Origin of the sequence: Catellatospora methionotrophica (assembly GCF_011297335.1) — a bacterium.
GTDB classification, from domain to species: domain Bacteria; phylum Actinomycetota; class Actinomycetes; order Mycobacteriales; family Micromonosporaceae; genus Catellatospora; species Catellatospora methionotrophica.
Genome location: NZ_JAAOTJ010000022.1, coordinates 1 through 57,411, shown reverse-complemented (window position 1 = coordinate 57,411; position 57,411 = coordinate 1). Strand labels below are relative to the sequence as shown.

Sequence of the window (57,411 nt, the reverse complement as noted above, 5' to 3'; positions counted from 1 at the left end):
TCAGGCTGGAGGTGTTGGAGTTCCAGCCGTAGTCGACGCCCTTGAGGATGCGGGCCAGCCGGTCGTTGTTGGTCGAGCCGTTCTCCACCGAGTAGTGCTGGCCGTCCGCGGCCCGCCAGGCCCCGCCGAACGGGTTGCGGAACCCCGACGCGAAGACCAGATCCTTGATCTTGCTCTTGTCCGCCGGGTCGTAGTACGGGTTGTCCTCCGGAGCGGTGCCGTCCAGGTTGACCCGCAGCACCTTGCCCCGGCTGTCGTTCAGGTCCCGGGCGCTGGTCGGCACGAAGCCGTCACCGATGTGGATGTAGAGCTTGCCGTCCGGCCCGATGGTCAGGTTCGAGATCTGGTGCGAGGCGACCAGCGGGTCGCCCTTGAGGTCCAGCACGGTGGTGACGGTCTTGCCGGTCAGGCCGCCGTCCTCGCTGTGGATGCGCACGACCTTCGGGAAGAACTCCGCCCCGACCTGGTACAGCATGCTGGCGAACACGTCGCCGGTGACCGGCTCGACGACCACCCCGGTCAGGCCGATCTCACCGGTGCCGGGGAAGTCCGCATACGGGTCCCAGTTCAACAGGTTCTTGGCGTACACCCCGACCTTCAGGTCGCCGCGCACCACCTTGATCGTGCCGTACAGCTCGGTGACGTAGAACATCGGCTTGTCTGGCGCGATGGCATGCGACGGGACCATGGCGAGGTTCACCGGCAGCTCGAAGCCCGACGCGACCTCCTCGACCTTGTAACCCGGCTGGGCCACCACCCACTGCGGCGCGCCGGGCAGCGGCTTGCGCTCCTTGTCGGTCCGGAACGGCCGGGAGGTGTACGGGCTCCACTCCGTCGCCGGGTTGCCGCTGCTGTCCTTGTGCCGCACCCGCAGCTCGTAGTCGCGGTCGCCGGGCAGGTCACGGCGCGCCGAGAAGGCGTTCTCGAAGACGCCGTCGCCGAAGTGGGTGTGCGTCTTCTGCACGCCGCCGATGCAGCTCGCGAACCATACGCGCTCGTGCGGCTTGGCCGTCCAGATCTCCCAGTCGGTGCAGACGTGCTCGCTGCCCGCGTCGACGTCCTGCATGGGACTGGTCTCCATGTGCACGTCCGCGCCGCTGAGCAGCTCGCCGTCGGCCTCCGGCTCGGTGATGACCGGGCCCAGCGGGGCGGACGAGGCGGGCAGGACCGGGCCGCTGGTGTGCTGGCACGCGGCGACCACACCCATGATGGCGAGCAGGATCGCGACCAGGATGGACTCGCCGGCGAGCGCGATCTTGCGAGCGTTCATGCGGGCAGTCCCCCGGTCGTCGTCACCTCACGCAACTCGGGCGAGGGTACAGAGACTTTTGGGGCTCGTGTCGTATTACACGCCCATTATTACAACTTTAGGCCATTTAGTCCGCTTCTCGGGCGCTGACGCCGCGCACTCAGCCTTGATCGTCGTTTCGGGTCGGAAAGTGCGGCCGGAGTCCATGTATCGACCTGAAACGCCGATCATCGTCGCTGGGCGCGCCGTCGTCGCGGAGGAAGTCGGCGATGTGCAGGAGGTCGGCGTTGGTGACGAGCCTGGGGGCGATGGCGCGTTGCAGTTCGCGCGCTTCGGCCATCGTCGCGAAGACCTGGACCGCCGCTGCGAATCGGCGTAGCGCCTCCAACCCGGCGAGGCCCGAACCCTCTCCGAACGAGATGGCGACCCGCACCCCGGGGACGTCGACCGTGAGCACGAGAGGGCCGTCACGACCTGCCTCGACCGACGAGCCGAAGTCGTGCGTCATCGGCAGGCTCATCTGGACCTCTGGTTTCGACCCCATGAGTCCTCGCGTCACGGCGGCCCCTTTCCGGCACGTCGATCACCGCAGCCGGGCCGACTGGTGAACCCGCCAGCCGGCCCGGCTGTTCCACTGCGATTCACGGGGTGCGAGCCATGGAACCGCAGCTGTCGCCGCCCGTGGCTGCGGACCAGGGTGGCTTCATCAACCTAGCCCAACCTTATGCATAAGGCAACCAGAAGTAGCCGGAGGGCACCTCGTGGTGTTGGCAGACGCACCATGATCGTGGTCAACTGAGGGCTGCGGACCAGGGAGCACACATGCCGAAATCGAAGACGCAGACGTTGATCGACGACATCAGCGGCCAGATCGCCGCCGGAAGACTCAAGCCGGGCGATCGCTTGCCGAGCACCGCCGAGTTGCGTCAGCAATACGGCGTGTCGATCACGGTCGTCCGTAACGCCATCCAGTGGCTCAAAGCCGTCGGGCTCGTGGAAGGACTCGCAGGAGTCGGCGTCTTCGTCACCGAGAAATAGCCGACATCGCGGTGTGCCGTGACGCCCGTCCGGCCGATGTGCCTGCCGGTCCGTTGTCGCCTTGCCCCTGGAAGCGGGTTCGCGGTTGGCATAGCGTGACCGGATGACGCAAGCGACCTTCGCCGACGGCGACGCCTACGAGGCCTATGTGGGCCGGTGGAGCCGCCTCGTCGCGCGGGCCTTCGTCCGGCGGCTGGCCGTGCCCGCCGGGCGGGAATGGCTCGACGTGGGCTGCGGCACCGGCGCGCTCACCGAGACCGTGCTGGCCACGGCCGAACCCGCGCGGATCACCGGGGTCGACAGGTCCGAGCCGTTCGTCGACCTGGCCCGTGCCCGGATCGGCGACGCGCGGGCGGTCTTCCAGGTCGGCGACGCCAAGGCGCTGCCACTGCCGGACGGCAGCGTCGATGTCGCGGTCAGCGGCCTCGTCCTGAACTTCGTGCCCGACCCGCCGGAGGCCGCCGCCGAGATCGCGCGGGTGCTGCGGCCGGGCGGCGTCGCCGCCGCCTACGTCTGGGACTACGCCGACGGTATGGCGATGATGCGGCACTTCTGGGACGCCGCCGCCGCACTCGACCCCGCTTCGGCCGCCTGGGACGAGGGCCGCCGCCCGTCGGTGTGCGGCCCGGACGCGCTGCGCGCGCTGTGGACCGACGCCGGCTTGCAGGCGGTCGCCGTCGAGTCGGTGCAGGTCCCGACGGTGTTCGCGGACCTCGCCGACTACTGGGAGCCGTTCCTGGGCGGACAGGGCTCCGCACCCGGCTACCTGCGCGGCCTGCCCGACGACCACCGCGCCGCGTTGCGCGCCCTGCTCCGCACCAACCTGCCCACCGCCCCCGACGGCACGATCCCCCTGACCGCCCGCGCCTGGACGGTGCGCGGGCGAGCATGATCTGTTTTCGTGGACGCTCACGGCCCCTATAGGGGCGTCCATCGTCCACAAAAACGGATCATGAGCCCGGCGAACCGGCTGTCGAGATTCGCCGGGTGTGGGACGCTTCGCCGATGAAGCCGCTCACGCTCATGGAAACGGACCCCGGCGAGTTCTCGCTGCTGCTTGACACGGGTGGCCTCGCCGTCGACGACCTCATCCAGGAACTCGGGCACGAGCCCAACGGATACTTCTGGGAGGGCATCGCCGAGCTCATCGTCGCCAACGAAGCTCCCGAACTGGACGGGCGCGTCGACTACGACCCGGAGGCCGGCATGTTCTGCGCCAGAAGCCAGGACCGCGCCGCGCTGGAGGACCTGGGCGCGCGCATGAGCGTCGCAGCCACCGACCCCGGACGCCTGCGCGAGCTGGTCGCCCTCGCCGTAGCCACCGGCTTCGAGTTCGACGACTGACCGGCCGCCACCCCGCTTCATGATCGGCGTTTCGGGTCGAAACCCTTGGTCTGACCCCGCCTTCTGACACGAAACGGCGATCATGAAGCGGAGCAAGGGCCGGGCGGCGAGAATTCAGGCATGTGGGAGCCGGTGCTGGACCGGGACGCGCGCGGGACGGCCGCGCGGGCGGCCGCGGCCCGGCTGGCCTCCATCGGCGTCCACGCCGTCGCGCTGACCTGGGTGGACAACGCGGGCGTGACCAGGGTCAAGTCGGTGCCCACCGAACGGCTCGACCACGCCGCCGCCTGGGGTGTGGGCATGTCCCCGGTACACGACGTGTTCTGCGTCGACGACAGCATCACCTCGGGTGACCTGGTCGGCGGCCCGGTCGGCGACCTGCGCCTGCACCCCGACCTGGACGCGCTGACGGTGCTCGCCGCGATGCCCGGCTGGGCGTGGGCGCCGGTGGACCGGTGGACCCAGGACGGCGAGCCGTACCCGGTGGACCAGCGGCTGTTCGCCAAGCGCATGGTCGAGCGGGCACGGGCGGCGGGACTGCGCCTGCGGATGGCGTACGAGATCGAGTGGTATCTGGCGCGGCCCGACGGGACGCCCGCCGGGCAGGGTCCGGCGTACGGGATGGCGCGGCTGGCGGAGCTGTCGGACTTCGGGCGGGACCTGCTGGCGGCGCTCGCCGCGCAGGGGGTGGCGGTGGAGCAGTTCCATCCGGAGTACGGCCCGGGGCAGCTGGAGGTGTCGGTCGCGCACGCGGACCCGGTCGCCGCCGCCGACCGGGCGGTGCTGGTCCGGGAGACGATCCGGGCGCTGGCCCACCGGCACGGGCTGCGGGCCTCGTTCGCCCCGGTGGCCGTCGCGGACCAGGTCGGCAACGGCATGCACCTGCACTTCTCGGCCTGGGCGGGCGGGGTGAACCTGCTCGCCGGCGGCGACGGCCCGTACGGCATGACGCGCCGCGGGGAGTCCGTGCTGGCCGGGGTGTTGCAGCGGCTGCCCGCGCTGGCGGGACTGGGCGCGCCGAGTCCCGCGAGCGCGCTGCGCCAGGCGCCGCAGCGTTGGGCGGGGGCATACCAGTGCTGGGGGCACGAGAACCGGGAGGCGGCGCTGCGTTTCGTCACCGGCGCGACCGGCGCCCGCGACACCGCCGCGAACGCCGAGATCAAGTGCGTGGACGCCTCGGCAAACCCGTACCTGGTCGCGGGTGCGGTCTGTGCGCTGGTCACGGATGCGGCCGGGGCCGGTCTGCGGCTGCCGGAGGAGGTGCGGGTCGACCCGTTCACGCTGGCCGAGGCGCGCCGCCCGCCGCGCCTGCCGGACTCCCCCGCGCTGGCCGCCGAGCGCCTGCACGCCGACGCGGGCCTGGTCGCGATGCTCGGCGAGCCGCTGCTGGACGCGTTCGGCGCGGTCCACCGCGCCGAGGCCGACACCCTCGGCCGCCTGACCACCGCCCAGCTCGTGGAAGCGGTCCGATGGCGCTACTGACCGCCCCGCCCGTGGACGCGCCCGGACCCGCGCTACTGACCGCCCCGCCCGTGGACGCGCCCGGACCCGCGCTACTGACCGCACGGCTCGTGGACGTGGGCCGATGGCGCCGCTGACCGAGGATCTGCCGCTGATCGACGGGCACTGCCATACGATCACAACGGCTCCGCTGGACGACGCGGCGTTCGCGCTGTGGTGCACCGAGGCCGACGAGCCGTCGGCCGCAGGCACGTCCTACCTGGACAGCCGGTTGGGGCTGGCGCTGCGGCGCTGGTGCGCACCGGTGCTGGACCTGCCCGCGCACGCCCCGGTCGAGGAGTACCTGCGGCGGCGGCGCAGGCTCGGACCGGACGAGGTCGCGGGCCGGATGCTGCGGGCGGCGGGCCTGTCGGCGCTGCTGGTGGACACCGGCCCGGTCGCGGGCGGCCTGGTGGACCGCAGCGTGCTGGGCACGCTGGCACAGGCCCCGGCCCATGCGGTGGTACGCCTGGAGCTGCTGGCCGAGCAGGTCGCGCCCGGAACCGGCGCGGACGGGTTCGCCGACGCCTTCGCCGCAGCACTCGACGAGGCGGTGGCCGGGGCGGTGGCGACGAAGTCGATCGCGGCGTACCGGCACGGCCTGGACCTGGACCCGGCCCGGCCCAGGGCGCACGAGGTGAGCGCGGCGGCCGGGCGCTGGCTGCGCGACGGCGGGCGGCTGAGCGATCCGGTGCTGCTGCGCCACATGCTGTGGAGCGCGGTCGACGCGGGGCTGCCGATCCAGCTGCACACCGGCTTCGGCGACCGCGACGTCGCGCTGGCCCGTGCCGACCCGGCGCTGCTGCAGCCGTTCTGCGAGGCCACGCTGCCGTTCGGGGTGCCCCTGGTGCTGCTGCACTGCTACCCGTACCACCGTCAGGCGGGCTGGCTGGCCAGCGTTTATCCGCACGTGTACGCCGACGTGGGGCTCGGCGTGACGCAGCTCGGGGCGCGGGCCACGGCGGTGCTCGGCGAGTTCCTGGAGCTGGCCCCGTTCGGCAAGGTGCTCTACTCTTCCGACGCGTACGGCCTGCCGGAGCTGTACCTGATCGCCGCCGCCCAGTTGCGGCACAGCCTGGACCTGGTGCTGGCCGAGACGGTCGCCGACGGCGCGGCGTCCCCGGCCGACGCGCGGCGCGTCGCCGAGCAGGTCGGTGCGGGCAACGCGGCCCGCGTGTACGGCCTGAGCTGATCACGCCCGGCAGACCGGTCGCCTGATAGACGATCAAAACGTGCGGGAATGGGTATGGGCCAGAGGTCAACCGCACCCTTCGGATCGAGGTGACGCATGAACCCGGCCGCGAGAACCCGCTACGGCACCCCCGCTGGTACCGCCCCGTACCGCAGGCCACGGCGGAACCTGCTGCCACCTCCCGCCCCGCCCGTGCCCGAGCACGAGGAGGCGGCCGCCTCCGCCGCCGGCCCGACCCCGATGACCCGGCACGACCAGGTCCTCGTCGAGGGCCCGTTCACGCGCGTCGACCTGCGCGGCATCCGCCGCCGCATCCACGAACTGGGCGAGGCGTGGCACCTGCCCGAGCCGGTCGGCTGGGCACTGGAGCTGGTGGCCACGGAGCTGGTCGTCAACGTCGTCATGCACGCCGACGGGCAGGGCAGGCTGCGCCTGTCCCGCTACCCGGGGTGGGTGTTCTGCCAGGTCAGCGACGTCGGTCCGGGGGTGACCCGGCCGTACACGGCAGGCTGGCAGCCGCCGTCGGGCACCCAGACCTCGGGCCGTGGGCTGTGGATCGCCCGGTGCTTCTCCGACCGGCTGACCATCGACTCCAGTGCGCTGGGCACGACGATCACCGCGAAGATCTGGGCCCCGTCCGGGCCCCGCTGACTCAGGTCCAGCTCGGGCGCAGCGGCATGCCGCTGCCGCCGTTCGGGTCGAGGCGTACGCCCAGGACCTGGTGCAGCTGCACCTGGTCGCGCTCGAAGCCGAGCCGGCAGCCGGCCAGGTAGAGCCGCCAGACGCGGGCGCGGCTCTGGCCGATCTCGCGCACCGACTCCGCCCAATGCCGTTCCAGGTTCGCCGACCACCGGGCCAGCGTCAGCGCGTAGTGCTCGCGGAGGTTCTCCTCGTGGCGGACCTCGAACCCGTTCTCGTTCATCACGCCGATGAGGTGGCCGACGCCCTCCAGCTCCCCGTCGGGGAACACGTACTGGTTGATGAACGTGCGCCGGTAGCGGCCCGGATCGCGGTTGTCGGGCCGGGTGATGCAGTGGTTGAGCAGCCGCCCGCCGAAGCGCAGCCGCTGCTGCAGGAACCGGAAGTAGCCGGGCAGCTGCGCCCGCCCGATGTGCTCGGTCAGGCCGATCGAGCTGATCGCGTCGTAGTGGTTGACCGGCACGTCCCGGTAGTCCATGTGCCGGACCTCGGCCAGGTCGGACAGGCCCGCGTCGGCGATCGCCTTGGCCGCCCACTCGGCCTGCCGCCGGGACAGGGTCACGCCCAGCGCCTTGACGCCGTACTCGCGGGCCGCGTGCATCACCATGCCGCCCCAGCCGCAGCCGACGTCCAGCAGGCGCATCCCCCGTCGCAGGTCGAGCTTGCGGGCGACCAGGTCGTGCTTGGCGAACTGGGCCTGCTCCAGGGTCGCGGCCGCGTCGGGGAAGACCGCGCAGGTGTACGCCATCGACGGGCCGAGCAGCCACTCGTAGAACCGGTTCGACACGTCGTAGTGGTGGGAGATCGCCGCCTGGTCGCGCTCCTTGGAGTGGCGGCGGCCGCGCAGCCGCGCCTCCATCGGCGGGCGCGGCGGCGGGTTGAGCAGCCGCAGGCCGCCCAGGTCACGCAGCGCGCGATACCGCCCCGACCAGGACTGGTCCAGTTGCAGCCCGTTGACGGCGGTGAGCGCGGCGTACATGTCGCCGTGCACCTCCAGGTCCCCGGACACGTACGCGCGGGCCAGGCCCAGCTCGTGGCGGCCGGTGACCAGGTAGGACAGGGCGCGCTCGCTGCGCACCTCGAAGCCGACGGCGGCGTCGGCCGGGCCCGCGACGCTGCCGTCGTAGGCGGTGAACCGCACCGGGACCTGGCCCGTGACGAGCCCCTGGACTGTTTTCGCAATGCCCATGTCAGACCTCACCGCACGCACTTGTCGTATAGGTCGGGCAACCGACCGTCCGGGTCGTACTCGCCTTTTACCGCCGCGTACGCGGGGCCGTTGTAGAGCTCCCAGAACTCCTCGCGCGGGTAGTGCACCGTGGAGTAGAGGGACTTGTGGCCGCCGAGCGCGTCGACGCGCGCCTCGATGAGCCGGTTGTGGAAGTCGGCCGCCTGGCCGGGCCGCCGCGCGACGCTGGACCAGAAACCGAAGTTGACGTAGAGGTCGTCGGGTTTGAGCGGGTAGAGCGGCCACGGCGCGGGATCGCGCTGGCGCAGCGGGCACAGCCAGATCGGGGTGATGCCGACCTCGTCGAGGAAGAAGTCCAGGAACTCCGGGCCCTGCCGCACCGGCACCTCGACGTCCTGCACCACGGCCTCCTGCGGCGCCCGCCCGCGCACCCGGTCCAGCCGGGCGCTGAGCCGGTGCCTGCGGTCGAAGCCGACGATGCGGTGGTACACGTCCGAGCGCCGGTAGCGGCTCGGCCACAGCCTGCGTACCAGGGGATGCTGCGCGCCGAACGCCCGCGAGCACCAGAACCAGTCGGTGTCCCAGCGCCACAGGTAGTCGCGGACCGTCAGGTAGTCGATGGGCCGCCGGGCCGGTGACCGGTAGTAGATCTCCTGGCCGGTGTAGTCGCTGGTCCACGGCGCGGTGTCGGTGAACGTGCCGATGGTCAGGTACATCTGGCGGCCGTGGAAGACGGTGCCGTCGAGGAAGTCGACACGCGCGTCGCCGTCGCGGCCGCTGGTGCACAGCTCGTCGAGCGCCTTGAAGCAGGCCGCCGCGTTGTCGAAGCGCCGGTGCCGCAGCCGCACGTACGGCTGGACGGGCTCCAGTTCGATGGTCAGCCGCAGCGCGTAGCCGAGGGTGCCGTACGAGTTGGGGAAGGCGCGGAACAGTTCGGCGTGCTCGTTGTCGGGCGCGGCGGTGACCACCCGGCCGTCACCGGTGAGGATCTCCATCTCCAGCACCGACTCGTGCGGTAGCCCGTTGCGCAACGACGACGACTCGATGCCCAGCCCGGCCACCGCCCCGCCGATGGTGATGGTCTTGAGCTGCGGCACGACCAGCGGCATCAGCCCGAACCGCAGCGTCGCGTCGACCAGCCGCTCGTAGGTGACCATGCCCTGCACCTGGGCGGTGCGCGTGACCTCGTCGACCAGGACCCCCGAGCCGAAGGCGCTCACGTCGAGGCCGGGCCCGGTGTCCGGGCGGCCGAAGCGGAACAGGTTCGAGGTGCGCTTGGCCAGCCGCACCGGTTCGGTGCGCGGCAGCGCCTGGTACTGCGCCCGCAAAGCGCGTACCGCACCGGCATGGTCCTCAACGGATGGCCCCACGCTTCGCAACGTACCGCCGCCGGGTGTGCCGGGGGCCATAAATCACTCATCACCGATGGCCGCACGTGGTTGGATTCAGGTGTGCGCAAGTACGTGATCATGGGCGTTCAGGGCAGCGGCAAGGGCACCCAGGCCAAGCAGCTGGCAGCCGACTTCGACCTGGTGCACATCAGCGTCGGCGACATCTACCGCTGGCACGTGCAGTACCACACCAGGCTCGGCGCGCAGGTGCGCCGGGCGATGCACGCCGGGGAGCTGGTCGACGACGCCACCACCGAGTCCGTGGTGCGCGACCGGCTGGCCCAGCACGACTGGAACTACGGCTTCGTCCTCGACGGTTTCCCCCGCAACCTCCGCCAGGCCCAGTTCTTCCTGGAGAGCTGGGACGTCGACGCGGTGATCCACCTCGACCTGCCGGACAGTGAGGTGCGCCGCCGGGTGCTGGCCCGGCGGCTGTGCTCGCACTGCGGCATGGACTACAACCTGATCGAGCAGAGCCCTGCCCGCGAGGGGCGCTGCGACGCCTGCGGCGGCGAGCTGGTCAGCCGCGCCGACGACACCGAGGAGGCGCTCGCCTCCCGGCTGGCCGACTACCACGCCAAGACCGACCCGGCGCTGGGGCTGTTCCGGGGCAAGGAACTGGTGATCAGCGTGGACGCCCGGTCGGGCAAGGCCGCGGTCCAGCGCGCCATCCGCGAGCAGCTTGGCCTGCCGCTGCCCGCGAAGAAGCCCGCACGGAGCTGACCAGCGCAGATAATCTGCAACGGATCGAGTTTGCGTACACTGGCGGGCATGACCGCGATGGCGCCCACCCGCACCAGCCCCGACCTGTCGTTCCTGCTGGACCACACCAGCCACGTGCTGCGTGGCCGGATGGCCGCGGCGCTGGCCGAGATCGGGCTGACCGCGCGGATGCACTGCGTGCTGGTGCACGCGCTCGAGGAGGAGCGGACCCAGATCCAGCTCGCGGCACTCGGCGACATGGACAAGACCACGATGGTCGTCACCGTCGACGCGCTGGAGAAGGCGGGCCTGGCCGAGCGCCGCCCGTCGAGCACCGACCGGCGCGCCCGGATCATCGCGGTGACCCCCGAGGGGGCGAAGCTGGCCGCCCGCAGCCAGCAGATCGTCGACCGCGTACACGAGCAAGCCCTGTCCGCGCTGCCGTCGGCGCAGCGTGAGGCGCTACTGCGCGCACTGGAAGGCCTGGTGGCGGGGCATCTGGCCGCGCCCGCCGAGGCGGGGCAGCCGGTGCGGCGGGCACGGCAGTAGGCGTTCTCGATCCGTAAAAGATTGTCTGTAACAGAACTATCCGCTACGGTCTCTCCTGTCGGCACCGTCCACAGGAGGACCCCATGTCTGTATCGCCAGCACCGCGACGCTCGCGCTGGATCGCGCTGGGGGTGATCGCGACCGGGCTGCTGATGACCGTCCTCGACGGCAGCATCGTCACCGTCGCGATGCCCGCCATCCAGCAGGACCTCGGCTTCACGGCAGCCGGTCTGAGCTGGGTCGTCAACGCGTACCTGATCGCCTTCGGCAGCCTGCTGCTGCTGGCCGGGCGGCTCGGCGACCTGCTCGGCCGCCGCCGGATGTTCCTGGCCGGCACGGCCGTGTTCACCGCCGCGTCGCTGCTGGCCGGGCTCGCCGACACCCCGGCGCTGCTGATCGCCGCGCGCTTCGCCCAGGGCGTCGGCAGTGCCATGGCCGCCGCGGTCGGGCTGGGCATCCTGGTCAACCTGTTCCCGGCACCCGGTGAGCGGGCCAGGGCCATCGCGGTGTTCAGCTTCACCGGCGCGGCCGGGGCGTCGCTGGGGCAGGTGCTCGGCGGCGTGCTGACCGATACGCTCGACTGGCACTGGATCTTCTTCATCAACCTGCCGATCGGGGTCGCCGCGCTGGCGGTCGCCGTCGCGGTGCTGCCCGCCGACCGTGGACTGGGGCTGGCCGCCGGAGCCGACGTCGCCGGGGCGCTGCTGGTCACGGCCGGGCTGATGATGGGCATCTACACCGTGGTCAAGGTCGAGGAGTACGGCTGGACGGCGGCACCGACGCTGACCACCGGTGCGGTGGCGGTGCTGCTGCTGGCCGCGTTCGCGGTGCGGCAGGCCACCGCGCGGCGGCCGCTCATGCCGCCGCGCATCCTGGCCTCGCGCAGCGTCGCCGGGGCGAACCTGGTGCAGATGCTGATGGTCGCCGCGCTGTTCTCGTTCCAGATCATCACCGCGCTCTACCTGCAGAAGGTGCTCGGCTACGGGGCCGGGGAGACCGGGCTGGCGATGCTGCCGGCGGCGCTGGTCATCGGGGCGGTATCACTGGGGGTGTCGGCGCGGCTCAACACGCGGTACGGCGAGCGGCGGGTGCTGCTGAGCGGGCTCGCGCTGCTGATCGTGCTGCTGGCGCTGCTGGCCCGGATTCCGGTGCAGGCGTCGTACGTGACCGACCTGCTTCCCGCGATGCTGCTGGCGGCCGGGTTCGGGCTGGCGCTGCCCGCGTTGACGACGCTCGGGATGTCCGGGGCGGGGGCCGATGACGCCGGGCTCGCGTCGGGGCTGTTCAACACGACGCAGCAGATCGGGATGGCGGTCGGGGTGGCGGTCCTGTCGACGCTGGCGGCGGGGCATACGGGGCACGCGCTGGCCGGGGGCGCGAGCGAGGCCGAGGCGCTGACGGGTGGATACCGGCTGGCGTACACGGTGGGGGCCGGGTTGATGGTGGGGGCGTTCGTGGTGGCGTACGCCGTGCTGCGCGAGCCGCGCCCGACCGCCGAGGCGCAAGCGGACCGCCGGGCCGCACCCATCGCGGCCTGAACCTCGCCCATGATCTGTTTTTGTGGGCGCTGGATGCCGCTCGGGGGGCATCCAGCGCCCACAAAAACGGATCACCGTCGCGGCGGCGGGTTCGCCCGTCGATTTCGCGATAGACGTTGGCCTATCCGGGGGAATTTGATCTACGTTTTTTCATCTGGATAGGCCAACGTCTATCAAAGAGCGGGGCGGCGGGATCAACGGGTGGTGGGTGGTGCGGCGGGGTCGTCGGCGGGGATGAAGCCGGCGGGGACCTGGGGGGACGGCGCGGGCATGGCGTGGCGGCCGGGGTCGGGGACGGGTTCGCAGTCCATGTCCAGGTCGGCGGCCTGGGGTGGGACCAGGCTGAGGCGCACCGACGTGGTCGGCAGGATCACGTCGAGCAGCCAGTCGGCGGCCACCCGGGCGCGGTTGCCGGGCAGGGAGAGCAGGTGGTAGCCGCGGGTGACGACCGCGGCGGGCAGCCCGGACAGCGGCACGCCGAACGGGTTCGCGGCCGCGGCGATCCCGCCGAGGTCGACCAGGAACCCCAGGTCATGGTGGCGGTACGCCTTACGTGTGCCGACCCCGCAGGAGGCGGCCACGTTGTGCGCGACGGCCCGGCCCTGCCGTACGGCGTGCTGGGCGGTCATCGGCGTGTGGTGGCCCGGACGGGTCAGGTCGGGCACGGCGGCGGCGTCGCCACAGGCGAACACCTCGGGGTGGCCGGGCACGGTGAGGTACTCGTCGACGATCAGGCGGCCCTGCACGGTCGGCAGCCCGAGGCCGTCCACCAGCGGATCGGGGCGCACCCCGACGCACCAGATCAGCGAGCGCGTCGGCACGTACGAGTCGTCGGTGAGCTGTACGCCCTCGGCCTCGGCCTGGCGCACCGAGGTGCGCATCCGCACGTCGACGCCGCGCCGCGCGAGCACCCGCGCCGCGGTGCGGGACAGGCGCGGGTCGAGTTCGGGCAGCACCCGCTCGGCGGTGTCGAGCAGCAGCCAGCGCGGCCGTTCCCGCAGCCGGGGCAGTGACCTGGCCAGCGCGTCGGTGAACAGCTGGCCGTGCGCGGCGACCTCGGTGCCGGTGTAGCCCGCGCCGACCACGACGAAGGTGCACCGGGCGCGGCGCTCGTCGGGGTCGGTGGCCTGGGCGGCCAGTTCGACCTGGAGGGTGATGTGGTCGCGCAGGAACATGGCTTCGGCCAGGCCGCGCAGCCCGTGGGCGTACATGTCGACGCCCGGGATGGGCAGCAGCCGGTTGACGCTGCCGGGGGTGAGCACGAGCCGGTCGTAGTCGAGGGTGTTCTGCGCGCCCTCGGGCCCGGTGTAGGTGATCCGCCGCTGGTCCAGGTCGACGCCGGTGACCATGCCGGGCACCTGGCGTACGTGCTTGAGCGTCCCGGCCAGTGACACCGCGATCCGGCGCGGCTCCAGCAGGCCTGCCATCACCTCGGGCAGCAGCGGCACGTAGAGCAGGTAGTCGGCGGGGTTGACCAGGGTGATGTCGGCGTGGCCGCGCGACGAGCGCGCCAGGCGGCGGGCAGCGTGGAAGCCCGCGAATCCCGCTCCGACGATGACGATGCGAGGCCGGGCCATGGCCGTCTCCATTCCCCGGAACGGCTTGCGGCTGGCGCGCCGTCACCGGCTCTCGTCACACTGTGTCACAGAATCGCAACGCTCCGCCGCCGGTTCGCCGCGCTTGGTACTGTCCTGACAGGCCTCGGGTTCGGCGTGGCTCACCCGGTTCCCATACGGCCTTCGGTTGCGGATCGGCGCTCAGCGCCGGCAGAGCAGGGGGTGCGACACATGTTGGACGTTCGGAGCGAGCGGCTCGCGCGGCGGTTCCGGCTGTGGGACACCGACGGCAACGGCCACGTCGACCGGTCGGACTTCGAGGCCGAGGGTCGCCGCATCGTGGCCGCCTTCGGCGAGGACGACCAGTCCCCGCGCGGCCGCGCGGTGCTCGACGCTTACCTGGCGATGTGGGATTACCTGGCCGCCAAGGCGAGCCTGCAGCCCGACGCCACGCTGTCGGCCAAGCAGTTCGACCGCATCGCGCAGACTGAGATCATCCTCATGGGCAACACCGGTTTCAGCGCCGTGCTGCGCCCCACCATCAGCGCGACCCTGGACCTGTGCGACACCGACGGCGACGGCCAGGTCAACCCGACCGAGTTCCGCCGCTGGATCGAGGCCATCGGCGTCACCAAGCCGCACGCCGAAGAGGCCTTCGACCAGATCGACGAGAACCACGACGGCCAGCTCAGCATCGACGAGCTCGCCCAGGCCGTCCGCGACTACCACGCCGGCCTGCTCGACATCCCGCTGCTGGGCCGATAGCCGGCCCCGGTCAGGTCTCGGGGACCACGTCGGCCGGTGCCTTGTCCGGGCGCAGGCCGCGCCAGGCCGGGTGACGCAGGCGGCCGTCGCGGGTCCACTCGGTGAAGCGCACCTCGCCGACCAGTTTCGGGGTGACCCAGTGCGTGTCTTTGACGTCGCGGGCCGGCAGCGCGCCGGTCAGCGGCGTCGTGCGCCGCTCCAGCTTGGACAGCCGCTGCCGCAGGTCGTCGAGCATCTGCCGGGTGAAGCCCGTGCCGACCGAACCGGCGTAGCGCAGACCGCCCGCGTCCGGGATGCCCAGCAGCAGCGAACCGATCGTGTCGGCGCGGCCACCCCGTCCGGGCCGCCAGCCCACGATCACGACCTCCTGCGTACGCAGGTTCTTGACCTTGATCCAGGCCCGTGACTGCCGCCCCGGCTCGTACACCGAGTCCAGCAGTTTCGCGACGACCCCCTCCAGGCCCTGCTCGCGTGAGGTGGTCAGCAGCCGCGTCCCGCCGCCCTCGGTGTACGGCGGGGTGTCCCAGTGCGCGCCTGACAGGCCGAGCCCCTCCAGCAGTTCCCGCCGCTGCCGGTAGGGCAGGCTCGCGGTGTCCCGCCCGTCGAGGTGCAGCAGGTCGAAGATGACGTACGTGACCGGAGTCTGCGCGGCCAGCCGCCGCACCCGCGCCGCGTCCTGCACGTGCATCCGCGGCTGGAGCGCCCCGAACGAGATCCGCCCGGACCGGTCGAACGCGACCAGCTCCCCGTCGAACACCGCGCTCGTCGACCCGAGCGCCTCCCCGAACGCCCGCAGTTCCGGGTAGGCCGCGGTGACGTCCAGGTCGTTGCGGCTCAGCGCGCGCACCCGCCCGCCCTCGGCGTAGACGACGGCCCGTACGCCGTCCCATTTCAGCTCGTAGCCGTACCGGTCGTCCCGCGCGGGCGGGGGCAGCTCGCCGAGCGTCGCCAGCATGGGCCGGACCAGCTCGGGCAGCGCGGACCGGTCGGCCGGAGCGGGATCCATGCGGTGCATCAGCCACTGCGTGCCACGGGTGTGGATGAGCACGTAACGGCCCTCGACCCGGTGGCCGTGCAGGACGACCTTCACCTCGTCGTCGGTCCACTTCTCCAGGTCATAGGTGCCCCGGTCCCAGATGGCGACCTCGCCGCCGCCGTACTCCCCCGCCGGGATGTGACCGGCGAAGCTCGCGTACGCGAGCGGGTGATCCTCGGTGTGGACGGCGAGGCGGTTGTCCTCGGGGTTCAGTGGCAGGCCCTTGGGGACCGCCCAGGAGACGAGCACGCCGCCGCGTTCGAGGCGGAAGTCCCAGTGCAGGGCGCGGGCGTGGTGCTCCTGGATCACGAACGTGTCGTCGTGCCCGCGCGGCAGCGGCCCGGCCGCGGGCACCGGCTCGGGTGTACGCGCCGCCGACCGCTTCCCCCGGTACGGCGCGAGCTTGTCGGCCACAGTTGCAGTTCTACCCCAGCGTACGGCGGCGCGGACCGGGTTCGCCGAGACCCGTGACAGCACCGTGACAGCGCACCCATCCGTATACATGATTTTGATCTCCATCGATCAGCTCTAGCGTCCCACCCACATGCAGGGCAACGGCGCGGGTCACCCCACCGCGCCCAGGGGCAGGAGAGGTGAATCGATGAATCTGAGGCGCTCCCTCAGCACGCTCGGACTGACCGCGCTCGTCGCGGCGTCAACGCTCACCGGAGGGGCGGCGGTCGGTGTGGCCGCGGCGCCCGCGCCGGTGTGCGTGGAGCCGGGCGCGGCACTGAAGGCCAAGCCAGGCGGCTCCGCCAAGCACGACCCCAACGAGCTGACCACCGAGCAGGTCACCGCCAACGAGCAGGCCCTCGACGCCGCGCTCAAGGCCAAGGGCAAGGCCCGCGCCGGTGTGGCCGCCGCCGCGACCGTCACCATCCCGGTGGTCGTGCACGTGATCTCCGAGGACGGCACCCGCGCCAACGGCAACATCCCCGACTCGATGATCAACAACCAGATCAGCGTGCTCAACCAGGCGTACGCGGGCAGCACCGGCGGCGCGGCGACCGCGTTCGCGTTCCAGTTGCAGTCGATCAACCGGGTCACCAACCCGGCCTGGTACCCGATCGTCTACAACTCCAACACGGAGAAGCAGATGAAGGCGGCGCTGCGGGTCGGCGGCGACGGCACCCTGAACGTGTACACCGGCCTGCTCAGCCAGGACCTGCTCGGCTGGGCCACCTTCCCCCAGTCGAACATCACCTCCTACGACGGCGCGGTGATCCTGGCCGAGTCGCTGCCCGGCGGCAATGCCAGCCCGTACAACCTGGGCGACACCGCCACCCACGAGATCGGCCACTGGCTGAACCTCTACCACACCTTCCAGGGCGGCTGTAACGGTCAGGGTGACCAGGTCGCCGACACCCCGGCGGAGAAGGCGGCCGCGTTCGGCTGCCCGACCAACCTGGACACCTGCAAGAGCAAGCCGGGCCTCGACCCGATCCACAACTTCATGGACTACACCGACGACGCCTGCATGTACCAGTTCACCGCGGGCCAGGCGACCCGCATGCTCGACGCCTGGACGGCGTACCGCGCCTGAGCACCACGTGCTCCTACGGGCGCTCGTTTCCGGACGCTCATGCGTCCCGAAACGAGCGCCCGCTCACGGCCTGTGGCCGCGTCAGCTCTGCCGCAGCGCCGGCATCGGGACCGGGATGTTCAGGCTGGTCGCGCCGACGCCCATGCCACCCTCGCAGGTGTTCGGCGGGGCCGTGCCGATCCCGCGGGTCGACGGCTTCTCGGCGGCCCAGAACATGAACCCGAGCATCCCCGCCGTCGTGCCCGCGCCGTTCGGTGCGACCGACTGCACGTACGGCGCCGCCGCCTTCTGCACCGAGTTCGCGTAGTTCGTGCACTCCGGACGTGTCCTGCTGCCTTCGGCGATGTAGAGGCCGCCGGTGAACTTCGCCGGGGCCAGCGGCGGCACCGGCGGGTCGTACTGCGGCTTGCCGTCGATGTGCTCCTGCCAGTTGGCCTGCGCCGTCGACGCCGACGGCTGCCGGGCCGGGACCATCGCGTTGGCCCAGTCGAGCACCGGATGGTCCGTACGCAGCCAGTCGGCGGTCGCCTTCTGGTTCAGCGCGATCAGCCAGCGGTCCCCGGCGGCCACGTCGATGGTCAGCCGCGCCCGCGGATTCGCGCCGCTCGCGTCATACGGGTGCACCGCCCGGTACGCGGTGATGAAGTTCTGCAGGGCGGCGGTGTTCGGGTTGGTGTTCTGCTCTTAGTCGATCTCGATGCCGACCCCCAACCGGGTCGCCACCGCGGCGGCGCGCTGGCCGAGCAGGGTGGCGTTCGCGGTGAGCGCGGCGTCCCAGTCGGCGGTGTAGGTGATCCCCCCGATGGAGAGCATCACCCGGATGCCGCGCGAGGTGAAGTGGTTGACGATCTCCTGCGTCATGCCGCGGGGCACGCCGTCGAGCGTGGCGGCGTCGGTGGTGGCGTTCAGCAGTTTGAGCGGGTTGACGAAGCTGAGCACGACCAGGTTGACCGACGGGCGGCCGTCGCCGCGGTCGACCAGCCAGTGGTTCTGGCTGTCGAACTCCGCCACGGACCGCACCGTCGCCCACGTACAGGCGTCGTTGCCGCAGTGCCACGCACCGTAGATCTGGATCGGCGTGACCGCGGCCAGCGGCGCGGCGGCGGCGGGCAGCGGACCGACCAGCCCGACCAGTAGGGCGAGGAGCAGCGCGAGGCGTCTCATGAGGACCTCCGTTTGATGATGCCCGGAAACCGGAAACAATGTTCACCGTTCAGGCGTCCATTGATGGAGATCTGTCACTCTCCCGGCCCTGCGGTCGGGCGGCGTGTGGGTGGCGGCGGCACCGGTGCGGGCCATGCGGTGCCAGCGCGGGCGGTCGCCGACCAGGGCCATGACCGTGGGCTGGATCACCACGAGGTACGTCAGGGGAGACCGGCCGGTTAACCATGGCGGGCGGCATGTGTGCACAATCAAGCGCTCAGAGACGCGTCGAGGGGAGCTGCTGGTGACCAACCCGCTACCCCCTGCTGCCGACCTGACGGCAGAGGTCCAGGCGGCCCGCCAGGGCGACGAGGCGGCATTCAACCGCCTCTACCACGCGGTACAGCCCGGCCTGCTGCGCTACCTGCGGCTGCTGGTCGGCGCGGACGCCGAGGACGTGGCCTCCGAGACCTGGCTGCAGATCGTGCGCGACCTGCACACGTTCAGGGGCGACGAGGGCGGGTTCCGGCGCTGGGCGGCCACCGTCGGCCGGCATCGGGCCATGGACCACCTGCGCCACCACCAGCGCCGCCCGTCCGTGCCGATGCCCGTCGAGGCGATGGTGGAGCTGCCCGCCACCGACGATACCGCGGCATCCGCCGAGCAGCTGATGACGACCGGCGTGGCGCTCTCCCTCATCGCCTCGCTGCCCGCCGACCAGGCCGAGGCGGTGCTGCTGCGGGCGGTGCTGGGCCTGGACGCCCGGTCCGCCGCCGACGTGCTCGGCAAGCGGCCCGGTGCGGTGCGCATGGCCGCGCACCGGGGGCTGCGGCGGCTGGCCGAGGTGCTGGGTGTCGAGCGTCACGGTGGCGTGTCAGTGACACCCGGCGCGGACCCGACGCTCAACGAGGTGACATGAGCGAGTTCTCTTCCGGGATCGATCCGGACACGAGCGAGCGGTTGCTCGACGGCGCGCGCACCCCGGTCACCGGCCAGGGGCCGGTCGGCGAGCTGCTGGCGCGTGCCGCCGCGCCCGGGCGGCCGGAGGAGGTCGCCGGGGCCGCCGCGGCGCTGGCCGCCTTCCGTGCCGCGTACCCGCAGCCGCTGGCACACAAGGGCCGTACGCTGCGGCGGGCTCTCGCGCTGAAGGTCGGGGCGATCGCCGCCGCGCTCACGGTCGGCGGCGTCGCGTTCGCGGCCCACTCGGGCGTGCTGCCCCACCCGTTCCCGACGGTGTCCCCGACGTCGCCGCCGAGTTCCGCCCCGGGCGCGACCCCGGCCCGCAGCAGCCTGCCGTCGCCGAGCGGCACGCCCACCGCACTGCCCTCGGCCTCCGCCGGGGCCGTGGGCAACCTGCACGGCCTGTGCCGCGCGTTCCTGGCCACCGCGGACAAGCACAAGCCGAAGGCGACGGACGGCCCGATGTACGCCGCCCTGATCGCCGCGGCGGGCGGGCGGGATCTCGCCGACTACTGCACTGCCCTGATCGACGCGGGCGGCGGGCGGCCCAGCGGCAAACCCGGCAGCGGGCCGTCACCGAAGCCCGGTAAGTCACACCCCGCGCCGTCGGCGAAGAAGTCGAAGAACAGCTGACGGGACCCGGGCGGCACACGATTCTCGCGTCCGCGCTGCGCGCACCGGATGACCGCCGAGCGCGCGAGACACCTCCCGCACGGCGCGTGCGCTTTCTACCACTCTGCGCTATAGGTAGCCTGACCTGGTTTGTCGCATTTGTTGACATTTCAGGAGGCATATCCAGCATGAATAACGGATTGAGAGCAGGCGCGCTCGGCACATCGCTGCTGTCCGCTGTCCTGATGTTCGGCACCGCGGCCCAGCCGGCCCCGGCCGCCGCCCGTGCCGCGGCCCCCACGGCCCCGGTCATCACCGAGCCGGAGAAGGACAACCGACTGCTCAGCGCCGCCGACGTGCACATGGAGACGCGGGCGATGCAGAACAACGACGCCGGTGACGCGCACCTGTGCACCGACTGGGAGATCTGGCTCGGCGGCGGCCCCGGCTCCGGCGAGCGGGTCTGGTTCGACTCCTGCGCCAGCGACACCGGCCGGGTGCACGTACACCTGGGCGACGGCGTGTTCGAGAACTCGTTCACCGGCCGCAAGGACCTGATCCCGGACAAGAACTACACGCTGCGGGTACGCCACCGCGACACGACCGGGGCGTGGAGCCCGTACTCGGCGCGGCCGTTCAAGACCGACGTCGAGCGCAAGCCGCTGCCCGGCGCGGGCGACTGGAAGATCCACCAGCCCGGCTTCGTGGTCGAGGAGGTCACCGGCGACATGGCGCTGCCGGTGAACATCGCGATGGTCCCGAACTACTCGGGCGATCCGACCAAGCCGCTGTTCTACGTCACCGAGCTGTACGGCCGCGTGCGCGTGGTCACCGGTGACTTCAAGAAGCACACGTACGCCGACGACCTGCTCGACTTCGACCCGAGCGCCCAGTTCCCGGGCACCGGCGAGATGGGCGTCACCGGCATCGTGATCGAGCCGAAGACCGGCGACCTGTTCGTGTCGATGCTGTACAAGGACGACGGCGACCTGCTCCCCAAGATCGTGCGCTTCCACAGCGAGGACGGCGGCCTGACCGCCGCGACCAAGACCACGATCTTCAAGGCGCCGGACGAGCCGCAGTCGACCTCGCACCAGATCTCGAACCTGAGCCTCGGCCCGGACGGCAAGCTGTACGTGCACATGGGCGACGGCTTCATCGCCGACACCGCCGAGGACATGGACTCCTTCCGCGGCAAGGTGCTGCGGATGAACCTGGACGGCACCGCGCCCAGCGACAACCCGTTCTACAAGGGCACGGGCAAGTTCCAGGCCAAGGACTACATCTGGGCGTACGGGCTGCGCAACCCGTTCGGCGGCGCGTGGCGGCAGGTTGACGGCCAGCACTACTCGGTCGAGAACGGGCCCTCGGTCAACGACCGCTTCGCCCGGATCACCAAGGGCGGGCGCTACCACTGGTCCGGCGGCGCGAGCGGCCTGACCAAGAACGCGCTCTACAACTGGAAGGAGACCCAGGGCCCGGTCGGCATCACGTTCACCGAGCCGAACGTGTACCACGCGGCGGGTTTCCCGCAGGAGAAGTACAACAACGCGTTCGTGTCGCTGAGCGGCCCGACGTACGCCAGCGGCCCGCAGCGGCGCGGCAAGAAGATCGTCGAGTTCGAGTTCAACAAGGACGGCTCGGTCAAGGACCCGAAGACCCTGATCGAGTACACCGGCAGCGGCAAGACCAGCGTCGGCGGCATGGCCCCGGGGCCGGACGGCCTCTACTTCACCACGCTGTACACCAAGATCGGTGACGCCACCGACTCGGGCGCGAAGATCCTGCGCGTGCGCTACGTGCGCAAGGACACCGGCTCGCCGGTGACGCTGTACTCCGACGGCGCGTTCAAGGGCGACTCGAAGGGACTGGGCACCGGGATCTTCGACGCCGCCTCGTTCGGCAAGGTCAAGGACAACACGGCCAGCTCGCTGCGGGTGGCCGGCGGCTACCGGGTCGTCGCCTGCGACAACCCGTCGACCGCGCCCGACCTGGGCACCTGCCGCTACTTCGGGCCCGGCGACCACGCCGCGCTGGACGTCTTCAACGACAGGATGTCGTCGCTGACCGTCTTCGGCGGCCCGGTCGAGGGCAAGGGCGTGACCGGCTACGCCGAGACGGGCTTCAAGGGCACCGCGCAGTCGCTGGGCGCGGGCATGCACGAGTCGGTCGCCGGTGAGCTCACCGGTGGCGACAGCACGTCGATCAGCTCGCTGAAGGTCGGCGCGGGGCACCGGCTCATCGCCTGCGACAAGGACCGCTCCGGTAGCGCCGACCTCGGCGTCTGCCGCATCCTGGGCAGCGGCGACTACGCCACCGTCGGCGCGCTCAACGACAAGATCTCGCTGATCGGCGTCGTCGGCCCGCCGGTGACCGTGTTCTCCGAGGCCAAGAGCAAGGGCAAGGGCCAGAGCTTCGAGACCGGGGTGTACGAGGGCAGCCGGGGTGAGCTGTCCGCCGTCGGCGACGACGCGATCAGCTCGCTGCGCGTGGAGCCGGGTTACCGGCTCGTCGCCTGCGCCGGTGACGGCAAGACCGGGTCGGGTCTGGCCACGCTCGGGCGCTGCCGCTCCTTCCCGGCCGGGGAGCACACGCTGACCGGCACGGACCTCGACGACGGCATCTCGCTGCTGCTGGTCTCCGGTGACCCGGTCAAGGGCACGAACGTGACCGCGTACTCCGACCGGGACCTCAAGGGCGGCAAGTCGTCGCTGGGCCTGGGCATCTTCGAGGCCGCCCGGGGCGACCTCGACGGGGCCGGCAACGACAACATCAGCTCGCTGCAGGTCGCGCCGGGCTTCCGGGCGGTCGCCTGCGAGAACGGCACCAAGCCGGTGGTGCTCGACGCGGGGATCTGCCGCTACTACGCGGCCGGTGCCGTGGCGTACATCGGCAAGGACCTCAACGACCTGATCTCGCTGGTCGCGGTCGACAAGGTGGGGGCGGCGCCCACCAAGCGCTGACGCCGCAGACGTGAAGGCCCCGTTCCCGGCTGGGAACGGGGCCTTCGCGCATACGCCCTAGGAACTGCTGCTACTGCTGCCGGAGTCGCTGCCGCCACCGCCGGAACTGCTGCCGCCGCCGGAGTCGCTGCCGCCGCCCGACCAGCCGCCGCCGGAGTCGGAACCGCCGCCCGACCAGCCGCTGCCGGAGTCCGACCCGCCGCTGCTCGCGCCGGAGTTGTGCATCCACGTCTGCTCTTCGGTCCAGACCGGGTCGCCGGACGTGGAGCCGGTGTGCACGGGCCCGACGTAGCCGCCCGGCCGATGCGTCACCCCGGTGGGTCCCCGGCGGGAGGAGCCGCGCGAGGCGACGACGCTCACCACCACGACGACGATCACGACAAGGAACAGGCACGCCACTCCGGCGACGACAAGAACCATGGAGTCCATCGGGCCAATGTAGACGTCCTGCGCCAACCGCCGCGGGGCGGTCGCTCAGCCGAGGTCGATCGTCGGGTAGAGCGGGAAACCCTTGAGCAGGTCGGTGGTCTGGCCCGCGACGCGGTCGGCGACGCCGTCGGCCAGCACGTACGCGGCCTTGGACGGCTTGCCGCCGGTGGTGCCCGGCGTGGTGCCCGCGAGCACGGTGTGGATCAGGTCGGCGATCTGGTCCATCTCGGCCGTGCCCAGGCCGCGCGTGGTGAGCGCGGGGGTGCCCAGGCGGATGCCGGAGGTGTACCAGGCGCCGTTGCCGTCCTGCGGCACCGCGTTGCGGTTGGTGACGATGTTCGCGTCGAGCAGCGCCGACTCGGCCTGGCGGCCGGTGATGCCGTACGACGACACGTCCAGCAGCACCAGGTGGTTGTCGGTGCCGCCGGTGACCAGCTTCGCGCCGCGCTGGAGCAGGCCCTCGGCCAGCGCGTTGGCGTTGTCGACGATGCGCTGGGCGTAGTCGCGGAACTCGGGGCGGCGCGCCTCGGCCAGCGCGACCGCCTTGGCGGCCATGACGTGCGGCAGCGGGCCGCCGAGCACCATCGGGCAGCCGCGGTCGACCTGCTCGGCCAGTTCGGTCTGGCACAGCACCATGCCGCCGCGCGGGCCGCGCAGCGACTTGTGCGTGGTGGTGGTGACGATCTGCGCGTGCGGGATCGGGTCGAAGTCGCCGGTCAGCACCTTGCCCGCGACCAGGCCCGCGAAGTGCGCCATGTCGACCATCAGGGTCGCGCCGACCTCGTCGGCGATCTCGCGCATGATCCGGAAGTTCACCAGCCGGGGGTACGCCGAGTAGCCCGCGACGATGATCAGCGGCCGGAACTCGCGCGCCGACGTCGCCAGGGCGTCGTAGTCGACCAGGCCCGTCGCCGGGTCGGTGCCGTAGCTGCGCTGCTCGAACATCTTGCCGGAGATGTTGGGGCGGAAGCCGTGCGTGAGGTGGCCGCCCGCGTCCAGGGACATGCCGAGCATGCGCTGGTCGCCGAGCTCGCGGCGCAGCGTGGCCCAGTCGGCCTCGTTGAGGTCGTTGACGTGGCGGGCCTGCGCCCTGGCCAGCGCCGGGCTCTCCACCCGCTGGGCGAGCACGGCCCAGAAGGCGACCAGGTTCGCGTCGATGCCCGAGTGCGGCTGCACGTAGGCGTGCTGCGCGCCGAACAGTTCGCGGGCGTGCTCGGCGGCCAGTGCCTCGACGGTGTCGACGTTTTTGCAGCCGGCGTAGAAGCGGCGGCCGACGGTGCCCTCGGCGTACTTGTCGCTGAACCAGTTGCCCATGGCCAGCAGGGTCGCGGGCGAGGCGTAGTTCTCGCTGGCGATCAGCTTCAGCGACTCGCGCTGGTCGTGCAGCTCGGCGCCGATCGCGGCGGCGACGGCGGGCTCGACGGCCCGGATGGCGTCCAGGGCGTGGCGGTAGGCCAGGGACTCGCTGGACAGGGACGCGTCAGACATCGGACCTCCTAGGCGATACGGAAGAGGCCCAGGCGCTCGGCACAGCGTCACGACGACGGAGCCGCTTCCCGATGGTGACCCATCCCAGCGCGCCAGTCACGGCCCACCGGCAAGCGTAACAACCCGCGCCGCCGCCCGCCGGGCACCACACCGCCCGCCCACATCCTGGATCGGGCGCCGTTCAGCCCAGGGCCCGGTCGAGGTTGAACGCCGCCGAGATGAGCGACAGGTGGGTGAACGCCTGCGGGAAGTTGCCGAGCTGCTCGCCGGTGTGGCCGATCTGCTCGGCGAACAGGCCGACGTGGTTGGCGTAGGTGAGCATCTTCTCGAACGCGAGCCGGGCCTCGTCGAGCCGCCCGGCACGGGCCAGCGCCTCGACGTACCAGAACGAGCACATGGAGAACGTGCCCTCGACGCCGCGCAGCCCGTCGGGGCTCATCGCGGGGTCGTACCGGTAGACCAGCGAGTCCGAGACCAGGTCCTCGGCCAGGGCGTCCAGGGTGGACAGCCACTTCGGGTCGGTCGGCGAGACGAACTTCGCCATCGGCATCATCAGCAGCGCCGCGTCGAGCACGTCGGCGTCCTCCTGTTGCACGAACGCCTGCCGCTTGGCGGAGTAGCCCCTGCGCATGATCTGGTGGTAGATGTCGTCGCGGGTCTGCCGCCAGTGCGGCAGGTCGGCGGGCAGGCCGCGGTGGGTGGCCATGCGGATCGCCCGCTCGATCGCCACCCAGCACATGAGCCGTGAGTAGAGGAAGTTCTTGCGGCCGCCGCGCGTCTCCCAGATGCCCTCGTCGGGCCGGTCCCAGTTGCCGCAGACCCAGTCGACCAGGCCGGTCACCTCCTCCCAGCGGTCGCTGGAGATCGGGTGCGCCCACTTGTCGTAGAGGTAGATCGAGTCGATCAGCGCGCCGTAGATGTCGAGCTGGAGCTGGCCGACCGCGTCGTTGCCGACCCGCACCGGGGCCGAGCCGCGGTAGCCCTCCAGGTGCGGCAGTTCCCGCTCCGGCAGGTCGGTGCGGCCGTCGATGCCGTACATGATCTGCAACGGGCCGTCGGGGCCGTCGCCGCGCAGCACCACGTGCCGGTCCAGGAAGTCCATGAACGCCGCGGCCTCGTCGCTGAAGCCCAGCCGGAGCATCCCGTACAGGCAGAACGCCGCGTCGCGGATCCATACGTAGCGGTAGTCCCAGTTGCGCTCGCCGCCGATCTGCTCCGGCAGGCTCGTCGTGGCCGCGGCGACGATCGCGCCGGTCGGGGCGTAGGTGAGCAGCTTGAGGGTGAGTACCGAGCGGTTGACCATCTCCCGCCACCGCCCCCGGTAGTGCGACCCGGACAGCCAGGTCCGCCAGTACCGCACGGTCTCGGTGAGCTGCTCCTCGGCCTCGGCCAGCGGGCACGACCGGGGCGGCAGCTCGTCCGCCACCCGGTCCAGGGCGAACACCGCCACCTGCCCCTCGTCGAGCACGAACTGCGCGCGTACGTCGCCGCCATCGGCGACGACCTCGACGCTGCTGGTCAGGGCGAGCGACAGCACCTGGCACTCGAACAGCATCCGGTCGCCTTCGCGGTGCAGCATGTGCGGCTGGGTCCCGTAGTCGAACCGGGGCGCGACCAGCGCCGCGAAGGGCAGCTTCCCGCGTACGCACATGACCCGGCGGATCAGCCGGTGCCGCCCCGCCTCGGCCGGGTCGCCGACGACGGGCATGAAGTCCTGGATCTCCCCCACGCCCTCGTCGGCGTAGAAGCGGGTGATCAGGACGTTGGTGTCGGGGAAGTAGAACTGCTTGGTCTGCGCGGGCACGGCCGCGGCCAGCTCGAACCGGCCGCCCCGGTCGGCGTCCAGCAGCGAGGCGAACACGCTGGGCGAGTCGAACCGAGGGCAGCAGTACCAGTCGATGGTCCCGTTCACCCCGACCAGCGCCACGCTGCGCATGTCGCCGATCATCCCGTGATCGGCGATGGCCAGATAGCGTCCCGCGTCCCCGTCCGCCACCCGCCCAGCATATGACCGCTTTGCCCGGACCGCCCCTCTTCGCCCGTCCCGGACACCGAGGGCCCTGGCCGCGGTTCCGGCGAAACTGCACATTCGAAGGCCGGAACAGCCGCAGTTTCCCCGAAAGTGCAGGGATCAGCCGGGCAGGGTGATCGGCCGGCCGGGGGCGGACATGGTGCCGGGTGGGCACCACCAGGTCATGACCTCGGCGACGAGACGGCCTGCGCGCACTGCGGGGTCCTGTTCGGCGAGGGCGCGGGCCTGGTCTACGGAGCCGGTGCGGAAGAAGACCAGGCCGCGCAGCGACTCGTCGGGGCCCTCGATCACCGGGCCGTTGGTGACGACGTGGCCCGAGGCGCGCAGCCCGGCCAGGTACGCCAGGTGACCGGCCTGGATGCGCGCGGACTCGGCGTCGTCGTACTCCGGCGGGTTCGCCGGGCGGCGCAGCAGCACCAGCTCGAAGGCCTCAAGCTCCATGCGGCCAGTGTGCCCCCACACCGGACACGCGGTGCGGTCAGGCCCTGCCGCGAGGGTCGGGGGCGGCGTGTTCCGCGTCGGCCCGGCGCAGGGCCTGGATCGCACCGTCGAGGCTGGCCCCGAGTGCACGGGCCGCGGCGCGGTAGGCCCGCGCGGCCTCGTCGAGCCGTGCCATCGCCTCGGCGGGCGGCAGGTCGGGGCGGCGCTCGGCCACCGTGGTCCCGTGCCGGACCCGGCTGACGACCAGCCCGGCCGACTCCAGCTCGCGGTAGGAGCGGGCCACCGTGTTCACGGCCAGGCCCAGGTCCGCGGCGAACTGCCGGATCGTCGGCAGGTGCGCGCCAGGGGCCAGTGTCCCGTCGCCGATCATCGCGGCGATACCTGCCCGCACCTGCTCGTATGGCGGCACGGCGCTGTCGTGGTCGATGTCGAGCTTCATCAGGGTCCCTCGCTCAGAAGGCAGAGATGCTGGCCGGGGCGCGTTCGGCGCGGGTCAGCGCACGAAGCACGGCGGCTTGGCCGTGGCGGCGTACGGCGAGTTCGGACAGCAGGGCCAGCACCGGGCCGATCACGGCAGGGGGCTGGTCGGGGGTGGGCAGGCCGACGCTGTACGCCAGGTCGTCGCCGTGCACGGCGATCTCCATCAGCCGGGTCACCAGGAAGTCGTCCAGGGTCATCGCCCACGGTCCCGCAGGCGGGCTCACCAGCCGGTCGGCAGGCTCCTCGGCGAGCAGCGTCCGCAGCTCGCGCACCGCCTGCCCGGTCTGCTCGGCCAGCGCCGCCGGGCCGCCGACGGCCACCGCCTCGCCGCCCGCGCGGATCTGCACGTTGACGTCGGCGTCGAGGTCGGCCCCGATCCACCGCACCCGGCTGTAGTGGTCGGCCAGGGCGACCGGTGGCCCGTCCGGTGCGGGCGCGCGCAGCACCTTGGGCACGTTGACGACCTGGGCGGCCAGGTGCCCGGCCAGTCCGGCGACGGTGAAGCCCGCCAGGGCGCTCGGTCCCGCCCACGCGGCCGCGACGGCGGGGTCGCCGACCAGCGCCGCGGCCGACAGCGCGGCCTGCAGATATGCCTCTCGTATCGCGCTCATCCGAGCCTCCCGGCCTCGATGGTCCACCCCGGCGAACACCCTAACCCGCGCGGCCGCCGCCGACTGGCGGTCCGGGCCGCCGGGCCGCATGGACTGACCGTGGCGCGTACCGCGCCGTATCCCGCTCACGCGGAGACCGTTTGTGATGAGTGACCCGGACCCGCGCGCCCCGTGTGCGCGGGACTGAAACCGACCCGCCGCCGAAAGGGACCGAACGTGCACGACGGCTCGCTGCTCACCGCTGAACGGACCTCTTCCACCGCACCGGTGCCGGTGCCCGTGGTGGCGGCGGGCCGGACTCCGCGCCCGGTCGCCGTCGCCGTGCTGGCCGGGGCGGGCCTCACCGTCGTCGCGGCGGTGCTGGCGGCGATGCGGATGCTGCCTGCGGGGTCACGGGCGGGCACGTGGCGCTACCGGTACGTCGGCTGGTTCTCGTGGGAGATGCTGCTGCCGTTCGCGGGCGGGGTGGCCGCGGTACTGGCCCTGCTGTGGCTGACGCACCGCCTCGGCACGCGCCGGGAGCGGCTGACGGTCGGCATGTGGCTGGCCGCCGCCGTGCCGCTGCAACTCGTGGTGCGCGCCGCCGACGAGGTGTCGCTGGGCGCGATCGTCGCCAGCGACCGGGCGAACTCGTTCTACAGCCCGTCGCTGCGCTTCGGCGCGTACGAGTACCTGACGCGCTTCGCCGACATCGTGCACACGCTGCCGCAGCACGCCCGCTCGAACATGCCCGGCAAGACGCTGCTCTACCACCTGCTCGGCGTGGTCTCCACGAACCCGGCCGTGCTCGGCATCGCGATCACGGCGGTGTCCAGCCTCGGCGCGCTGCTGGTCTACCTGCTGGTGCGCGAGGTGCTGGGCGACCGCCGGGTGGCGCTGTACGCCCTGATCCTGTGCCTGCTGGTGCCGGGACGGCTGTACTTCCTGCCGATCCTCAACGCCGTCTCGCCGGTGCCGATCCTGCTGGCGCTGTGGCTGTTCACGCGTTACCTGCGGGCGGCGCACTGGGGCTGGGCGGTGGCCCTGGGCGGCTCGCTCTACCTGGTGTTCTTCTTCGAGCCGCTGCCGCTGGTGATGGGACTGACGTTCGCGGCGCTGGCCGCGCTGGCGCTGTACCGGCGGCAGCTGGACGGGTTCGGGCTGCTCCGGCTGGTGTCGCTGACCCTGGCCGCGTTCGCGGCGGCGTACCTGGGCATGCGGCTGCTGTTCGGGTACGACCTGTTCGTGAACCTGGCCGCGGTGCTCGCCGACGCGACCGACTTCAACGAGCGCGCGCACCGGCCGTACGACGTGTGGGTGGTGCGCAACCTCGGCGACTTCGCGCTGTGCGCCGGATTCGTCGCGGTCGCCGTGCTCGGGTACGCCACGTGGGACGCGGTGCGGCGCGGGGTGCTGCGGCCGATCGCGGCGCTGACCCTGTCGGGGCTGGCCGTGCTGGCATTCCTCGACCTGGTCGGCATCAACCGGGGCGAGACCACCCGGCTCTGGATCTTCCTGGCGGTGTTCTTGATGATCCCGGTGGCCTGGGTGTGCGCCCGCTCGCCGCGGGTGTGGCCGTTCGCCGTCGTCGCAGCCGCGATGATGCTGCAGGTCGCGACGACCACGCCGATGATCGCCTTCATCCGCCCCTGAACTGGTGGACCGCGGCGCCCTCCCCCGGTCCGGGTGGGGGCGCCGCGGTCTGTCACCGGGCGTACCGGTAGACGCCGATGCCGTCCTTGGTCGGGCAGGTCAGCATGGTCGCGTTCGCCGAGCAGTAACCGGCGACGTCCACCTTCCCGAGGGCGACGTTCTCCCCCGTGGACAGCTGGTGGCCGGAGACCCCCGCCGGGCCGAAGACCAGCAGGTTGCCCGACTCGACCCACATGGCCTGGCCGTCCACGCTCGCCACCGGGGTGCCGTCCGGGGCGAACACCAGCGACGTCTCCCCGACCACCAACACTCCGTCAGCCGTCGGGAACACCCCGCGCACCCTGGTCTTCACCTCGCGCTCCCAGTGCGTGACGCCCAGACTTGGATCGACGACCGTCAGCGTCGCACTGTCGCCGGTGTCGCCCGTGATCGCGCAGAACAGCGTGTACATGCAGGGCGACGGCCAGGTCCCGGTCAGATCGGCCTGAACCGCCTGGTCGGGCATGGTCGGCGACCCGTCGAGCGGCTGCACCTTGGCCCGGTGCCCGGCGAACTGGTAGATGTTCTCGCCGACGACGGTCTCGTACCGCAGCGTGTCCCCGTCCAGGGGGAGCACCGGCGCGACGATCTCCTGCTCCACTCGGCCGGTGGTCACGTCGCGCAGCTGCGCCCGGCCGGTGGACAGGTGCAGCACGACGCGCCGGTCGGCCGGTGTACGGCCGGTGAAGCCGCCGAAGGCGTACAGCTCGGCCATGGTGTGGATGGCGTTGGTGCCGGACTGGAGCACCGGCTCCCTGGCCGTCCACCGCGCCTTGCCGGTACGCAGGTCGAGGGCTTCGGTCACACCGCGCAGAGGCCAGCTGATCACGAGCGTGTCGTCGTACAGGACGCGGTCGGTGTCGTTGAACGAGTACGGCAGCGTCCACATGATCTGCCCGGTGGCCGGGTCGACCGCGATGATCGTGTCGCTGCCGTCCTTGATCAGCGGGTTGCCGAAGCCCTGCTCGGTGAGCAGCAGGATCGCCCCCGCCGACACCTGCATGCCGTTGGTGTCGCCGAACTTGCCCAGGTTGCGGGCGGGCCACAGCGGCCTGCCGGTGAGCAGGTCGACCGCGCCGACCCACTCGTTGCCGTCCTCGGCCATCCACATGGCGTACGAGCGGTCGCCGAGGGTCGTGGTCATGCCGAAGCCGACCGGCCCCGTGAACGGGATGACCGGGTCGGCGGAGCCGTCGAAGGATACGAAGTCCGTCACGGCGGGCAGCACCGGCCGCACCGGCGGGGTGGCCGCGGGCGACAGCACCGCCTGCGCGCCGAGCACCGCGACGACGGCGGCCGCCAGGGCGGCGAGCAGCCCGCCGAACGAGCGGCGGCGGCGCTGGGCGGCCCGTGCCCGGACCGCGGACAGCTCCGGCGGCGGGACGGCGTCCACGCGTTCGGCGAGCGCGGCGTAGAAGCGCTCCGGATCAGTTGACATGGCTGCGCTCCTCCAGGACGACGGCGAGCCCGGCCCGCCCACGGGCTAGCCAGGACTTGACGGTGTTGACCGGCACCGACAGCTCGACGGCGATCTCCGCCACGGGCTGGTCGAGCAGGTAGTGCATGGCCAGCACCCGGCGCTGGTCGATGGGCAGCTTCCGCAGGGCCGCGACGACGGTCATCAGCTGCTCGTCGGGGGGAGGCACGTGCGCGGGTTCGGGCAGGGCGGTCGAGCGGCGCACGGTCAGCCGCCGCCACCAGTCGGTGGCCAGCCGCGTCACCACCAGCCGCAGCCACGCCTCGGGGTTGTCGTAGCGCTGCAGGGACTCCCACCGCTGCCAGGCGCGGGCGTACGCCTCCTGGGTGAAGTCCTGCGCCTCGGCCAGGCCACCCGTGAGGCCGTACGCGAAGCGCATCAGCCGCGGGGCGGTACCCCGGTAGAACGCCTCGAAATCTGACACTGTCACCCCTGGAACACGGGCCGGGCCTACCTGAGGTTGCAGCACCGCGCAGCCCGACACGCGATGCCGTCCGGCAGACTGGGCGGGTGCTCGCTGACGTGGCTGGAACCGACCTCCCCGTGCGGGAGGCGCTGCCCGCGCTGCTCGCGGCGCTGACCGTACACGGCGCGGCGGTGCTGGTCGCGCCGCCGGGCTCGGGAAAGACCACGCTCGCGCCGCTGGCCCTGGCGGGCGAGGTCACCGGCCGGGTGATCGTCGCCGAGCCGCGCCGGGTCGCCGCCCGCGCCGCGGCCCGCCGGATGGCCGAGCTGACGGGCACGCCGCTGGGCGGCGCGGTCGGCTACAGCGTGCGCGGCGACAGCCGCACCAGCGCCGCCACCCGGGTCGAGGTCGTCACCACCGGCCTGCTCGTGCAGCGGCTCCAGCACGATCCCGAGCTGGCGGGGGTAGGCGCGATCCTGCTCGACGAGGTCCACGAGCGCCAGCTCGACTCCGACCTGGCGCTGGCGTTCACCACCGACGTGCGCGCCGCGCTGCGTCCCGACCTGCGGCTGGTCGCCGCTTCCGCGACCGCGCAGGCTGAACGGCTGACCGCCGCGCTCGGCGCGGGAACGCCGGTGATCACCGCGTCCGGCACGCCGTACCCGATCGAGGTCCGCTGGCGGCCACCGACCGGACCGGTGGACGCGCCGTACGGGCTGCGCGTCGATCCGCGCCTGCTCGACCACGTCGCCGCCACGGTGCGGGCCGCCCTGCGCGAGGCCGACGGCGACCTGCTGGTGTTCCTGCCCGGCGCGGGCGAGATCGAGGGCGTCGCGGGGCGGCTGGCCGGGCAGCGCGGCGAGGTCGACGTGCTCACCCTGCACGGCCGCCAGGCCGCGGGCACCCAGGACGCCGCGCTGCGGCCCGGACCGCGCCGCCGCGTCGTGCTGGCCACCGCAGTCGCCGAGAGCAGCCTGACCGTCCCAGGCGTACGCGTCGTCGTCGACGCGGGCCTGGCCCGGGTGCCGCGGACAGACCTCGGCCGTGGGCTCGGCTCACTGGTCACGGTGCGGGCCTCGCGGGCCTCGGCGCACCAGCGGGCCGGACGCGCCGGGCGCGAGGGGCCGGGTGTGGTGTACCGCTGCTGGTCGCAGGCCGAGCACGACCGCCTGCCCGAGCATCCCGACCCCGAGATCGCCTCGGCCGACCTGACCGCGTTCGTACTCCAGCTCGCCTGCTGGTCCAACGCGGACGGCGCGGGCCTGGCCCTGCTCGACCAGCCCCCGGCCGCCGCCGCGACGGTGGCCCGCGAGACGCTGACCGCGCTGGGTGCGCTCGACCCCGACGGCCGGGTTACCGCGCGCGGCCGCGCCATCGCGGGCGTCGGCGCACACCCGCGCCTGGCCAGGGCCCTGCTCGACGCCGCCGGTGAACTCGGCGCACACCGTGCCGCCGAGGTCGTCGCGCTGCTCGGCGCGGACACCCCGATCGGGACCGACGACCTGGCCAGGGGCTGGCGGCGGCTGCGCGACGGCGTCGACGCGGCCGCGAGCGCCGCCTGGCGTACCGAGGTCCGCCGCCTGACCGGCAACCTGCGCTCCGGCGACACCGCCGAGCCGTCGGCGACGCCACCCGGCGCGGCTGCGGCCCGGCCCGCCGGCACGGGCCGGGCGGGCGGCGCGCGGGCGACCGATGATCTGGCAGCCGCCCTGGTCGTGGGCCTGGCCTACCCGGAGCGGGTGGCGCGGATTCGCGGCGAGGGCAGCCGCACGTATCTGATGGCCGGGGGCACCGCCGCCGAGCTGCCACCGGGCTCACCGCTGACCGGGGTGCCCTGGCTGGCGGTGGCCGCCGCCGACCGGCAGCCTGGCAGCAGCACCGCCCGGATCCGGCTGGCCGCCGCCACCGACGAGGCGACCGCCCGGCAGGCGGCGTCCCCGCTGCTGGTCACCGGCGACGAGATCGCCTGGTCGGACGGCGACGTGGTGGCCCGCCAGGTGACCCGGCTCGGCGCGATCGTGCTGGCCGAGCGCCCGCTGCAACGGCCCGACCGCGAACGCGTCGCGCGGGCGCTCGCCGAAGGGCTGCGCAGGGAAGGCCTCCGGCTGCTGCGCTGGACGCCCGAGGCGGACGCGCTGCGCGAGCGGCTGGCGTTCCTGGCGCACGCGCTGGGCGACCCGTGGCCCGCGGTCGACGACGCGTCGCTGCTGGCCGGAGCGGACGGATGGCTGGGTGCGGCGCTGCACAACGCACGCCGCCGCGGCGACCTGCAGCGCATCGACGTGGCCGGAGCGCTGCGGGCCCTGCTGCCCTGGGCCCAGGCGGCGCAACTGGACCAGCTCGCCCCGGAGCGGCTGGAGGTGCCCAGCGGGTCGCGGGTGCGGATCGACTACGCCGATCCGGCCGCGCCGGTGCTGGCGGTGAAGGTGCAGGAGGCGTTCGGCTGGACGCAGACGCCCCGCCTGGCGGGCGGGCGGGTGCCCGTGGTGCTGCACCTGCTCTCCCCCGCCGGACGGCCCGCCGCGGTCACCGGCGACCTGGTCTCGTTCTGGCGCAACGGCTACCCGCAGGTCCGCGCGGAGCTGCGCGGACGCTACCCGCGCCACCCGTGGCCGGAGGATCCGACGACCGCCCCGCCCACCCGCCGCCTGCAACCCCGCAACCGCTGAGCCGGGAGTATGCGCGAAAAGCGGTGCTCGTTTCGGGACGCTTGAGCGTCCCGAAACGAGCACCGCTTGCCAGCACGATGTCCGGCCGGGCCGGTTTAGCCGTCGCGTTGGGGTCCGCCGTACGGGCGTGGCCAACAGTGGGGCAGTTCGGCGGCCAGCAGCGGGCGCTCGGCCAGCAGGGCGCGGGCCCGCGCTCGGGAGATGTTGAAGCCGTACCACGGGTCGGGTTCGCGCAGGTCGTCGACGAGGTGGGCGAGCGCGCAGGTGCGATGCGGCTCCGGCAGCCGGTCCAGCTCCGTGACGGCGTCGGCGGACAGCACGCTCAGGTAGCCCGCGTCGAGGTGCCCGTCCTGCTGGTACCGGCCGATGACGGTGCGGGCGACCATCGCGTCCGGGTTCACGGCGACCAGGCCGAACAGGACCAGCACCGCCGAACCGACGACGACGTGCGGCAGCCGTGCCATGCTCAGCCGCACCCCGGCGACGAGGATCGCCACGAAGATCAGCCCGAGCCACAGCACCAGCGCGTCGGCGAGCAGCCGCGGCCGGGTGAAGCCGTACGCCTGCACGTACAGCGCCATCCTGGTCACCGCCGAAGCAACGACGACCAGGGTGAACAGGCACAGCGCCCCGCCGAGCGAGCGCAGCAGCAGCCGGCGGCGCGCGGTGTCCCGGGCGGCGCGAGCGGCCACGACGCCCACCACGCCCAGCGTCAGCAGCGTGACGGCGAGCAGCTGCCCGAACCCGCCCCGCGCATACTCCGCGTATGTCGGCCCGGCCGGGTCGAGCACGTAGTCGTGCCCCCGGAACCAGGTGGTCACCTGCACCACCACGAACCCGCCGAACAGCACGTCGAGCAGCGCGACGGTCGGCACCCACTCTCCCGGCACCAGCGTGCGCGGCGCCCTCCCTCGACCGGCGTGATCCGGGACCGCTGAGACGGCCGGACCGTCCTGCACCGGCGTGCGGACCGCCGCACCCCGGCCCACTAACGCGGCGGCGAGCAGGGCCGCGAGGAGGAATCCGGCGGCCGCGCGGGCCAGTTCGCCAGGACCGGGCAGCAGGTCGCGGAGCAGCTCGGCGAAGATCCCGTCGGCGGCGGCCAGCAGCCCGCCGAATATCGCGACGGCAACCAGCGCCACCGCCCAGCCGAGCACCGCAGGCCGACCGGAGCGCGATCCCCCGTCGGCACCGCGCTCACCACCTTCGCGCTGTCCGGTCACCGCGGCGCGCAGTCCGGTCAGGGCGGAGTGCGGCAGGACCAGCGGGGCGCGCAGGAGGCCGCGCCAGGTGAGGTCGTCGACGACGGCCAGCAGGAGCGCCGCCGCCAGGCAGAGCACCAGCAGCCAGCCCGCCGCCCGCACCGTTCCGGTGCCCGCCAGCAGCACCGCGACCACCGCCACGCCGAGCGCGCCAGGTCGCGGCCGCCGGCGGGCTGCCACGGCCACCGCCGCGAGCGCGACCGCGACCACCGCCCAGCCGACGCCGACCATCGTGACCGGCAGCGCGAGCGCCCCGGCGAGACCTCCGATCAGGATCAGCACGACCAGCCCCCATACTCCGTTTGCCGTTATATAGCGGCGACCGTAGCTTCCCTGCCCAACATTTGTACAGCCGTTGACGGTATATATCGCTGGCCGTACTATCAGGCGGTGAGTGCACCACTGCAGGAGCCGACCTTTCTGATCCTGTCCGCGCTGGCCGCGGGGCCTATGCACGGCTACGGCGTGATCCAGGAGGTCGAGGCGCTGTCGGGCGGCCGGGTGTCGCTGCGCCCCGGCACGCTCTACGGCGCGCTGGATCGGCTGAGCGAGCAGGGCCTGGTCGCTCAGGACGGCGAGGAGGTCGTCGACGGGCGGCTGCGCCGCTACTACCGGCTCACCGACCCGGGTGCCACGGTGCTGGACGCGGAGGTCCAGCGGATGACCGGCAACGCCAGGGCGGCCGCGGCGCGGCTGCGGCGGCGGGCGGGCACCGCACCCGCATGACCGCACTGGAGCGCCGATATCGGCGGCTGATGCTGTGGTATCCGAGGTCCTACCGCGACAGCCGCGGCGACGAGATCGTCTCCACGCTGCTCGATCTCGCCCCACCCGGGCAACGCTGGCCCACCGCCGTCGAGGCCGCCGACCTGATCGAGGGTGGGCTGCGCCGCCGGCTCGGTGTGGCCACCGTCGACGGCCTCGACGAGGGCCTGCGCCGGGCCGCACCGGTCGCGCTCGCCCTGCTCGGCGGGGCGGCCGCGTTCCTGTGGTGGCGCGTCGAGCCGCTCGGGCCGCCCACCCTCGGTCCCGCCGCGTACGCCGCCTGGCTGCTGGCCTGCGCCGTCGCGCTGCTCGCCCCGGCCCGCTGGACCCGTCCCGCCCTGGCCACGGCGCTGGCCGTCACCATGACGCTGCCCGCGGTCGCGCCGCTGACGCCGTACGCCCGGCCCCCGGTCTGGGTCCTGATGACCTTCAGCGTCTTCGGCGTGATCGCTCTCGCGGGTACCGGTCCGTGGTCCCGCGACCTGGAGCGGCGGGCGGCTCCCGCGCTGGGCGCGATCGCCGTCGCGTGCGGGGCGCACCTGGTCGCACAGGCCTGGCCCGATCCGCTGGTCGGCTACTACCAGCCCGCGTTCGCCCAGCTCGGCCTGGTCGTCGCGGCGGCCGTCGGCGCGCTCGCGGCGCTGGCCCTCACCGCGCCCCGCCACGACGCCCCGCCCCGCTCCCAGCTCTGGGCCACCCTGCTGATCGCCCTGCCCGGTGCCTGGCTCGGGCCGTTCGACACCGACACCTGGCGGGCCACCACCGCGCTGCCCCCGTTCGGCCGCCTGGCGCAGGTCCTGCTCGGCACCACCCTCGTCCTGCTCACCATGGCCCGCCTCCGCACCCACCGCCCACGGCGAACTCCCGCGAACGCGGATCCGTCCGGCGCGTCGGCAACCGCTCCGGGACCGCAGGCGCGGGGCGTGGCGGCGGCGATGCTGGCGGGGTGTGCGGTCGGGCTGCTGGGATTCGTCGCGGGGATCGGGGCGGTGACCGGGCACGCGGTGGCGACCGTGCTGGTGTGCGGTGTGGCGGCGGCGCTGCTCGGCACGTCGCGGGCGGGACGCGGGACGGGGCAGCGCACCCGCGCGCCGGGTTCCGGCCTTGTGGCGCGGGTGCGGGAGGCGGGGCTGGCCGCCGTGGCGACGCTGGCCGGGGCGTACGCCGTGGGGGTCTACAGCAACGACTGGACGTTCGGCGGCTGGACCGAGCTGACGCGTACGGCGGGGCTGGCCGTGAGCCTGGCCGTGGTGCCGCTGGCGTTCGCGGCGTACACGGCCTACCGGTCGGCGCGACAGGTCCCGGTGGTGGCCGCCGGGCTGCTGTGCGCGGGCTGGCTGGGCTGGCTGATGCTGCCGGAGCTGCCCGCATGGGGACCGGTGCTGCCGGTGCTGGCCGCCGCGGGGCTGGTGCGCGCCGCGCTGTCGATACCGGCCTGGCGGGGGCGCACCGGACCGTAGAGTGGCAGCGTGGGCCTCGTACACACGGTGGGTCTGGTGCTGCATCCGCAGCGCGACTCCGTGCCCGCGATCGACACCATCATGGACTGGGCGCGCCGCCGCGACGTCACCGTGCTCGGCCTGCCCGACGAGGTCGACCGCATCTTCTGCGGGGCGGTCGCGGTCGATCCGCAGGAGCTGGCGGAGCGGTCCAGCCTGCTGGTGAGCCTCGGCGGCGACGGGACGATGCTGCGCACGATGCGCCTGGGCGCGGGCCGGACCACGCCGGTGCTCGGGGTCAACCTCGGGCGGCTGGGCTTCCTGCCCGAGATCGACGTGGACGGGCTGCCCGCGGCGCTGTCGGCGATCGACAACCACCACTACACGGTGGAGTCGCGCCTGGCGGTGCGCACCACGCTGCCGGGCGATCACGTGGTCACCGCGTTCAACGACATCGCGCTGTGCCGGATCCCCGGCGACGGCCTGGCCGGGGTCGCCATCACCGTCGAGGACCACGCGTTCGTGCGCTACGCCGCCGACGCCGTCATCGTGGCCACCCCCACCGGGTCCACGGCGTACGCCTTCTCCAGCGGTGGCCCGATCGTCTCGCCCACGGTGTCCGCGGTGCTGGTGACGGCCGCCGCCGCGCACTCCAGTTTCAACCGGGCGCTGGTGCTGTCCGCCGACGAGCAACTGGCCCTGCAGGTGCTGCCGCACAGCGGGCGGCTCGCGGTGGAGGTCGACGGGCGGGTGGACGGCTACGTCGAGCCGGGCGACCGGCTGGCGATCACCGCGCTCGCCGACGCCGCCCGGGTGGTGCGGCTCGGGCTCACGACCTTCTACGAGCGGGCCAGGCGCAAGCTCCAGGTGCGCGGCAGCGCCGAGGTCGACGGGCCCACGGCCGGGCCGCCGCCGCATACGGCACCATGAGGACCGTGCTGATCCGCCGCGAGACCTCTGCCGACCTCGACGCCATCCGCACGGTCACCGAGGAGGCGTTCGGGCCGCAGTACGCCCCGGCGCGGGCGCCCGAACCGGGGCTGGTCGATCAGCTGCGCGCCGACGCCGGATGGCTGCCCGCGCTGTCGCTGGTCGCCGAGGCAGACGGCGAGATCGTCGGGCACGTGGTGTGTACGCGGGGGCGCGTCGGTGACAGCCCGGCCCTGGGCCTCGGCCCGCTCAGCGTGCGGCCCGACCACCAGCGCGCCGGGGTGGGCAGCGCCCTGATGCACGCCGTGCTCGGCGCGGCCGACGCGCTCGGCGAGCCGCTGGTGGCGCTGCTGGGCGATCCCGGCTACTACCGCCGGTTCGGCTTCCAGCAGGCGCAGGAACTGGGCGTGCTCGCTCCCGAGCCCGAGTGGGGCGGGCACTTCCAGGCACGGGCGCTGACCGGGTACGACCCCGCGATGCGGGGAGTGTTCACCTACGCGGAGCCGTTCCTCAGCCTGTAGCCGACTAAGATCGCGACGAGGGCCCGGAGGTGACCGTGAGCGAAGAGCAGCAGCAGGCAGGCGTGACCTGGGCATGGGCCGCGCCCCTGCGCAAGGCGGCCTCGCGTGTCCGCCCCACCGGCGTCACCGCCCCCGACGACCCCGGCGACGACCCGGCCCGGTCGGTCGTCGACTGCGCGGTCTACGTCGACGGGCGGCGGCGTCCGGGCGCGTGCGACTACGACTCCGGTCTGGCGGCCGTCGAGCAGCATCCCGGCTCGTTTCTCTGGCTGGGGCTGCACGAGCCGAGCGAGGCCGACTTCGCGCCGATCGCCAAGCGCTTCGGTCTCGACGAGCTCGCGGTGGAGGCGGCGACCACACACCGCCAGCGCCCCAAGATCGAGCACTTCGCCGACATGGCCCTGTTCGTGCTGCGCACCACGCGCTACGTCGAGCACTCGACGCTGACCGAGACCTGCGACGTGGTCGAGACCGGGTCGGTCGTGCTGTTCATCGGCGACGGCTATGTCATCAGCGTGCGCCACGGACCGGCCGGGCAGCTCACACCGGTGCGCGCCGACCTGGAGAAGCGGCCGGACCGGCTGGCGCAGGGCCCGTGGGCGGTGGCGCACGCGGTCGCCGACCGGCTGGTCGACTCGTACCTCGACGTGGCGGTGGCCTTCGAGAACGACATCGACGAGCTGGAGGACCACGTCTTCGCGCCCCAGTCGCAGAACCGGGCCGCGCAGATCTACCAGCTCAAGCGCGAGCTGATGGAGTTCAAGCGGGCGGTCGCCCCGCTGCAGCACCCCCTCGCCGCGCTGATCGACGACAAGGAAGGGCTGCCCAAGGAGATCCGGCGCTACTTCCGCGACGTCAACGACCACCTGCTGCGCACCGTGGAGCGCATCGTCACGTACGACGACCTGCTCAACTCGATCCTGCAGGCGCGGCTGGCGCAGCTGTCCGTCGACCAGAACAACGACATGCGCAAGATCGCGGCCTGGGCCGCCATCGCGGCGGCGCAGACCGCGATCGCGGGCATCTACGGCATGAACTTCGACTACATGCCCGAGCTGCACTGGAAGTACGGCTACGTGATCGTGCTGGCGCTGATGTTCGTGGTCGCGTCGGCGATGTACCGCGCGTTCCGCCGCTCCGGCTGGCTGTGAGGCCGGGGCGACGCGGTCCGCGCCGCCCCGGATGTCCTGCTCAGCCGACCCGGTAGGGCCGCATCATCTCGTTGTCCTCGTGCTCCAGCAGGTGACAGTGCCACACGTACTGCCCGGCCAGGTCGAACTTCGCCTTCACCCGGGTGATCTCGCCCGGCAGCGCGATCACGGTGTCCTTGGTGCCACGCTCGCCGGGCTCCGGCGGCGTCTTGCCGTCCACGCCCCGGCCCAGGATCTCGAACTGCACCAGGTGCAGGTGGATGGGGTGGGCGTCGACGCTGAAGTTGTGCAGTTCCCAGATCTCGGTGGCGTTGAGCTTCGGGTCTTCGGTGATCGGGTGGTCCCAGTGCATCGGCATAGCGTGGCCGTGCTCGTCGACCGTGCCGAGCAGCAGTTCGATGGACTGCTCGTGGCCGAGCTCCTCGTCCAGCGACAGCCGCCGGGTGTTGTCGGCCGGGCCGATCGGCTTGATGAAGGGCAGGTCGAGGTCCTCGGGCGGGGTGCTGCGGTCCTTGCCGGTCAGCCGCCCGACGGTGAAGCGCATGACCTGGCCGGTCGTCGCCGGGTCGGACGGGTTGAAGGTGCCGTTGTACGGCTCGTCCGGGCCCTCGTTGATGAGGTACAGCTCGGTGCCCTCGCGCAGGCCGGTGAAGTCGACGATGACGTCGGCGCGCTCGGCCGGGCCCATCCGCAGCTCCTGGAGCTTGGCGGGCTTGGGCAGGAAGCCGCCGTCGTTGCCGATCTGCCAGATGGGCAGCGCGACGGGAGCGGGCCGGGGGGCCAGCGGGTCGGTGGCGACCTTCATGATCAGCACCCGGCCGTTGCAGCCGTTGAGGAGGCGCAGCCGGTAGCGGCGCGGCTCGACCTCCAGGTCAGGCCACGTGTTGCCGTTGACCATGATGGTGTCGGCGAAGAACTCCGGGTTCCAGATCGGCGGGAACGGGCCTTCCGGGATGTACGGACCGGCGTCGTCGGCGAACGCGCGGCTGGCCGGGTAGAACAGCGAGCCGTCGGCGTTGAACGAGCGGTCCTGGACCACCACCGGGATCTCGTAGTACCGCGTGCCCGGCTTGTCGCCGAGCTGCGGGGCCGGGCCGGGCAGCACGCCCGGCGGCAGGTCGCTCTTGCCGCCGCGCAGCAGATAGAAACCGGCGAGTCCGGCGTACACGTTGACGCGGGTCACGCCGAGCGTGTGGTCGTGGTACCACAGGGTCGAGGCACGCTGGTCGTTGGTGTACTGGAACGTAGCCGTGCCCGGCTTCCAGGCCACCCCGTTGCGCTGCTCGAACTCCGCCCCGAACTCGTCGTAGAAGGTGCCGACGGTCGCGTATCCGGCCGGGATGTTGCGGGCCTTGGGCAGGTACCACGCCTCCGGGTAGCCGTCGCTCTCCTCGTGCGTGTGGCCGCCGTGCAGGTGCGTGATCAGCGGCACCGGTCCCCGGTACGGCCCCGGCGTCGAGGTGAACGTGGGCCGCGAGTCGCGCCCGGCGTCGCCGCCCGGCGGGTTGGCCCAGTGCAGTGTCGGGTCGACGGGCAGCAGGTGCGGCCGGAAGTCGCCGTACGAGTCGACCAGGTCGTTGACCCAGGTGACCCGCACCGGCCGGTCCACGTGTGCCTCGATGGTGTCCGACGGGGTGCGGAAGGTGCCCGGCCGCGACACGTCGCCGTAGCCCCAGACCGTGGTCTCCGGCAGGTCCGACGGCAGGATCTGCTGCCGGAACTGGCGGATGCCGATCAGGTAGCGGGCCACCCCGCCCTCACCGCGGTGCGCGGGCGGCATCACCGACGGCACCGCCAGCGGCGTCGTGTACTTCGGGATCGTGGCCGGGTCGAGCGTGCCCGCCCGGCCCCGCTCCACCGCCCAGGCCCACCCGGCGCGCTGGGAGATCACCGTGGCGGCCCCCACGGCCGCCGTCGCCTGCAGAATCCGCCTGCGGTCGACCATGTCGCACACCTTCCGCCGCCCCCGCGCGGCGTCACGAAGTTGCCGCGCGGCATCGGGCGCCCCGCGGCGACGCCGCCCCCGCGCGACGCCTGCCAGGAGGAACGACTCAACCGACGCCGGGAAACGAGCACGCCGCCCGGCCACCGGGCCGGGCGGCGTGCCCGCACCGTCAGCTGACCCGCAGGTCGTCGATGACCCAGTACCAGTTGTTGGCGGCGTTGTAGTAGCGGAACTTCACCGTCATCGAGGTGGCCCCGGCGGGCACGGTGACGGTCAGCGCCTCGGCCCTGGCCCGCGCGTCGGCGCTGTAGCGCTTGACGAGCTGGTTCGCGCCGCCGTTGAACGACACCAGCACTTCCCCGGTCTGCGAGCCCTCCTGCAGGTAGTGCGTGACGTAACGCAGCGTCCTGACCGTCCCGGCGGTCACCGGGTACGCGGGCGAGACCAGCGTCGAGTCGAACGACGCGCCGCCGGAGCGGTCGTCGAACTCGTCGGAGTCGGCGACCGCGAACACCCCGCGCAGCCGCAGGCCGTTCTCGCGGTTCTGCGACGACTGGGCGCGGCTCCAGAACTCCTCGTTGGTGAACGACCAGCCGCGCCACTCGTTCACGCCACCGGTCGGCATCGCCGAGCGGTCCACCGACCAGCCCGCCGGGGCGGTGTGCGTCCAGCCCTGCACGGTGGCCGGGATGCCGGTCTCGTGCGAGCGGGTCTGCAGCGACGCGTTCAGGCCGTCGAACGGGTCGGTGGCGCGTACCTTGAGCGCCTTGGTGTCGAGGTTCCAGGCCGGGTTGACGGTCACGCCCAGGTGCGCGAAGACGGTGCCGGCGACGTCGGACAGCCGGGTGTCGATCGGGCGCAGGCCCGCGCTGTGGCCGGTGCCCTTGGCCAGGACCCAGGTGCGCCGCTCGGCGTCGACGCCGCAGCCGCCGTGGCCGCCGGACGGGTTGTTGTGGCCGTGGTCGGTGGTGACCACGATCAGCCAGTCCTCGCTCGCGTACGTCGGCCGCGCGGCGATGGCGTCGAGCATCCGGTCGAGCTGGGCGTCCTGGGTCTCGATCGCGGTGCGGTACACCGTGCCGGTGCCGACGGAGTGCGCCACCACGTCGGTGTTGCCGAGGTAGACGAACGTCGCGTCCGGGTCGTTGTTCCGCAGGTGGCTGACCGCGTCGTTGGTGACCTTCACGTCCTCGCCGACGTAGCCGTTGGCGTCGCCGTTGTAGGTGATCCGGGTGTCGATCGCGGCGCCGAACGTGCCCTGCGTGTGCAAAACGGCCCAGTCCAGGATGGACAGCGTCGCGTAGGACGGGTCGGCCTGCTCCAGCCGGGTCAGGAAGTCGGGGTACGTGCCGTACTGCTTGCCGCTGAAGGTGTTGTCCTTGACGCCGTGCTTGTCGGGCATGACGCCGGTCGCGATCGTGGACCAGCCGGGGCCGCTGGACGAGTTCGCCACCGGGTTGCAGTAGAGCAGGCTCTCGCCGAGGGTGCCCCCGGCGGCCAGCGCGTCGAGCGTCGGCGCATCGGCGTCGACGACCTTGGCCCAGTTCAGCCCGTCCATGCCGACCACGAGCACCTTCGGGGTGAGCGCGGCGGCCTGGGCGGGCGGTGCGGTGAGGGTGAGCGCGGCCGCGGCGGCCACGGCCGCTGCGGCCGCGACGGTGCGGGTACGGGGGAACGGCGACACGGGTCGACCTCCGATCGGGACGGTATGTCCAGATCAGAGCGTCGCCCGATGAACGGTCGGCGACAAGTGCCACCCGTTCGGACGACACCGCCGTGAAAGGACGGATCCGCCCGGCGGCTAGCGCTGTCCGAGCAGGTCGGGCAGCTTGCGCATGTCGTGGAACACCACGGTGCCGGGGCCTTGCAGCCACTCGGCCGGGGTCACTCCCCCGGCGTACGCCAGCACCCGCATGCCCGCCGCCCGCGCGGCCTGCACGCCGGGCTTGCTGTCCTCGACCACCACGCAGCGCGCCGGGTCGGCCCCCATGCGCGCCGCGGCGTGCAGGAACAGGTCGGGCGCGGGCTTGCCGTTGGCCACCTCGGTGGCGGAGAAGATGCGGCCCTCGAAGCGCTCGTAGAGGCCGGTGATGCCGAGCGTGTTGCGCATCTTGTCGTGCCGTCCGCTGGACGCCACGCAGGTCGGCAGTGTGATCGCGTTGAGCGCCTCGACGATGCCGGGCACCGGGACGAGCCCGGCGTCGTGCGCGGCGAGCTGGCGCGCGACGAACATCTCCGGCCACTGCGGCAACGGGCGGCCCAGCTTCTGCTCGATCACCGGCACCATCGAGGTCGCCGAGCGGCCCACGAAGTTCTCCAGGATCTCGTCGTCGGTCAGCGGCCAGCCCAGCTCGGCCAGCATCTGCGAGGCGACCCGGATGGCGATGGTCTCGGAGTCCACGAGTACGCCGTCGCAGTCGAAAATGACAAGATCCACCGAATCGATCACGGCGAGACCATACCGCCCGGCATCCCTCCGGCCAGCACCACCACAGGGCCGTCCCACGGCGGGTTCGGCTGAGAGGCCGAACCCCGCGCCCGCGGAGGCGGGCGCCGGCAGCTATGCGACGAAGTTGTTCTGGACGAAGACGATCACCATCGCGCCCTGGAGGGCCAGCATGGCGGTGGTGTATATGCGGTCGAAGTGTACGTTGCGGCCCATTCTGGCCAGCACCATGAACGCGACCGTGCACTCCAGCGCGTAGCGCCAGGTCGAGCTCAGCGGGTAGTGGGTGTGGATCGGGTTCGACAGCGGCATCAGGATGATGATCGCGCCGAAGACCACCAGGTACGCGTGGTCGGCCCCGAGCTTCCACGGGCCCACCAGAGCCAGCACCAGCAGCACCAGCACCGCCAGCGCGGTGGTCAGGTTGACGATGTTGCGCAGCGCGTCGGGGTGGTAGACCGAGTCGCTGCCGCTGATCAGGTCGACGACGTCGCCGATGACGGTCCACGGCGCGGTGAAGCCCGACCGGAACCAGGCCTTCTGCGCGTCGAGGAAGTGCAGCGCGTCGCCGAAGGTCAGATAGCAGAACAGCATGTACGCGGCCAGCCCGCTCGGCACCAGCAGCACCGCCAGCGCGTCGCGGTCGAACGTGCCCCTCGGCCACGGCAGCCACCGGCCCTGGCGCATCTGCTCGGCCGTCTTGCGGAACGAGAAGCCCCGCTGCCGCAGGTATTCGTACACGAACGCCGCACCGAGCATCACCCCCGCCATCCGGGTCGCGCTGGCGTATCCGGCGAACATCGCCGCCCACCACCAGCGCCCCCGGCGCATGTTGTACAGCGAGGCCAGCGCCAGCGCCACGAACAACGACTCGTTGTACGCCGCGACCAGGTAGAACGCCGTCGGGAAGGCCAGCAGGTAGACGGTGGTGCGCCGGGCGTCCTCAGCCCCGATCATCTCGGTGGCCAGCCGGTGCACCAGGATCAGCGCGGCCAGGCAGGCCAGCGCGCCGAGGATGAGGCCCGCCTCGAAGGTGCCGCCGGGCAGCAGCGGGTTCAGCGCCCGCACCGTCATCGGGTAGAGCGGGAAGAACGCGGTGCTGCGGGCGTCGTACTCGTAGCCCGAGTCCGCGATGATCACGTACCAGACCGTGTCCCAGTGGTTCCACGACTGGATGAGCTGCCCGAACGTCGACGGGACCGGGCCCGCCTTGCTGTCCAGCCCCTCGGTCGGCATCCACGCCACGGCCGTGACCAGGAAGTACGCCAGCAGGCCGCTCGCCCAGACCACGAACCCGGTGAGCACCGACGGCCGCCACCGCTGCCAGGCCGCCCGGCCGCCGCCGACCGGCTCGGCCGTGTCACCTTTCAGCAAGGAGACCGGCGCATCGGTCAGGTCGTCAGCGGGCGCGTCACCGGGCACGTCCGCCGGGCGGCGGCGCACCGGGGCGAGCCCTGGTCCCGGGGAGTCAGACATAGCCAGGAATATAACCACGCGCGACGGGGGTCACGCTGCCCTGCGTTCGGTGTCACCGGTGGCTGGGACACGGTACGGTTGTCCACCATGTCAGCCTTCACCCCCGGTCTGAAGCTGCACGACCGCTACCTGCTGGACCGCCGCATCGGCTCCGGCGGCATGGCGGAGGTCTGGCAGGCCCACGACCTCGTGCTGGGCCGCCCCGTCGCGGTGAAGGTGCTCGCCGGTCCGACGGCGGCCGATCCGGCCCTGCGCGCGGGCGCGCTGCGCGAGGCGCGCTCGGCCGCGCAGCTGACCCACCCGCACATCACCGCGGTGCACGACTTCGGTGAGGTCACCTTCCCCGACGGCCACGTCGAGCCCTACCTGGTGATGGAGCTGCTCACCGGTGAGTCGCTGGCCGAGCTGATGGCGCGCGGGCCGGTGGGCTGGGCGCGGGCCGCCGTGATCGGCGCCCAGGTGGCCGGGGCGCTGGCCGCCGCGCACGCCCGTGACGTGGTGCACCGCGACGTCAAGCCGGGCAACATCATGATCACCGCGACCGGCGCGAAGGTGCTCGACTTCGGCATCGCCGCGATGACCGGCCTGCCCGACGCGACCGGCATGCTGATCATCGGCACCCCGGCGTACGCGGCCCCGGAGCGGCTGCGCCAGAAGGCCGCCGATCCGGCCGCCGACGTGTACGCCCTGGGTGTGCTCCTGATCGAGATGGTCACCGGGCGGCGGCGCAACGGCATCGACAGCTGGGAGCAGTTCGAGGCCGAGCACGCCCGCCCGCGCCCGCTGCCGCCGCTGCCCGGCGTGCCCCCGGCGATCACGGCCCTGATCGCGGCCGCGGTCGACCCCTCCCCCGCGCGCCGCCCGCGCGCCGACGACCTCGCCCACGCCCTGGGCGGCCTGGCGGCCCCGGCCATGCCCGGCTCCGTCCCGGCCACCCCGGCCGGGCCGAACCCGACGCTGCTCGCGCCCACCGGCGGCGCGATCTCCGGCGCGGCCCGGGTGCCCGCCCCGGCCACCCGCGTGCAGGCCGTGCCCCGGCCCAAGGCGGCGCCCCCGGCCCGCCCGAAGCGCGGCGGCCGCCCGCTGCTGGCCGTGGCGCTGGTCATGGCGATCATCGTGATCAGCGGCGTACTCCTGATCATGTCGGCGCTGAACGAGCCGACCGATCCCGCCAACGCGGTCACCACCCCGACCCGCTCGCCGAGCCGCCCCGCCCGCACCACGGCGGTCGTCAAGCCGAGCCCGACCCCGGAGCGGGGCGGGCCGTTCGCGGCGGTGAAGCTGCTGTCGGACCTCAACGACGCCGTGCAGAAGCTGCGCGACACCGAGCTGATCACCCCGAAGCAGAAGACCGAGCTGGAGAACGGGCTCAGGAACATCTCCACCAAGATGCTCCAGGGCGACTGGGACGAGGCGCGCAAGCGCGCCGAGAACCTGCAGAAGAAGGTCGAGGGCTGGGCCGACGACGCCGAGGGTGACGCCAAGGAGGCGTACGAGCCGGTGCAGAAGCTGCTCGACGAGCTGGAGAAACTCGCCAAGCGCAACAGCTGAGGCTCAGCGGGGCAGCGCGCGCTGCAGCTCGGCGCGCAGTGCCGGGGTCAGGATCTCCCCGGTCTGCTTGGCCAGCCGAGCCATCTCGAACCCGACCACGCCCAGGTCGGCGTCGGCGTCGGCGACCACCGCCAGCACCGAGCCGTCCCGGATCGCCATGGTGAGGAAGTAGCCCCGGCCCATCTCGATCACGGTCTGGCGCACCTCGTCGCCGTCGGACAGCTGCGCCACACAGCCCGCGATGCCGATCAGGCCGGAGGTGACCGCCGCCAGCTGGTCGGCGGTGGACCGGTCCAGGTGCGCGGAGACCGCGACCACCAGCCCGTCCGAGGACGCCACGATCGCGTGCCGCGCGCCCGGCACCCGGTCGGCGAATCCGGTGACCAGCCAGTTGAGGTCCTGGGCCGGCTTGCTCAGTGTCGCGGTGCTCATTGCTCCCCCTCGTTGTCGTCCGGTGCCGTTGTCGACGCCACCGCGCCGTCGCCGGCCTGACCTCGCCGTACGCCCTCGTACAGCCGGGTCAGGGTGGCGGCCGTGGCCGCCGGATCGGGCTCGCGCCGCCGCTGCGGCATCGGCTGCGGCGCGATGGCCGCGGGCTGGGTGCGGTCCGGCACGGCGCCGGGCGGCAGGGCGATGGGCGGCTGGGCATGGCTCGGCTGGACGCGGGGCGGCACGGCGGCGGGCGGCGGCACGAGCAGGTCCGCCTCCGCGGGCTCGGTGAGCAGCGCGGCGGGCAGCTCGACGGCGGCCCGCACGCCCCCGTCAGGGCACAGCGTCAGGCCCACCCGCACGCCGTGGCGGGCGGCGAGATGGCTCACCACGACCAGGCCCATCCGCTCACTGACCGCGACGTCGACCTCGGCGGGCACGGCCAGCAACGCGTTGGCCTCGGCGAGCGCGCGTTCGCTCAGGCCGATGCCGTCGTCCACGATCTCGACCAGCGCCCCGTCCGGCCTGGCGTGTGCGGCGACCCGCACCGCGGTGTTCGGGTTGGAGAAGGCGGTGGCGTTGTCCAGCAGCTCGGCCAGCAGGTGGCCGATGTCGGCGGCGGCGTGCCCGGCGATGTACAGCGAGTCGTCGACGTCGGCCCGGACCCGCTCGTACTGCTCGATCTCGGAGAGCGCGGCCAGCGCCAGCGCGGCCAGCGGAACGCCCTCGCGCCAGCGGCGGCGCGGCTCGGCCCCGGCGAGCACCAGCAGGTTCTCGTCGTTGCGGCGCAGCCGGGCGGACAGGTGGTCCAGCTTGAACAGTGCGGCCAGCCGGTCCGGGTCGCGCTCGTCGCGCTCCATCTCGTCGAGCAGGCGCAGCTGCCGCTCGACCAGGATCTGCGAGCGCCGGGCCAGATTCGTGAAGATCCCGTTGACGGTACGCCGGGAGCGCGCCTGCCGCAGCGCGAGCGCCACGACGCTGTCGCGGACCGCCTCCAGCGCCACCCTCGCGTCGGCGAACTCCCCGGCCGGTGGCGCGGGCGGGGCCCCGGCGGGCGGCTCGCCGTTGCCGGTCCGCAGCCGCTCGAAGGTCACCGGGATGTCGTCGGCCAGGGCCAGCGCGTCGCGGCGCAGCCCCTCGGCGGCTGCCAGCAGGTCGCGCCGGGCGGCCAGCACGAGGTGGCCCAGCACCGCCAGGGTGAGCAGCGCGCCGACGGCGATCACCGCCACCCAGCGCCAGGAGACGATCTCGGCGTGCGCCGCGCCGTCGATGCCCAGCTCCGCCAGCTCGCGATTGTCGAGGGCGTCGGCCACGGCCCAGGCCAGCAGCGCGCACGCGGCCACCGCGAACGCGACCGGCGGAAGGGTGACCGCGGCCGCGAGACGTGATCCCGCCCGCCGCTCGTGCGCGTCGTTCGCCATCGGCCCTCCCCTGCCTCGGCTGAACCGCCGCCACCACTGGTGACTCGCGGTATGTTACCCGTCACACAACGAAAAGTGGATAGGTGAGCGCGAATGTGACACCGCCGGGCCACCGGTCACTCGCGCACGGGCGGTGAGCCTTCTGGACAGTCGCACGCGTCGGCGGTACCGTTGCCGCCATGACTTCCACCCGCAACCTGTGGTGGCGCGCCCAACCGGCGGCCATCGACACACGCGGGTAGGCATACCCACACCGCGGCCGCCTCGACGAGGCGGCCTTTGCTTTTCGGTCGCCCGGCGCACGGCCACCCTAACCGGGAGACCATCGATGAACCTGCTCCACGATCTGCTCGGCGCGCCCGATCCGGGCCCGTTCGCGCTGTTGCGACGCGAAGGTTCCGAGTACCTCGAGGTGCTGCGCGGTCCGCTGTCCACCGTGGCACGGCTGGCCGACATCCCCCTGCCCGAGCACGCGGACGGCGACGAGGCCGGTCCGCGCACGCTCGCCCTGGTCCCCTACCGCCAGCTCGCCGAGCGCGGCTTCGACCGCGTCGACGACGGCACCCCGCTGGCCTGCCTGACCGTCGCGTCGTACGACCGCATCCCGCTCGCCGAGGCGCTGGCCGCGCTCCCCGACGCCGTGCCCGACGTGACCGACCTCGGCTTCGACATCGACGACGCGGCCTACCGGGAACTGGTCTCCACGGTGCTGCGCGACGAGATCGGCCACGGGGCCGGGTCCAACTTCGTGATCCACCGCACCGCCCGCGCGCGCACCGACGCCGACCCGCGCCTGCTGGCCGGGGCCGCGCTGCGCCGCCTGATCACCGGCGAGCGCGGCGTGTACTGGTCCTTCCTGGTCCACCTGCCGGCTGCTGGTGGGGAGTCCATGGCTGACCACCGTCCAGGTGGGCAGCCGGGACGAGTCACTAGCAGAGTAAACGGCCGCACCCTGGTCGGCGCGTCCCCGGAGCGGCACGTCAGTGTCGACGACGGCCTGGTCATGATGAACCCGATCTCCGGCACACTGCGCCACCGCGACCTCGGCGCGGACGGCCGCGAGACGCTGCTGAACTTCCTCAGCGACCGCAAGGAGATCAACGAGCTGTCGATGGTGCTCGACGAGGAGCTCAAGATGATGGCCGTGGTCGCCCAGCAGGGCGGCCAGGTGCTCGGGCCCTACCTCAAGCACATGACCCACCTCACCCACACCGAGTACCTGCTGGCCGGGCGCACCGGCCTGGACGTGCGCGACGTGCTGCGGGAGACCATGTTCGCCCCGACGCTGACCGGCAGCCCGATCGAGAACGCGGCCCGCGTCATCGCCCGCTACGAGACGTCCGGCCGCGCCTACTACGCCGGGGTGCTGGCGCTGCTGGGCCGCGACGCCGAGGGCGGGCAGAGCCTGGACGCGCCGATCCTGTTCCGCTGCGCCGACATCGCCCCCGACGGCACCATCGCGGTCAAGGCGGGCGCGACGCTGGTCCGCGACTCCACTCCGGACGGCGAGGTCGCCGAGACCCACGCCAAGGCGGGCGGCGTGCTCACCGCGCTCGGCCTGCGCACCGCCCCGGCCGCGCACACCGACACCGATATCAAGACCCTGGCCGAAGACCCGGCGGTACGCGCCACGCTGCTGTCACGCAACGAGCGGCTGTCCCGGTTCTGGCTCGCCGAGCGGGCCCCCGAGCCGGTGACCGGACCGCTGGTGGGCCGCACCGCGCTGATCGCCGACGCGGAGGACACCTTCACCGGCATGCTCGGGCACCTGCTGCGCTCGCTGGGCATGCGCGTCACCGTCCAGCCCACCACGGCCCTGGGCGGGCTCAGCTCGTACGACCTGGTGGTCGCCGGGCCCGGCCCCGGCGACCCGGCCGACGACACCGACCCGCGCGTGGCGGCTCTGGGACGCGTCGTCGAGGAGCGGCTGTCGCGCCGCGCGCCGCTGCTCGGCGTATGCCTGGGCCACCAGGTGCTCAGCCGCCGCCTCGGCTTGCCCATGCACCGCCGCGACGTGCCCTACCAGGGCCTGCCGTGCGACATCGACCTGTTCGGGGTGACCCGCCGGGTGGGCTTCTACTCCACCTTCACCGCGGTCGCCCCCGCCGACACCCTGCCCACCGCGTACGGCGAGCTGCAACTGTCGCGCGAGGACGGCACCGGATTCGTGCACGCGCTGCGCGGGCCGGGTTTCGCGGGCGTGCAGTTCCACCCCGAGTCGGTGCTCACCGAGCACGGGCCGCAGCTGCTCACCGAGCTGGTGACCGGCGTCTTCACCCCGGCGGCGGTCGCCTGAGGCAGAGTTATCCACAGATCGCGTGGGGGGCGTTGTGCCGCCCCTCACGCGATGCCACCCTCGATGGCGTGACGCAGACGACCAGCGAGCCGCCCCGGACCCTGCGGCTGGCCGCCGAGCTGGAATCCCTGGCCACCGCCGTGCATCGTGCCCCGCTGCCACCGCCCGAACGGCCGTCCGGAGTGGACCCGCTGGTCGCGGCGGCGCACCTGGCGACGGTGCGGGCGGCGGCCGAGGCGCTCGCCGCGCTGGCCGACGGCCTGCTCACCGACGCCGACAGCCTCTACCTGGTCGCCGCCGCCCACCAGCGCGCCGAGGAACAGTCCGCCGCCCGCCTCGACCGGCTTCGCGATCCGGCCCGCACCAGGGGCATGTGGTGACCCGACATCGGTCGGCGCGCTGTCCGGTCCCTGTCGGAGCGTGCGGGCAAGCCCGGCGGGCGGCCGGGCTTCCGGCGGAATGCCCGATGAGGTCCGGCAGGCCGCACAGCGCTCGACGGGGTGTGCGATGAAGCCCGACACACTGCCCGAGGCCGCGCCCGTGCTGGTCATGGCGATGCCGCCGCTGTGGTCGCTGCCGGTGCGGGAAGGGCCGCTGCTGGCCGCCGCGGCGCGGTGGCGGGCCTGTGCCGCCCTGGCGGCGGAGACGGCCGACGGGCTGGCCGCCGCCACCGCGCCGAGCGCGGGGTGGACCGGCACGGACGCGACCGCCTACGAGGACCGGCGCAGGCCGGCGGCGACCGGGGCGGAGCGCGCGGCCGACCTGGCCCGGCGGGCGGCCGTCGCGCTGGAAGCGCTGGCCGGGAGGCTCGCTTCCGTGCAACGTCACCTGGACGAGTCGCTGGCCCGGGTCACCGCCGTCGTGCCGTGCCAGGGCAGCCGGGAACGGCTGCTGTTCTTCGCACGCGGCCCCTCGCATGCGGCCCGGGTCCACGCGGCCGCCGCCGAGGCCGCCGACCTGCGCGGCGACCTCACCACGGCGACGCGGCAGGCCGAGGCCGCCCTCGCCGCCGTCACCACGGGCTGGCACGAGCTGGCCGGGGCACTGCCGCAGGCCGTCGCGCTGCCCACGCCGGAGCCGTCGGAGACGGTGGTGGTGCGCGGCGGCGGCGTGACGCTGGTGAGCACGGGGGCGAACGACGACGACGTGACGGTCACCGTCGACGCCGCCGGCCGCCTGCTGGTGCTGGTCGGCGGCGTGACCGTGGCGGCCGTGCCGGACGGGCGGCTGGTGGTGCGCACCGGGGCCGGTGACGACCGGGTGCGCGTCGACCCGGCGGTCGCGGCGCAGGTCAGCGTGCTGGCCGGGGCGGGCGGCGACCGGGTCGACGGCGGGACACTGCTGCACGGCGCGGGCGGCGCGGACACGCTGCTCGGCCGGGACGGCGACGACCTGCTGCTGGGCGGCGACGACCGGGACTACCTCGACGCCGGGGCCGGGGCCGACGTCGCCGACGGCGGGGCGGGCGACGACACCGTGTACGGCCTGAGCGGCGACGACACGCTGCGCGGCGGGGCAGGCCGCGACCACCTGTCCGGCGGCCGGGGCGGCGACCTGCTGTCCGGCGGGGACGGCGGCGACGTGCTCACCGGCGGCGCGGGCGCGGACCTGCTCGACGGCGCGACCGGGCTCGACCGCGCCTACCGCGACCAGGCCGATCCGGCCACCGACGCCGAGCTGTCCCACGTCGCCCCGCCGGTCGCCCCCGGTGGCCGTGTCCAGGTCACGGGCACGCCGGAGTTCGCCGAGCGGGTCGAGTCCGACCTGGACCTGCTGCGGGCGTCACCCACCGGGCGGCGCATGCTGGCCGAGCTGGACGCGGGGCTGGACGGCGGCGACGGGTGGCTGCCCGGCGACGGGCCGGACACCCTGGAGGTGCGGGAACTGCCGTCCGGGTCCGCCAACGGCTTCGCGGGCGTGGACGGGGACACCGACCGGCACGTCATCTCGTACGAGCCGGGTTTCCAGGGTCTGCCAGGCGGCGCGCCGCCGGTCGCGGTGCTCTACCACGAGCTGGCGCACGTGTGGGACGACCTGGCCGGACACGACCGTCCGGGTGCGCACAGCCGCGACGACCTGATGTGGGACGGCGCCGGCTGGGTGCCGGTGCCCGACCGGGAACGGGTCGCGGTCGGCCTGCCTATCGACGATGACGGGGATCCGACAACACCCGACCGCCTCGACCCGCACCACCCGTATCCCCTGACGGAGAACGCACTGCGCGATGAGCTGGGTGTATCCGCCAGGCAAACATACGGCACGCCGCGCGGCCCTGCGTGACCTGACCGCCACCGTCTGCTATGGAGGTCCAGCCGATTGCATCCGGACGCCATAGTTTGACACAGTGTGCGCGCGTTGATCGCAACGCGACGTTGTGGTGGTCAGGGGAGGAACAAACATCATGATGGGTCCACAGCACGCGCTGTCCGGCGCGGCCACGTGGCTGACAGGGTCCTGGGTGGCCGCGCAGTTCTTCGACTATCCCCAGTCGGCCACGACGATCGCGGTCGGCTCGGCGGTCTGCGCGGGGGCCGCACTGCTGCCCGATCTGGACATGTCCGGCAAGGTGACCAAGGGCCAGGGCGGCTCGACCGTCTCCCGCAGCTTCGGCGTGGCCTCGCTGTTCGTCGCCGAGGTCATCGAGAAGATCTCGGTCGGCGTGTACACGGCCACCAAGCTGAGCAAGGACCCCCACCGGCACAACGGCCACCGCACGCTGACCCACACGCTGCCGTTCGCGGCGCTGATGGGCTTCGGCTCGATCTGGCTGTGCACCAGGTTCGGCCGTTGGGCGGTCATCGGCATCCTGTTCTTCATGTTCGGCTTCGCGCTGCGCGGCCTGTTCGACAAGTGGGCCGACCGGGCCGGCTGGGTCATCGTGACGCTGACCTCGGCAGCCGCGGCCTACTTCGCGTTCAACTTCCTGCCCAGCGAGAACCGCGGGTACCCGATGATCGGCCTGGCGGTGGGGGTCGGCTGCATCGTGCACCTGATGGGCGACATCGTGACCAGGGCAGGGGTGCCGATCCTGTGGCCGATCCCGACCGGGCGGCGCATGTGGCGCATGATCGGCCTGCCGGACACCTTCGCCATCGAAGCAGGCAGCAAGGTGGAGACCACCGTGCTGCGCACCGCCTTCACGGTCATCTCGTTCGTCGCGGGCGCGGGCCTGCTGGCCCCGGCGCTGCTCAAGCGCTTCGACATCGAGGTCTGACTACTTCGCGTCGCCGTAGGAGTCCACGACGGCGACGGTGAGCGGGAACCGTACGGGCGAGCTGCCGAACAGCAGCTCGCCCGTTGCTCTCGCCCCGGCCTCCAGGGCGGCGACCACGAGGTCCGCCTCGTCCTGCGGGCAGTGCACGATGACCTCGTCGTGCTGGAAGAACACCAGCTCCGCACGGGCGCCCCAGAGCCTCGCGCGCAGCGTGGCCAGCAGCGACGCGGCCCACTCGGCGGCGGTGGCCTGGATGACGAAGTTGCGGGTGAACCGGCCCCGCGAGCGGCCCGACGCGCCCTCGTCGGCCCACGACGACTCCAGCGCCGACGGCGGGCACGTCCGGCCCAGCCAGGAGCGCACCAGCCCGCCGGTCTCCCCGGTGCGCGCGGCCGCCTCGACGTACGCCCAGGCCTTCGGGTAGCTGCCGCGCAGCGCCGCGATGGCGGGTGCGGCCGCGCCGCCGGTCTGGCCGTACATCGCGCCGAGCAGGGCCAGTTTCGCCGCCGCCCGGTCACCCTTGAACGCCTCGGCGGCCAGCACCGCGTACAGGTCGCCCGCGGCCGCGGCACGGGCCAGCCCCGCGTCGCCGGACACCGCGGCGAGGATGCGCGGCTCCAGCTGCCCCGCGTCGGCGACGACGAGCCGCCAGCCCGGATCGGCGCGGGCCGCGCCGCGCACCGCCTTGGGGATCTGCAGCGCCCCGCCGCCCCGCGTCGCCCAGCGCCCGGTGACCACCCCGCCCGGCACGTACGCGGGCCGGAAGCGCCCCTGCTGCACCCACTGCTCCCGCCAGCTCCACCCGTGCGCGGTCCAGATCCGGTACAGCTCCTTGTACTCCAGCAGCACCTCGATGACCGGATGGTCGACCGCCCGCAGCACCCACGACCGGGTGTTGGGCACCTCGATCCCGGCCCGGCGCAGCGCCTTGCGCAACTCGGCCGGCGAGTCGGGATGCAGTCCGGGCGCGTTCAGCAGCTCGGCGATCCGGCCCGACAGCTCGGCCAGCCGCCGCGGCGGCCCGCCCACCGGGGACGGCTCACCCAGCAGCCCGACCAGGATCTCGTCGTGAGCGCTGCCCTGCCAGGGCAGCCCCGTGTACCCCATCTCGGCGGCGATCAGCGCGCTGGCCGACTCGGCCGCCATCAGCAGCCGCATCCGCGCCGGATGCTCGACGGCGGCGGTCCGGGCCAGCTGGTCCCGGTACACGGCCGCCAGCGCCTCCACCGGATCCACCCCGCCCGGCACGGCGACCTGGGCGGGCGCGTCGCCGAACAGGGTGCCCTGCAGGTCCCCCGGCGGCTGGGCGGGCCGCGCCGCGTGGTCGGCGGGCACCGGCGCACCGACCAGCCGGGCGTACGCGGCGGCAGCCGACCGGGGCTCACCGTAGCGTCCGGCGTTGCCGAGCAGCAGCACCTCAGCCAGCTCCACGTCATGACACCGCCGCACGCGTACCCCGTCCGGCAGCAGCGGTCCGTACACCTGCTCCGTAGACGCCCACAGCCACCGCGGCCCATCCGTCCGCTCCAGCTCCCCGACCGCCCCGGCAAGATCCACCACAGCCTCGACGGGCCCGCTCGGCTCCCCCGCGGCATCCAGCGCCCGCAGCAGCCCACCGCCACCGCCGTCCGCCACCACCGCCACCACCGCCGCCACACCGCCCATCCTCCCGCCCCACCCCGACAACCCGCCCCGAAGGAAGGGCACCTTCCCATCGCTATGGGCATTGCAAGGTGCCCTTCCAAACCGGTCTTGGCGTTGGCCGTCCCGCCTTCAGGCGGAAGATCGCTGTTTCGGGTCATGATCTGGCGTCTAACCGCAGATCATGACCCGAAACAGCGATCTTGACCGGAACAGCGCGGGCGGCCCGGACCGGCGCGGCACGGGGCGGC

50 protein-coding genes and 1 riboswitch (1 of these 51 only partly in view) are annotated in these 57,411 nt (G+C 72.9%); of the genes, 26 read left to right on the top strand and 24 right to left on the bottom strand.

The features are described from left to right. Both HAV40_RS32580 and HAV40_RS32575 read right to left on the bottom strand, forming a co-directional pair. On the bottom strand, positions 1–1,270 hold the 5' portion of the coding sequence (locus tag HAV40_RS32580) for a PQQ-dependent sugar dehydrogenase (protein ID WP_166388127.1). 809 nt of this gene lie to the left of the window's left edge; only the first 1,270 of its 2,079 coding nucleotides appear in the window; it begins with the start codon at positions 1,268–1,270; the stop codon falls past the left edge of the window. A gap of 139 nt (positions 1,271–1,409) precedes the next feature. Then, a complete protein-coding gene (locus HAV40_RS32575; protein WP_166388126.1) occupies positions 1,410–1,769 on the bottom strand; it encodes a hypothetical protein in 360 nt (119 codons plus the stop codon). 302 nt (positions 1,770–2,071) lie between these two features. Here HAV40_RS32575 and HAV40_RS32570 point away from each other — a divergent pair, with 302 nt between their 5' ends. The 6 genes from HAV40_RS32570 (at position 2,072) to HAV40_RS32545 (ending at position 6,974) form a co-directional block, all read left to right on the top strand. After that, positions 2,072–2,287, top strand: a complete 216-nt coding sequence (locus HAV40_RS32570; RefSeq protein ID WP_166388125.1) for a winged helix-turn-helix domain-containing protein — start codon at positions 2,072–2,074, stop codon at positions 2,285–2,287. Positions 2,288–2,390: 103 nt separating this feature from the next. After that, positions 2,391–3,179, top strand: coding sequence for a class I SAM-dependent methyltransferase (locus HAV40_RS32565; RefSeq protein ID WP_166388124.1), 789 nt, complete (start codon positions 2,391–2,393; stop codon positions 3,177–3,179). A 113-nt stretch (positions 3,180–3,292) separates the two neighbouring features. Beyond that, complete coding sequence (locus HAV40_RS32560) at positions 3,293–3,631, top strand: Imm51 family immunity protein (protein ID WP_166388123.1); 339 nt, start codon at positions 3,293–3,295, stop codon at positions 3,629–3,631. A 120-nt stretch (positions 3,632–3,751) separates the two neighbouring features. Continuing rightward, the gene (locus HAV40_RS32555; protein ID WP_166388122.1) at positions 3,752–5,113 is read left to right on the top strand and encodes a type I glutamate--ammonia ligase; all 1,362 of its coding nucleotides are present in this window, start codon (positions 3,752–3,754) and stop codon (positions 5,111–5,113) included. 103 nt (positions 5,114–5,216) lie between these two features. After that, positions 5,217–6,323 carry an amidohydrolase family protein gene (locus HAV40_RS32550; RefSeq protein ID WP_166388121.1) on the top strand — a complete coding sequence of 369 codons (1,107 nt, stop codon included), beginning with the start codon at positions 5,217–5,219 and terminating at the stop codon, positions 6,321–6,323. Positions 6,324–6,419: 96 nt separating this feature from the next. Further along, positions 6,420–6,974, top strand: a complete 555-nt coding sequence (locus HAV40_RS32545) for an ATP-binding protein (protein ID WP_166388120.1) — start codon at positions 6,420–6,422, stop codon at positions 6,972–6,974. Between the two features lies 1 nt (position 6,975). Here HAV40_RS32545 and HAV40_RS32540 read toward each other — a convergent pair whose 3' ends face one another. After that, positions 6,976–8,211, bottom strand: a complete 1,236-nt coding sequence (locus HAV40_RS32540) for an SAM-dependent methyltransferase (RefSeq protein ID WP_166388119.1) — start codon at positions 8,209–8,211, stop codon at positions 6,976–6,978. 8 nt (positions 8,212–8,219) lie between these two features. Beyond that, positions 8,220–9,581 carry an FAD-binding oxidoreductase gene (locus tag HAV40_RS32535; RefSeq protein WP_239085757.1) on the bottom strand — a complete coding sequence of 454 codons (1,362 nt, stop codon included), beginning with the start codon at positions 9,579–9,581 and terminating at the stop codon, positions 8,220–8,222. A gap of 81 nt (positions 9,582–9,662) precedes the next feature. On the opposite strand from HAV40_RS32535, the gene HAV40_RS32530 reads away from it, so the two are divergent. The 3 genes from HAV40_RS32530 to HAV40_RS32520 all read left to right on the top strand — a co-directional run bounded on the left by HAV40_RS32530 (position 9,663) and on the right by HAV40_RS32520 (position 12,391). Next, entirely contained in the window at positions 9,663–10,325 is a 663-nt protein-coding gene (locus HAV40_RS32530; RefSeq protein WP_166388117.1) for an adenylate kinase family protein, read from the top strand. A gap of 48 nt (positions 10,326–10,373) precedes the next feature. Beyond that, positions 10,374–10,853, top strand: a complete 480-nt coding sequence (locus tag HAV40_RS32525) for a MarR family winged helix-turn-helix transcriptional regulator (protein ID WP_166388116.1) — start codon at positions 10,374–10,376, stop codon at positions 10,851–10,853. Positions 10,854–10,936: 83 nt separating this feature from the next. Continuing rightward, entirely contained in the window at positions 10,937–12,391 is a 1,455-nt protein-coding gene (locus HAV40_RS32520; protein ID WP_166388115.1) for an MFS transporter, read from the top strand. A 194-nt stretch (positions 12,392–12,585) separates the two neighbouring features. Here HAV40_RS32520 and HAV40_RS32515 read toward each other — a convergent pair whose 3' ends face one another. Next, positions 12,586–13,968: an NAD(P)/FAD-dependent oxidoreductase gene (locus HAV40_RS32515; protein WP_166388114.1), complete on the bottom strand. Its 1,383-nt coding sequence runs from the start codon at positions 13,966–13,968 to the stop codon at positions 12,586–12,588. A 210-nt stretch (positions 13,969–14,178) separates the two neighbouring features. Here HAV40_RS32515 and HAV40_RS32510 point away from each other — a divergent pair, with 210 nt between their 5' ends. Then, positions 14,179–14,712: an EF-hand domain-containing protein gene (locus HAV40_RS32510; RefSeq protein ID WP_166388113.1), complete on the top strand. Its 534-nt coding sequence runs from the start codon at positions 14,179–14,181 to the stop codon at positions 14,710–14,712. A 10-nt stretch (positions 14,713–14,722) separates the two neighbouring features. Here HAV40_RS32510 and ligD read toward each other — a convergent pair whose 3' ends face one another. Continuing rightward, on the bottom strand, positions 14,723–16,162 hold the full coding sequence (ligD, locus tag HAV40_RS32505) for a non-homologous end-joining DNA ligase (protein WP_166388112.1): 1,440 nt from the start codon (positions 16,160–16,162) through the stop codon (positions 14,723–14,725). A gap of 187 nt (positions 16,163–16,349) precedes the next feature. Between ligD and HAV40_RS32500 the strand changes: the two genes are divergently transcribed. Further along, positions 16,350–17,291: a zinc metalloprotease gene (locus HAV40_RS32500; RefSeq protein ID WP_166388111.1), complete on the top strand. Its 942-nt coding sequence runs from the start codon at positions 16,350–16,352 to the stop codon at positions 17,289–17,291. A gap of 81 nt (positions 17,292–17,372) precedes the next feature. Here the strand turns inward: HAV40_RS32500 and HAV40_RS38180 are convergent, their stop codons facing one another. Then, the gene (locus HAV40_RS38180; protein WP_203671030.1) at positions 17,373–17,915 is read right to left on the bottom strand and encodes a hypothetical protein; all 543 of its coding nucleotides are present in this window, start codon (positions 17,913–17,915) and stop codon (positions 17,373–17,375) included. A gap of 60 nt (positions 17,916–17,975) precedes the next feature. Next, the gene (locus HAV40_RS38175; RefSeq protein WP_203671031.1) at positions 17,976–18,455 is read right to left on the bottom strand and encodes a hypothetical protein; all 480 of its coding nucleotides are present in this window, start codon (positions 18,453–18,455) and stop codon (positions 17,976–17,978) included. A 283-nt stretch (positions 18,456–18,738) separates the two neighbouring features. On the opposite strand from HAV40_RS38175, the gene HAV40_RS32490 reads away from it, so the two are divergent. The 3 genes from HAV40_RS32490 to HAV40_RS32480 all read left to right on the top strand — a co-directional run bounded on the left by HAV40_RS32490 (position 18,739) and on the right by HAV40_RS32480 (position 22,969). After that, the gene (locus HAV40_RS32490; protein WP_239085759.1) at positions 18,739–19,353 is read left to right on the top strand and encodes an RNA polymerase sigma factor; all 615 of its coding nucleotides are present in this window, start codon (positions 18,739–18,741) and stop codon (positions 19,351–19,353) included. Further along, entirely contained in the window at positions 19,350–20,027 is a 678-nt protein-coding gene (locus tag HAV40_RS32485) for a hypothetical protein (protein WP_166388109.1), read from the top strand. The genes HAV40_RS32490 and HAV40_RS32485 overlap by 4 nt, the downstream gene beginning before the upstream one ends. Positions 20,028–20,194: 167 nt before the next feature. Next, on the top strand, positions 20,195–22,969 hold the full coding sequence (locus HAV40_RS32480) for a PQQ-dependent sugar dehydrogenase (protein WP_166388108.1): 2,775 nt from the start codon (positions 20,195–20,197) through the stop codon (positions 22,967–22,969). 57 nt (positions 22,970–23,026) lie between these two features. Here HAV40_RS32480 and HAV40_RS32475 read toward each other — a convergent pair whose 3' ends face one another. The 6 genes from HAV40_RS32475 to HAV40_RS32450 form a co-directional block, all read right to left on the bottom strand. After that, on the bottom strand, positions 23,027–23,398 hold the full coding sequence (locus tag HAV40_RS32475) for a hypothetical protein (RefSeq protein ID WP_166388081.1): 372 nt from the start codon (positions 23,396–23,398) through the stop codon (positions 23,027–23,029). Positions 23,399–23,443: 45 nt separating this feature from the next. Then, positions 23,444–24,886, bottom strand: a complete 1,443-nt coding sequence (locus tag HAV40_RS32470) for a glycine hydroxymethyltransferase (RefSeq protein WP_166388107.1) — start codon at positions 24,884–24,886, stop codon at positions 23,444–23,446. A 19-nt stretch (positions 24,887–24,905) separates the two neighbouring features. Beyond that, a riboswitch (ZMP/ZTP riboswitch) is annotated at positions 24,906–24,996 on the bottom strand. A gap of 71 nt (positions 24,997–25,067) precedes the next feature. Next, positions 25,068–26,882 carry a glycoside hydrolase family 15 protein gene (locus HAV40_RS32465; protein ID WP_275413443.1) on the bottom strand — a complete coding sequence of 605 codons (1,815 nt, stop codon included), beginning with the start codon at positions 26,880–26,882 and terminating at the stop codon, positions 25,068–25,070. A gap of 135 nt (positions 26,883–27,017) precedes the next feature. Further along, positions 27,018–27,359 (bottom strand): YciI family protein, encoded by a 342-nt coding sequence (locus HAV40_RS32460; RefSeq protein WP_166388105.1) that lies wholly within the window; start codon positions 27,357–27,359, stop codon positions 27,018–27,020. A gap of 37 nt (positions 27,360–27,396) precedes the next feature. Beyond that, complete coding sequence (locus HAV40_RS32455; RefSeq protein WP_166388104.1) at positions 27,397–27,798, bottom strand: GntR family transcriptional regulator; 402 nt, start codon at positions 27,796–27,798, stop codon at positions 27,397–27,399. Between the two features lie 13 nt (positions 27,799–27,811). Further along, on the bottom strand, positions 27,812–28,450 hold the full coding sequence (locus HAV40_RS32450; protein ID WP_166388103.1) for a maleylpyruvate isomerase N-terminal domain-containing protein: 639 nt from the start codon (positions 28,448–28,450) through the stop codon (positions 27,812–27,814). Positions 28,451–28,666: 216 nt separating this feature from the next. Between HAV40_RS32450 and HAV40_RS32445 the strand changes: the two genes are divergently transcribed. Then, entirely contained in the window at positions 28,667–30,082 is a 1,416-nt protein-coding gene (locus tag HAV40_RS32445; RefSeq protein ID WP_166388102.1) for a hypothetical protein, read from the top strand. A 52-nt stretch (positions 30,083–30,134) separates the two neighbouring features. Here HAV40_RS32445 and HAV40_RS32440 read toward each other — a convergent pair whose 3' ends face one another. After that, on the bottom strand, positions 30,135–31,559 hold the full coding sequence (locus HAV40_RS32440; protein WP_166388101.1) for an outer membrane protein assembly factor BamB family protein: 1,425 nt from the start codon (positions 31,557–31,559) through the stop codon (positions 30,135–30,137). After that, positions 31,549–32,022, bottom strand: coding sequence for a SigE family RNA polymerase sigma factor (locus tag HAV40_RS32435; RefSeq protein ID WP_409364919.1), 474 nt, complete (start codon positions 32,020–32,022; stop codon positions 31,549–31,551). The genes HAV40_RS32440 and HAV40_RS32435 overlap by 11 nt, the downstream gene beginning before the upstream one ends. An 86-nt stretch (positions 32,023–32,108) precedes the next feature. Between HAV40_RS32435 and hrpB the strand changes: the two genes are divergently transcribed. After that, positions 32,109–34,673 (top strand): ATP-dependent helicase HrpB, encoded by a 2,565-nt coding sequence (gene hrpB / locus HAV40_RS32430; protein ID WP_166388099.1) that lies wholly within the window; start codon positions 32,109–32,111, stop codon positions 34,671–34,673. Between the two features lie 95 nt (positions 34,674–34,768). Here the strand turns inward: hrpB and HAV40_RS32425 are convergent, their stop codons facing one another. Continuing rightward, a complete protein-coding gene (locus tag HAV40_RS32425) occupies positions 34,769–36,217 on the bottom strand; it encodes a DUF4153 domain-containing protein (protein ID WP_166388098.1) in 1,449 nt (482 codons plus the stop codon). Between the two features lie 108 nt (positions 36,218–36,325). On the opposite strand from HAV40_RS32425, the gene HAV40_RS32420 reads away from it, so the two are divergent. The 5 genes from HAV40_RS32420 to corA are packed head-to-tail and all read left to right on the top strand — an operon-like array spanning position 36,326 to position 40,741. Beyond that, positions 36,326–36,661, top strand: a complete 336-nt coding sequence (locus HAV40_RS32420) for a PadR family transcriptional regulator (protein ID WP_166388097.1) — start codon at positions 36,326–36,328, stop codon at positions 36,659–36,661. Further along, positions 36,658–38,160, top strand: coding sequence for a hypothetical protein (locus tag HAV40_RS32415; protein WP_166388096.1), 1,503 nt, complete (start codon positions 36,658–36,660; stop codon positions 38,158–38,160). Before HAV40_RS32420 ends, HAV40_RS32415 begins: the two co-directional genes overlap by 4 nt. A 9-nt stretch (positions 38,161–38,169) precedes the next feature. Then, entirely contained in the window at positions 38,170–39,069 is a 900-nt protein-coding gene (locus HAV40_RS32410; protein ID WP_203671032.1) for an NAD(+)/NADH kinase, read from the top strand. After that, on the top strand, positions 39,066–39,590 hold the full coding sequence (locus tag HAV40_RS32405) for a GNAT family N-acetyltransferase (RefSeq protein WP_239085769.1): 525 nt from the start codon (positions 39,066–39,068) through the stop codon (positions 39,588–39,590). The genes HAV40_RS32410 and HAV40_RS32405 overlap by 4 nt, the downstream gene beginning before the upstream one ends. Positions 39,591–39,625: 35 nt before the next feature. Further along, a complete protein-coding gene (gene corA, locus HAV40_RS32400) occupies positions 39,626–40,741 on the top strand; it encodes a magnesium/cobalt transporter CorA (protein WP_239085760.1) in 1,116 nt (371 codons plus the stop codon). A gap of 40 nt (positions 40,742–40,781) precedes the next feature. Here corA and HAV40_RS32395 read toward each other — a convergent pair whose 3' ends face one another. The 4 genes from HAV40_RS32395 to HAV40_RS32380 all read right to left on the bottom strand — a co-directional run bounded on the left by HAV40_RS32395 (position 40,782) and on the right by HAV40_RS32380 (position 46,608). Then, on the bottom strand, positions 40,782–42,686 hold the full coding sequence (locus HAV40_RS32395) for a multicopper oxidase family protein (RefSeq protein WP_166388094.1): 1,905 nt from the start codon (positions 42,684–42,686) through the stop codon (positions 40,782–40,784). A 169-nt stretch (positions 42,687–42,855) separates the two neighbouring features. After that, positions 42,856–44,370 carry an alkaline phosphatase family protein gene (locus tag HAV40_RS32390; RefSeq protein ID WP_166388093.1) on the bottom strand — a complete coding sequence of 505 codons (1,515 nt, stop codon included), beginning with the start codon at positions 44,368–44,370 and terminating at the stop codon, positions 42,856–42,858. Between the two features lie 117 nt (positions 44,371–44,487). Beyond that, positions 44,488–45,135 carry an HAD family hydrolase gene (locus HAV40_RS32385; protein WP_166388092.1) on the bottom strand — a complete coding sequence of 216 codons (648 nt, stop codon included), beginning with the start codon at positions 45,133–45,135 and terminating at the stop codon, positions 44,488–44,490. Between the two features lie 111 nt (positions 45,136–45,246). Beyond that, complete coding sequence (locus HAV40_RS32380; protein WP_166388091.1) at positions 45,247–46,608, bottom strand: mannosyltransferase family protein; 1,362 nt, start codon at positions 46,606–46,608, stop codon at positions 45,247–45,249. Positions 46,609–46,695: 87 nt separating this feature from the next. Between HAV40_RS32380 and HAV40_RS32375 the strand changes: the two genes are divergently transcribed. Next, positions 46,696–48,159 (top strand): protein kinase domain-containing protein, encoded by a 1,464-nt coding sequence (locus HAV40_RS32375; RefSeq protein WP_166388090.1) that lies wholly within the window; start codon positions 46,696–46,698, stop codon positions 48,157–48,159. A gap of 3 nt (positions 48,160–48,162) precedes the next feature. On the opposite strand, the gene HAV40_RS32370 is transcribed toward HAV40_RS32375, so the two are convergent. Continuing rightward, the gene (locus HAV40_RS32370; protein ID WP_166388089.1) at positions 48,163–48,591 is read right to left on the bottom strand and encodes a roadblock/LC7 domain-containing protein; all 429 of its coding nucleotides are present in this window, start codon (positions 48,589–48,591) and stop codon (positions 48,163–48,165) included. Beyond that, positions 48,588–50,009: an ATP-binding protein gene (locus HAV40_RS32365; protein WP_166388088.1), complete on the bottom strand. Its 1,422-nt coding sequence runs from the start codon at positions 50,007–50,009 to the stop codon at positions 48,588–48,590. Before HAV40_RS32365 ends, HAV40_RS32370 begins: the two co-directional genes overlap by 4 nt. Before the next feature lie 328 nt (positions 50,010–50,337). On the opposite strand from HAV40_RS32365, the gene HAV40_RS32360 reads away from it, so the two are divergent. The 4 genes from HAV40_RS32360 (at position 50,338) to HAV40_RS32345 (ending at position 55,519) form a co-directional block, all read left to right on the top strand. Beyond that, entirely contained in the window at positions 50,338–52,305 is a 1,968-nt protein-coding gene (locus tag HAV40_RS32360; RefSeq protein ID WP_166388087.1) for an anthranilate synthase family protein, read from the top strand. A gap of 68 nt (positions 52,306–52,373) precedes the next feature. Then, on the top strand, positions 52,374–52,685 hold the full coding sequence (locus tag HAV40_RS32355; RefSeq protein ID WP_166388086.1) for a hypothetical protein: 312 nt from the start codon (positions 52,374–52,376) through the stop codon (positions 52,683–52,685). A 127-nt stretch (positions 52,686–52,812) separates the two neighbouring features. Next, positions 52,813–54,585: a M91 family zinc metallopeptidase gene (locus tag HAV40_RS39005; protein ID WP_166388085.1), complete on the top strand. Its 1,773-nt coding sequence runs from the start codon at positions 52,813–52,815 to the stop codon at positions 54,583–54,585. A 121-nt stretch (positions 54,586–54,706) separates the two neighbouring features. Next, on the top strand, positions 54,707–55,519 hold the full coding sequence (locus tag HAV40_RS32345) for a metal-dependent hydrolase (protein ID WP_166388084.1): 813 nt from the start codon (positions 54,707–54,709) through the stop codon (positions 55,517–55,519). Here the strand turns inward: HAV40_RS32345 and HAV40_RS32340 are convergent, their stop codons facing one another. Further along, positions 55,520–57,184, bottom strand: a complete 1,665-nt coding sequence (locus tag HAV40_RS32340; protein WP_166388083.1) for a bifunctional 3'-5' exonuclease/DNA polymerase — start codon at positions 57,182–57,184, stop codon at positions 55,520–55,522. Between the last annotated feature and the right edge of the window lie 227 nt (positions 57,185–57,411).

Coding starts and splice junctions, on each gene's coding strand:
- HAV40_RS32575 (WP_166388126.1), bottom strand. CDS start 1,769: ATGAGCCTGCCGATGACGCACGACTTCGGCTCGTCGGTCGAGGCAGGT.
- HAV40_RS32570 (WP_166388125.1), top strand. CDS start 2,072: ATGCCGAAATCGAAGACGCAGACGTTGATCGACGACATCAGCGGCCAG.
- HAV40_RS32565 (WP_166388124.1), top strand. CDS start 2,391: ATGACGCAAGCGACCTTCGCCGACGGCGACGCCTACGAGGCCTATGTG.
- HAV40_RS32560 (WP_166388123.1), top strand. CDS start 3,293: ATGAAGCCGCTCACGCTCATGGAAACGGACCCCGGCGAGTTCTCGCTG.
- HAV40_RS32555 (WP_166388122.1), top strand. CDS start 3,752: ATGTGGGAGCCGGTGCTGGACCGGGACGCGCGCGGGACGGCCGCGCGG.
- HAV40_RS32550 (WP_166388121.1), top strand. CDS start 5,217: ATGGCGCCGCTGACCGAGGATCTGCCGCTGATCGACGGGCACTGCCAT.
- HAV40_RS32545 (WP_166388120.1), top strand. CDS start 6,420: ATGAACCCGGCCGCGAGAACCCGCTACGGCACCCCCGCTGGTACCGCC.
- HAV40_RS32540 (WP_166388119.1), bottom strand. CDS start 8,211: ATGGGCATTGCGAAAACAGTCCAGGGGCTCGTCACGGGCCAGGTCCCG.
- HAV40_RS32525 (WP_166388116.1), top strand. CDS start 10,374: ATGACCGCGATGGCGCCCACCCGCACCAGCCCCGACCTGTCGTTCCTG.
- HAV40_RS32520 (WP_166388115.1), top strand. CDS start 10,937: ATGTCTGTATCGCCAGCACCGCGACGCTCGCGCTGGATCGCGCTGGGG.
- HAV40_RS32515 (WP_166388114.1), bottom strand. CDS start 13,968: ATGGCCCGGCCTCGCATCGTCATCGTCGGAGCGGGATTCGCGGGCTTC.
- HAV40_RS32510 (WP_166388113.1), top strand. CDS start 14,179: ATGTTGGACGTTCGGAGCGAGCGGCTCGCGCGGCGGTTCCGGCTGTGG.
- HAV40_RS32500 (WP_166388111.1), top strand. CDS start 16,350: ATGAATCTGAGGCGCTCCCTCAGCACGCTCGGACTGACCGCGCTCGTC.
- HAV40_RS38175 (WP_203671031.1), bottom strand. CDS start 18,455: ATGAGACGCCTCGCGCTGCTCCTCGCCCTACTGGTCGGGCTGGTCGGT.
- HAV40_RS32485 (WP_166388109.1), top strand. CDS start 19,350: ATGAGCGAGTTCTCTTCCGGGATCGATCCGGACACGAGCGAGCGGTTG.
- HAV40_RS32480 (WP_166388108.1), top strand. CDS start 20,195: ATGAATAACGGATTGAGAGCAGGCGCGCTCGGCACATCGCTGCTGTCC.
- HAV40_RS32475 (WP_166388081.1), bottom strand. CDS start 23,398: ATGGACTCCATGGTTCTTGTCGTCGCCGGAGTGGCGTGCCTGTTCCTT.
- HAV40_RS32470 (WP_166388107.1), bottom strand. CDS start 24,886: ATGTCTGACGCGTCCCTGTCCAGCGAGTCCCTGGCCTACCGCCACGCC.
- HAV40_RS32460 (WP_166388105.1), bottom strand. CDS start 27,359: ATGGAGCTTGAGGCCTTCGAGCTGGTGCTGCTGCGCCGCCCGGCGAAC.
- HAV40_RS32455 (WP_166388104.1), bottom strand. CDS start 27,798: ATGAAGCTCGACATCGACCACGACAGCGCCGTGCCGCCATACGAGCAG.
- HAV40_RS32450 (WP_166388103.1), bottom strand. CDS start 28,450: ATGAGCGCGATACGAGAGGCATATCTGCAGGCCGCGCTGTCGGCCGCG.
- HAV40_RS32440 (WP_166388101.1), bottom strand. CDS start 31,559: ATGTCAACTGATCCGGAGCGCTTCTACGCCGCGCTCGCCGAACGCGTG.
- HAV40_RS32415 (WP_166388096.1), top strand. CDS start 36,658: ATGACCGCACTGGAGCGCCGATATCGGCGGCTGATGCTGTGGTATCCG.
- HAV40_RS32405 (WP_239085769.1), top strand. CDS start 39,066: ATGAGGACCGTGCTGATCCGCCGCGAGACCTCTGCCGACCTCGACGCC.
- HAV40_RS32395 (WP_166388094.1), bottom strand. CDS start 42,686: ATGGTCGACCGCAGGCGGATTCTGCAGGCGACGGCGGCCGTGGGGGCC.
- HAV40_RS32380 (WP_166388091.1), bottom strand. CDS start 46,608: ATGTCTGACTCCCCGGGACCAGGGCTCGCCCCGGTGCGCCGCCGCCCG.
- HAV40_RS32375 (WP_166388090.1), top strand. CDS start 46,696: ATGTCAGCCTTCACCCCCGGTCTGAAGCTGCACGACCGCTACCTGCTG.
- HAV40_RS32370 (WP_166388089.1), bottom strand. CDS start 48,591: ATGAGCACCGCGACACTGAGCAAGCCGGCCCAGGACCTCAACTGGCTG.
- HAV40_RS32365 (WP_166388088.1), bottom strand. CDS start 50,009: ATGGCGAACGACGCGCACGAGCGGCGGGCGGGATCACGTCTCGCGGCC.
- HAV40_RS32360 (WP_166388087.1), top strand. CDS start 50,338: ATGAACCTGCTCCACGATCTGCTCGGCGCGCCCGATCCGGGCCCGTTC.
- HAV40_RS39005 (WP_166388085.1), top strand. CDS start 52,813: ATGAAGCCCGACACACTGCCCGAGGCCGCGCCCGTGCTGGTCATGGCG.
- HAV40_RS32345 (WP_166388084.1), top strand. CDS start 54,707: ATGATGGGTCCACAGCACGCGCTGTCCGGCGCGGCCACGTGGCTGACA.
- HAV40_RS32340 (WP_166388083.1), bottom strand. CDS start 57,184: ATGGGCGGTGTGGCGGCGGTGGTGGCGGTGGTGGCGGACGGCGGTGGC.